The 57,671-nt window shown below is 60.6% G+C and carries 48 protein-coding genes and 1 tRNA gene (2 of these 49 cut by a window edge); 17 read left to right on the top strand and 32 right to left on the bottom strand.

Annotated elements, in window-relative coordinates; translation table 11 throughout:
• The 11 genes from WDZ78_RS22335 to WDZ78_RS22285 all read right to left on the bottom strand — a co-directional run.
• A protein-coding gene (locus WDZ78_RS22335; RefSeq protein ID WP_425674275.1) for a DUF523 domain-containing protein crosses the window boundary here: on the bottom strand, window positions 1–316 show its 5' portion. Its footprint begins 179 nt before the window's first position; 316 of the gene's 495 nt are visible here — the first part of the coding sequence; it begins with the start codon at window positions 314–316; its stop codon lies off the left edge, out of view.
• Window positions 317–547: 231 nt separating this feature from the next.
• Window positions 548–2,701 (bottom strand): glycine--tRNA ligase subunit beta, encoded by a 2,154-nt coding sequence (gene glyS, locus WDZ78_RS22330; RefSeq protein ID WP_425674274.1) that lies wholly within the window; start codon window positions 2,699–2,701, stop codon window positions 548–550.
• Window positions 2,702–2,826: 125 nt separating this feature from the next.
• Window positions 2,827–4,764, bottom strand: a complete 1,938-nt coding sequence (locus WDZ78_RS22325; protein ID WP_425674273.1) for a DUF2207 domain-containing protein — start codon at window positions 4,762–4,764, stop codon at window positions 2,827–2,829.
• A gap of 22 nt (window positions 4,765–4,786) precedes the next feature.
• Window positions 4,787–6,064, bottom strand: a complete 1,278-nt coding sequence (locus tag WDZ78_RS22320; RefSeq protein WP_425674272.1) for a 3-phosphoshikimate 1-carboxyvinyltransferase — start codon at window positions 6,062–6,064, stop codon at window positions 4,787–4,789.
• Between the two features lie 87 nt (window positions 6,065–6,151).
• Entirely contained in the window at window positions 6,152–6,703 is a 552-nt protein-coding gene (locus tag WDZ78_RS22315; RefSeq protein ID WP_003503249.1) for a LemA family protein, read from the bottom strand.
• A gap of 120 nt (window positions 6,704–6,823) precedes the next feature.
• Complete coding sequence (locus tag WDZ78_RS22310) at window positions 6,824–7,234, bottom strand: hypothetical protein (protein ID WP_236774041.1); 411 nt, start codon at window positions 7,232–7,234, stop codon at window positions 6,824–6,826.
• An 82-nt stretch (window positions 7,235–7,316) separates the two neighbouring features.
• Window positions 7,317–8,279 (bottom strand): glycine--tRNA ligase subunit alpha, encoded by a 963-nt coding sequence (locus WDZ78_RS22305; RefSeq protein WP_026372527.1) that lies wholly within the window; start codon window positions 8,277–8,279, stop codon window positions 7,317–7,319.
• A 100-nt stretch (window positions 8,280–8,379) separates the two neighbouring features.
• Window positions 8,380–8,574, bottom strand: coding sequence for an NfeD family protein (locus WDZ78_RS22300; protein WP_020010487.1), 195 nt, complete (start codon window positions 8,572–8,574; stop codon window positions 8,380–8,382).
• A gap of 20 nt (window positions 8,575–8,594) precedes the next feature.
• Window positions 8,595–9,464 (bottom strand): S49 family peptidase, encoded by an 870-nt coding sequence (locus WDZ78_RS22295; protein ID WP_425674279.1) that lies wholly within the window; start codon window positions 9,462–9,464, stop codon window positions 8,595–8,597.
• Between the two features lie 88 nt (window positions 9,465–9,552).
• Window positions 9,553–10,353: a tRNA1(Val) (adenine(37)-N6)-methyltransferase gene (locus WDZ78_RS22290; RefSeq protein ID WP_425674271.1), complete on the bottom strand. Its 801-nt coding sequence runs from the start codon at window positions 10,351–10,353 to the stop codon at window positions 9,553–9,555.
• A gap of 6 nt (window positions 10,354–10,359) precedes the next feature.
• A complete protein-coding gene (locus tag WDZ78_RS22285) occupies window positions 10,360–10,590 on the bottom strand; it encodes a DUF2007 domain-containing protein (protein WP_425674270.1) in 231 nt (76 codons plus the stop codon).
• Between the two features lie 110 nt (window positions 10,591–10,700).
• Between WDZ78_RS22285 and WDZ78_RS22280 the strand changes: the two genes are divergently transcribed.
• The 4 genes from WDZ78_RS22280 (at window position 10,701) to moaB (ending at window position 15,198) form a co-directional block, all read left to right on the top strand.
• The gene (locus tag WDZ78_RS22280) at window positions 10,701–11,717 is read left to right on the top strand and encodes a polyprenyl synthetase family protein (RefSeq protein ID WP_003503263.1); all 1,017 of its coding nucleotides are present in this window, start codon (window positions 10,701–10,703) and stop codon (window positions 11,715–11,717) included.
• A gap of 141 nt (window positions 11,718–11,858) precedes the next feature.
• On the top strand, window positions 11,859–13,751 hold the full coding sequence (locus WDZ78_RS22275) for a tetratricopeptide repeat protein (protein ID WP_425674269.1): 1,893 nt from the start codon (window positions 11,859–11,861) through the stop codon (window positions 13,749–13,751).
• A 6-nt stretch (window positions 13,752–13,757) separates the two neighbouring features.
• Window positions 13,758–14,642, top strand: coding sequence for a 4-(cytidine 5'-diphospho)-2-C-methyl-D-erythritol kinase (locus tag WDZ78_RS22270; protein WP_425674267.1), 885 nt, complete (start codon window positions 13,758–13,760; stop codon window positions 14,640–14,642).
• 10 nt (window positions 14,643–14,652) lie between these two features.
• Window positions 14,653–15,198 (top strand): molybdenum cofactor biosynthesis protein B, encoded by a 546-nt coding sequence (moaB, locus tag WDZ78_RS22265; protein WP_425674266.1) that lies wholly within the window; start codon window positions 14,653–14,655, stop codon window positions 15,196–15,198.
• Window positions 15,199–15,432: 234 nt separating this feature from the next.
• Here moaB and WDZ78_RS22260 read toward each other — a convergent pair whose 3' ends face one another.
• From WDZ78_RS22260 to WDZ78_RS22240, 5 genes are all read right to left on the bottom strand, one after another.
• Window positions 15,433–16,308, bottom strand: coding sequence for a dienelactone hydrolase family protein (locus WDZ78_RS22260; RefSeq protein ID WP_020010480.1), 876 nt, complete (start codon window positions 16,306–16,308; stop codon window positions 15,433–15,435).
• A gap of 115 nt (window positions 16,309–16,423) precedes the next feature.
• Window positions 16,424–17,452 carry an alcohol dehydrogenase AdhP gene (gene adhP / locus WDZ78_RS22255; protein ID WP_020812620.1) on the bottom strand — a complete coding sequence of 343 codons (1,029 nt, stop codon included), beginning with the start codon at window positions 17,450–17,452 and terminating at the stop codon, window positions 16,424–16,426.
• A 149-nt stretch (window positions 17,453–17,601) separates the two neighbouring features.
• Window positions 17,602–18,003 (bottom strand): MAPEG family protein, encoded by a 402-nt coding sequence (locus tag WDZ78_RS22250; RefSeq protein ID WP_003503274.1) that lies wholly within the window; start codon window positions 18,001–18,003, stop codon window positions 17,602–17,604.
• A 114-nt stretch (window positions 18,004–18,117) separates the two neighbouring features.
• Window positions 18,118–19,623 carry an IMP dehydrogenase gene (gene guaB / locus WDZ78_RS22245; RefSeq protein ID WP_020812622.1) on the bottom strand — a complete coding sequence of 502 codons (1,506 nt, stop codon included), beginning with the start codon at window positions 19,621–19,623 and terminating at the stop codon, window positions 18,118–18,120.
• Between the two features lie 179 nt (window positions 19,624–19,802).
• Entirely contained in the window at window positions 19,803–20,804 is a 1,002-nt protein-coding gene (locus WDZ78_RS22240) for an MBL fold metallo-hydrolase (RefSeq protein WP_425674278.1), read from the bottom strand.
• A gap of 209 nt (window positions 20,805–21,013) precedes the next feature.
• Here WDZ78_RS22240 and WDZ78_RS22235 point away from each other — a divergent pair, with 209 nt between their 5' ends.
• Entirely contained in the window at window positions 21,014–22,411 is a 1,398-nt protein-coding gene (locus WDZ78_RS22235) for an MDR family MFS transporter (RefSeq protein WP_425674265.1), read from the top strand.
• Here the strand turns inward: WDZ78_RS22235 and WDZ78_RS22230 are convergent, their stop codons facing one another.
• The 3 genes from WDZ78_RS22230 to WDZ78_RS22220 form a co-directional block, all read right to left on the bottom strand.
• On the bottom strand, window positions 22,412–23,152 hold the full coding sequence (locus WDZ78_RS22230; RefSeq protein ID WP_020010473.1) for an RlmE family RNA methyltransferase: 741 nt from the start codon (window positions 23,150–23,152) through the stop codon (window positions 22,412–22,414).
• Window positions 23,149–24,777: a Ppx/GppA phosphatase family protein gene (locus WDZ78_RS22225; RefSeq protein ID WP_162692776.1), complete on the bottom strand. Its 1,629-nt coding sequence runs from the start codon at window positions 24,775–24,777 to the stop codon at window positions 23,149–23,151. The genes WDZ78_RS22230 and WDZ78_RS22225 overlap by 4 nt, the downstream gene beginning before the upstream one ends.
• Window positions 24,778–25,047: 270 nt before the next feature.
• Window positions 25,048–25,124: transfer RNA gene (locus WDZ78_RS22220), tRNA-His, on the bottom strand.
• Between the two features lie 315 nt (window positions 25,125–25,439).
• Between WDZ78_RS22220 and WDZ78_RS22215 the strand changes: the two genes are divergently transcribed.
• Both WDZ78_RS22215 and WDZ78_RS22210 read left to right on the top strand, forming a co-directional pair.
• Entirely contained in the window at window positions 25,440–29,219 is a 3,780-nt protein-coding gene (locus WDZ78_RS22215) for an ATP-binding protein (protein WP_425674264.1), read from the top strand.
• A 79-nt stretch (window positions 29,220–29,298) separates the two neighbouring features.
• Window positions 29,299–30,963 (top strand): ABC transporter permease, encoded by a 1,665-nt coding sequence (locus tag WDZ78_RS22210; RefSeq protein ID WP_425674263.1) that lies wholly within the window; start codon window positions 29,299–29,301, stop codon window positions 30,961–30,963.
• 312 nt (window positions 30,964–31,275) lie between these two features.
• Here the strand turns inward: WDZ78_RS22210 and WDZ78_RS22205 are convergent, their stop codons facing one another.
• The 5 genes from WDZ78_RS22205 to WDZ78_RS22185 all read right to left on the bottom strand — a co-directional run bounded on the left by WDZ78_RS22205 (window position 31,276) and on the right by WDZ78_RS22185 (window position 36,972).
• Entirely contained in the window at window positions 31,276–32,088 is an 813-nt protein-coding gene (locus WDZ78_RS22205) for an ABC transporter permease (RefSeq protein WP_020010469.1), read from the bottom strand.
• Window positions 32,089–32,092: 4 nt separating this feature from the next.
• Window positions 32,093–33,001, bottom strand: coding sequence for an ABC transporter permease subunit (locus WDZ78_RS22200; protein ID WP_020010468.1), 909 nt, complete (start codon window positions 32,999–33,001; stop codon window positions 32,093–32,095).
• Between the two features lie 11 nt (window positions 33,002–33,012).
• Window positions 33,013–34,170 (bottom strand): ABC transporter ATP-binding protein, encoded by a 1,158-nt coding sequence (locus WDZ78_RS22195; protein ID WP_425674262.1) that lies wholly within the window; start codon window positions 34,168–34,170, stop codon window positions 33,013–33,015.
• Between the two features lie 135 nt (window positions 34,171–34,305).
• A complete protein-coding gene (locus WDZ78_RS22190) occupies window positions 34,306–35,403 on the bottom strand; it encodes a polyamine ABC transporter substrate-binding protein (RefSeq protein WP_425674261.1) in 1,098 nt (365 codons plus the stop codon).
• A gap of 153 nt (window positions 35,404–35,556) precedes the next feature.
• On the bottom strand, window positions 35,557–36,972 hold the full coding sequence (locus tag WDZ78_RS22185; RefSeq protein ID WP_425674260.1) for a helix-turn-helix domain-containing protein: 1,416 nt from the start codon (window positions 36,970–36,972) through the stop codon (window positions 35,557–35,559).
• Between the two features lie 254 nt (window positions 36,973–37,226).
• On the opposite strand from WDZ78_RS22185, the gene aceA reads away from it, so the two are divergent.
• Both aceA and WDZ78_RS22175 read left to right on the top strand, forming a co-directional pair.
• On the top strand, window positions 37,227–38,516 hold the full coding sequence (gene aceA / locus WDZ78_RS22180; RefSeq protein ID WP_425674259.1) for an isocitrate lyase: 1,290 nt from the start codon (window positions 37,227–37,229) through the stop codon (window positions 38,514–38,516).
• Window positions 38,517–38,599: 83 nt separating this feature from the next.
• On the top strand, window positions 38,600–38,857 hold the full coding sequence (locus WDZ78_RS22175; RefSeq protein WP_004432604.1) for a hypothetical protein: 258 nt from the start codon (window positions 38,600–38,602) through the stop codon (window positions 38,855–38,857).
• 15 nt (window positions 38,858–38,872) lie between these two features.
• On the opposite strand, the gene WDZ78_RS22170 is transcribed toward WDZ78_RS22175, so the two are convergent.
• A complete protein-coding gene (locus WDZ78_RS22170) occupies window positions 38,873–39,745 on the bottom strand; it encodes a LysR family transcriptional regulator (protein ID WP_425674258.1) in 873 nt (290 codons plus the stop codon).
• 86 nt (window positions 39,746–39,831) lie between these two features.
• Between WDZ78_RS22170 and WDZ78_RS22165 the strand changes: the two genes are divergently transcribed.
• Window positions 39,832–40,179 (top strand): hypothetical protein, encoded by a 348-nt coding sequence (locus WDZ78_RS22165; protein WP_425674256.1) that lies wholly within the window; start codon window positions 39,832–39,834, stop codon window positions 40,177–40,179.
• A 110-nt stretch (window positions 40,180–40,289) separates the two neighbouring features.
• Here WDZ78_RS22165 and WDZ78_RS22160 read toward each other — a convergent pair whose 3' ends face one another.
• Entirely contained in the window at window positions 40,290–41,474 is a 1,185-nt protein-coding gene (locus WDZ78_RS22160) for an NAD(P)/FAD-dependent oxidoreductase (RefSeq protein ID WP_026363667.1), read from the bottom strand.
• A gap of 123 nt (window positions 41,475–41,597) precedes the next feature.
• Here WDZ78_RS22160 and WDZ78_RS22155 point away from each other — a divergent pair, with 123 nt between their 5' ends.
• From WDZ78_RS22155 to WDZ78_RS22130, 6 genes are all read left to right on the top strand, one after another.
• On the top strand, window positions 41,598–43,034 hold the full coding sequence (locus tag WDZ78_RS22155) for a glutamine synthetase family protein (RefSeq protein ID WP_020010462.1): 1,437 nt from the start codon (window positions 41,598–41,600) through the stop codon (window positions 43,032–43,034).
• A 12-nt stretch (window positions 43,035–43,046) separates the two neighbouring features.
• Window positions 43,047–44,333 carry an NAD(P)/FAD-dependent oxidoreductase gene (locus WDZ78_RS22150; RefSeq protein WP_425674255.1) on the top strand — a complete coding sequence of 429 codons (1,287 nt, stop codon included), beginning with the start codon at window positions 43,047–43,049 and terminating at the stop codon, window positions 44,331–44,333.
• Window positions 44,334–44,470: 137 nt separating this feature from the next.
• Entirely contained in the window at window positions 44,471–45,946 is a 1,476-nt protein-coding gene (zwf, locus tag WDZ78_RS22145; RefSeq protein ID WP_026363666.1) for a glucose-6-phosphate dehydrogenase, read from the top strand.
• Between the two features lie 10 nt (window positions 45,947–45,956).
• Window positions 45,957–46,655, top strand: a complete 699-nt coding sequence (gene pgl, locus WDZ78_RS22140; RefSeq protein WP_425674254.1) for a 6-phosphogluconolactonase — start codon at window positions 45,957–45,959, stop codon at window positions 46,653–46,655.
• Between the two features lie 125 nt (window positions 46,656–46,780).
• Entirely contained in the window at window positions 46,781–48,601 is a 1,821-nt protein-coding gene (gene edd / locus WDZ78_RS22135; RefSeq protein WP_425674253.1) for a phosphogluconate dehydratase, read from the top strand.
• A 196-nt stretch (window positions 48,602–48,797) separates the two neighbouring features.
• Complete coding sequence (locus WDZ78_RS22130) at window positions 48,798–50,162, top strand: metallophosphoesterase (RefSeq protein ID WP_425674252.1); 1,365 nt, start codon at window positions 48,798–48,800, stop codon at window positions 50,160–50,162.
• A 19-nt stretch (window positions 50,163–50,181) separates the two neighbouring features.
• On the opposite strand, the gene WDZ78_RS22125 is transcribed toward WDZ78_RS22130, so the two are convergent.
• From WDZ78_RS22125 to WDZ78_RS22100, 6 genes are all read right to left on the bottom strand, one after another.
• Window positions 50,182–50,538: a hypothetical protein gene (locus WDZ78_RS22125; protein ID WP_034501163.1), complete on the bottom strand. Its 357-nt coding sequence runs from the start codon at window positions 50,536–50,538 to the stop codon at window positions 50,182–50,184.
• Window positions 50,539–50,775: 237 nt separating this feature from the next.
• Entirely contained in the window at window positions 50,776–51,864 is a 1,089-nt protein-coding gene (locus tag WDZ78_RS22120) for an ABC transporter ATP-binding protein (RefSeq protein ID WP_020010456.1), read from the bottom strand.
• A 21-nt stretch (window positions 51,865–51,885) separates the two neighbouring features.
• Complete coding sequence (locus WDZ78_RS22115) at window positions 51,886–53,541, bottom strand: alpha-glucosidase family protein (protein ID WP_425674277.1); 1,656 nt, start codon at window positions 53,539–53,541, stop codon at window positions 51,886–51,888.
• Window positions 53,542–53,578: 37 nt separating this feature from the next.
• Window positions 53,579–54,739 carry a carbohydrate ABC transporter permease gene (locus tag WDZ78_RS22110; RefSeq protein WP_425674251.1) on the bottom strand — a complete coding sequence of 387 codons (1,161 nt, stop codon included), beginning with the start codon at window positions 54,737–54,739 and terminating at the stop codon, window positions 53,579–53,581.
• Between the two features lies 1 nt (window position 54,740).
• Window positions 54,741–55,754 (bottom strand): carbohydrate ABC transporter permease, encoded by a 1,014-nt coding sequence (locus WDZ78_RS22105; protein WP_425674250.1) that lies wholly within the window; start codon window positions 55,752–55,754, stop codon window positions 54,741–54,743.
• Window positions 55,755–55,909: 155 nt separating this feature from the next.
• Window positions 55,910–57,271, bottom strand: coding sequence for an ABC transporter substrate-binding protein (locus tag WDZ78_RS22100; RefSeq protein WP_020010452.1), 1,362 nt, complete (start codon window positions 57,269–57,271; stop codon window positions 55,910–55,912).
• Between the two features lie 273 nt (window positions 57,272–57,544).
• Between WDZ78_RS22100 and WDZ78_RS22095 the strand changes: the two genes are divergently transcribed.
• On the top strand, window positions 57,545–57,671 hold the 5' portion of the coding sequence (locus WDZ78_RS22095) for a LacI family DNA-binding transcriptional regulator (RefSeq protein ID WP_026363663.1). It continues 899 nt past the right edge of the window; the window shows 127 of its 1,026 coding nt (coding positions 1–127); the start codon lies at window positions 57,545–57,547; its stop codon lies beyond the right edge, outside the window.

Genomic DNA, 57,671 nt, shown 5'->3' with positions numbered 1-57,671 from the left:
AACCATTGGCCCTGGCGAAGGCGAGCGCCTTTTCCGCACCGGCGATGAACTCAGCCGTGACATCGCCGCCGGTTACTTCCAGCACACGGGCGCGGCCTTCCAGCACATCGAGACCGGAGGCCCCTTTCTCGATTTCCGCCGGCGGACGCGGCACGGGCATGCCGCCGGCCATTTCCGGACAGATTGTCACCAGCCTGCCCTCCTGCCGCCAGCGGTCTATCGCCGGGTGGGAGAAGGGTTTGCCTTTGCCGTCATATCTCACGGGCTGGCCGAGAAGGCAGGCGCTGATGAGGATTTTGGGGGGCGTGTGAGACATTGGGAAATCATCCTGCGGGGGTCGCGGTCGCGGCCTACCCCCTCTGCCCTGCCGGGCATCTCCCCTCAAGGGGGGAGATCGGCAAGAGGCATGCTCCCCGCTCTTCCCGCGACGTTCAATGTAGTTGGTAGGCCGCCGCTGGTCGATCTCCCCCCCCCTTGAGGGGGAGACGTCCGGCAGGGCAGAGGGGGGTGAACCGCGCACGCGACGCCACGGTCCCTCCAAATTCCCTCACCCGGTAATCTTCGAGAAATCCGCAACCGTTCCGGTCGCCTCGCGGATGGCTTTCAGCAGCGCCAGACGGTTGGCGCGGATGGCCGCATCCTCGTCATTCACGAGCACATCCTCGAAGAACGTGTCGACAGGGACGCGCAGCGTCGAAAGCGCCTGCATGGCGGAGCGGAAATCTTCCGCCTCGACGGCCTTCGCGGCATCGGCAGAAGCGGTCTTGATCGCCGCGTAAAGCGCCTTTTCGGCATCGAGCTTCAGCAGCTCTTCCGAAACGCCGTCAGCGACCACAGTGCCCTTCTTTTCCTCGGCGGCCAGAAGCTGGGTGGCGCGCTTGGCGCCTGCCAGAAGGTTTCGGCCATCCTCTCCGGTGATGAAGGCGGTGAGCGCCTCGACACGGCGGGCGATCATCAGCAGATCGTCCGACTCCTGCGTCAGCACCGCGTCGATCAGATCGTAACGGGCGCCGAGGTCGCGGAGGTAGACTTTCAGGCGGTCGTGGAAGAAGGAGAGAAGGTCCGCATCCTTCGCAACGCTCAGCAGCGAAAGGCGCACGTTCTTCTCAAGCAGAATGCGCACGACGCCGAGCGCCGCACGGCGCAGCGCAAAGGGGTCCTTCGAACCGGTCGGTTTTTCATCGATGGCCCAGAAGCCGACGAGCGTATCGAGCTTATCAGCCAGAGCAACCGTGATGGCCACCTTGTCCGCCGGCAGGCGGTCGGAGGGGCCCTGCGGCTTGTAGTGATCTTCGATCGCCGCCGCGACGCTTTCATTTTCGCCCTGCAGAGCCGCATATTTGCGGCCCATCAGGCCCTGAAGCTCGGGGAATTCGCCGACGGCTTCGGTGCGCAGGTCGGCTTTCGCGAGCACCACGGCGCGGTCCACCAGCGCAGCATCCGCGCCAACGATCGGCGCAAGCGCCTTCGCCAATTCGCGAATACGCGTCACACGCTCGCCCTGCGTTCCGAGCTTGGCATGGAAGGTAACGTTCAGCGCATCGAGCTTGGCCATGCGCTGGTCGAGCGGGTTTTTGAGATCGAGGCTGAATTTAGCGGCCGAACCTTTGAGCGTTTCCAGATCTGGCAGATCGCCCTGGTCGCGGCTCCAGAAATGGCGGGCATCCGACAGGCGAGCGCGCACGACCTTGCCATTGCCGTGGATGATTTCCTTGCCGCCGTCGCTTGCCTCGATATTCGAGATCAGGATGAAGCGGTTGGAAAGTCCCTCTTCCGCACCCTGCGCGCGGGTGACGAAACACTTCTGGTTGGTCTTGATGGTGAGGCGGATGATTTCCGCCGGGATTTGCAGATAGTCTTCCTCAAAAGTGCCCATCAGCACCTGCGGCCATTCGACGAGGCCAGAAACTTCTTCCAGCAGGCCTTCGTCTTCCACGAGGTCGAGACCATTGGCGAAGGCAAGGTCCTTGGCGTCGTGCAGGATGATGTCCTTGCGGCGCTCGGCATCAAGAATGACCTTCGCCTTTTCAAGGCTGGAGACATAGTCCTCGAAACGGCGCACGGTGATCGGGCCGTGCGCATGAAAACGATGACCATAGGTGACGTTGCCGGCGACAATGCCGTCGATGGCGAAAGGAATGACCTGCGTTTCGTCGTGTTCGGGGCCAAACAGGCAGACGATGGATTGCAGCGGGCGCACCCAGCGCAGGCTTTCCGAGCCCTTGCCTTCAATGCCGCCATAGCTGGAACCCTTCGGCATGGAGGCCGGGCCGGAGCGCATGGATTTCGGCCAGGGAAAGGAGCGGATGATGCCGGGCATCACCTCGGCGATGATCTCTTCCGCCGGGCGGCCGGGTTTGTTGATGATGGCGATATAGAAATCGCCCTTCTTCGGATCGGAAACGACCTGCGCTTCCGAGACATCGTTGAGGCCAGCACCGCGCAGAAAGCCCTCGATAGCCTTTTCATTGGCGTCGGTGCGCGGACCCTTCTTTTCCTCACGCACATCGGCGGAGCGGGCGTTGAGGCCGCGAATATCCAGCGTCAGACGGCGCGGAGTCCAATATTCACGCGCACCCTCATAGGTCAGCCCTCTCTCCACAAGCGCGTCGGTGACGAGTTTCTTCAGATCGCCAGCCGCCTTGCGCTGCATGCGGGCGGGGATTTCCTCGGAGCGGAGTTCAAGCAGAAGATCAGGCATGGGATCAGGACTTTATCTTTGTATCTTTTGTCGGACGATGTATGCCGTGAAAAACGACAGGTCGGCTTAGCAAGCAACGCGGCAAAAGTCACCAAGGCAATCGGTTAAATTACCGCCGGCGGGCGTTACCAGCCGCCGCCACCACCGCCACCGCCGCCCGAGCCGGAAAAACCGCCGCCGCCACCGCCCGAAAAGCTGGAGCCGGAGGAGCTGACGGGCTGGGGGATGGTGGAAGCGATGGTGCTCGCCATGGAGGTCGAGAACCCGCCGATCCTGTCACCGAAGCTGCCGTAGTTGCTGCCCAAATACCAGCCGGGCGCATAACTTGCCGCAACGGCACCGGCAGCGGCTGTCGCAAGCCAGGTCTCGAAAGTGCGGCTCCACGGTTTTTCGACGCCGAGCGCGACCGCATAGGGCAGCAATTTCTCGAAATGCTGCGGCGACATGGCGGGGGCGCCCGCCGTATTCATCCGGTCCTTTTCCGCCAGCGTCAGATAGGTTCTGAGACCTTCGATGCCATCCATCAGCTTGCGGCCGAGCGGCGTCGGCGCGCCCATCAGGAACAGGAACAGCGCATTGGTGAGCACGATGCCGCCGATGGCGGCCAGAGCCAGCGACTTGGTGTCATGTGTCACATCCAGAAGGATTTGCGTGGCGATGCCGCCAATGGCCGAAAAGGCCACGAAACCGGCAAAAGCCAGCATGACAATGCCGCCAATGCGCTTGCGCAGCGGTGCACCGCGCGAGAACTGCCGGCCGATACCGATCGACAGGATGCTGAAAAAGAAGGCGAAAAAGCCGAAGACCAGAATGGCGGCAATGGCGCTTTCATCGAGATCGCCGAACACCAGCGTCGCAACGATGATGGCGATGCTGAAGAAGATGCCGAACACGGTATAACCGGCGTTGTTGCGGTAATATTTGCCGCGATGTTCTTTCTCTATCGCCGCGCGGAACTGCGTTCCGACCTTTTCGACCTCCGCACCATGGGCCTTGTCGATGGTCAGCATCTCCCCCGCACCGCCAATGGAGGCAAGCAGCGTCTTCTGCCCGGTCGGCAGATCGGCAGCGGTTGCCTTTTCCGTGCGCCTGATGACGATGGCGTTCTTCAGGTCTTCCAGAACGACGAAACCCTTGACCGCGAGATCAAGTGCCGAGGCGGACAGCGCCGTCCAGCCCGCACCGGAAAAACCCCTGTTATCGACGTAGTTGACCAGAGCCGGAGAAAGCCCCTCCGGCGCATCCCAGCGTGGCACGACCACGCCCTTGGCGGGATCACGGCCCACGGCGAACCAGGCTCGCAGGTAATAAAGCAAAATGGCGAAAAGGCCGCCGCCCGAAAGCAGGATGGCCAAGTTATCGCGCAGCCACCAGCCCGCCTCCTGTGAGGAATCGGGGGCAGCGATGGCGCCCTTGGGCAGCTTCACGGCAACCGTCATGCCCTCGCCCACCGAAAACGGGCGGGTGGAGGCGAAGAACACCTCGTTGCCTTCGTTCAGAACCCGCGCATCCTTGCCCTTCGCACCCAGCGGCCCGGTGAAGACGGCGGTATCCGTTGCCTTCACGCCCTCCGGCAGAGTGATGGTCGCGGAAATCTCGCCCATCGGGAATTGCCAGCCATTGCCGGTGACGTTCCAGGTGAGTTCGTCATAATCGCTGAAATAACGGATCTGCCGGGCGGTGGTGTAGGTGATCTGGAAGACATGCTCGCCGGTCGGCAGAAAACGGTCGGCGCTGCCGGTATAGATGCGGATGCCGCCATCGATATTTTCGGTGCGCCAGTTTTCCGGCGCGCCGTCCCGCTCCACCGACACGACGTTGAAATCCACCTTGGTGCGGCGGTTATTCGCATCCAGCGCGTAAAGCGGGAAATCTCGGAAGATGCCGCGTTTGATGTTCTGGCCTTCGGCGCGGGCGGTGATGGTTTCCGTCACCGCCAGCTTGCCGTCCGCCGCCACCTCGATGACGGAATGGTAGGAGCGGATGAATTCCTCCGCGAAAGCCGGGAAGGCCGCGCCCAGGAAGACGAGCAGCGCGAGAAGTCTTGCGGCGATGGTCTTCACGGGCGGTTCCCTCCAGCCGGTTTCAGTGCTGCGGCTCGGCAGCGCTTTCCTTTTCCGTGTACTCGACACCGAGCGAGGCGAGCGCCTTCCAGTAGCCCGGATAGGTCTTGGCCACACAAGCCGGATTCTGGATGGCTATGCCGCCAATCTTCAGCGCCGCGAGCGCAAAGCTCATGGCGATGCGGTGGTCGGCAAAGGTATCGATGGAGGCATCGACCGTCTGGCCTGCGAGCGCCGGATCGGAATGCACGATCAGGTCGTCGCCTTCTTCATGCGCTAGACCGTCGCGGATTTCGTTGAGGCCGAGCGAGACGGCGCGGATGCGGTCGCATTCCTTGACGCGCAGGTTGGCGATGCCGACGAAACGCACCGGCGTCTCGTTGAAGGCGGCGAGAACCGCGATGGTCGGAATGGCGTCCTGCATCTGGGAACCGTCGATTTCGGCGGGCAGATGCGGAAACTTGGCCATGACGTCATAGGCCTTGGCATCCGGCTGGGTGAACCTGTCGGCGGGCGTGCCGATGTCGATCGCACCGCCGGTGAGAAGCTCCGCACCCCAGAGATAGGTAGCGGCGGAAGCATCCGGCTCGATGTGGAAATCGGTCGCGGTGTAGCCGGTCGGATGCACGCGCCAGATGGCGTTGCTGACCCGCTCAATCTTCGCACCGAAAGCTTCCATGGCTGATGTGGTAAGGTCGATATAGCCTTTCGCGCCGATTTCCTCGCCCTTGAGGATGATATCGACAGGCTTGTCGCCGCAGGCGGCCGCCATCAGAAGTGCCGACACATATTGGCTGGAGAGGTTGGCGTCGATGGTGACGCTGCCCTTCGGGAACCCTGTGCCTTTGCCGCAGACGGTGACGGGCGGGCAACCGGTCGGCGCTTCCGCCTCGACGCCGAGGGAGCGCAGGGCTTCCACCAGCGGCATGATCGGGCGTTTGCGCATGTGCTCGTCGCCATCGATGATGACGGCGCCATCCACAAGTGCGGCGGCAGCGGTGAGAAACCGCGTGGCGGTGCCGGCATTGCCGAGGAAAAGCGGCTTTTCCGGCTGCTGCAGTACACCCGTGCCTTCCACCACGAAGGTGGTGGCATCAGGCTCGGTGACCGTGACGCCCATCTCGCGCAGGGCTTCGGCCATATAAAGCGTATCATCGCTTTTCAGCGCGCCGGTCAGGTGGCTTTTGCCCTTGGCAAGGCCAGCCAGGAGAAGCGCGCGGTTGGTGATGGATTTGGAGCCGGGCGGCTCGACCTTGCCGGAAAGCGGGTGGCCGGGCGGGGTGATGGTCAGTTCGATCATGATTGTCGTCTTGTCAAAGAATGCGGCGAAGAGCCGGATTATCGGAATTTGAACGGGAGGTTTTAAGCCGCCGAAAAAGTAATGCGCTTAGAATTTCACGGTCGGCACGGCGCGGTCGGCCGGGTTCTCGATCTCGAAATAGGGCGCCTTGGAAAATCCGAACTGGCCTGCAACCAGATTGGACGGGAAGCTTTCCACCTTGACGTTGAGATCGCGGGCAGCGCCATTGTAATAACGGCGCGACATCTGGAGTTCACCTTCGATGGTTTCCAGCGACCGCTGCAATTCCAGAAAGTTCGCATTGGCCTTGAGATCGGGATAGGCTTCGGCCAGCGCAAAGAGCTTGCCGAGCGCCTGCGACAGCAGCCCTTCGGCCTGGGCACGACCTTCAACATCCCCCGCCGGCACGGCCTGCGCCCGGTTGCGCATGGCGATCACCTCCTCGAAGGTGCTTTTTTCATGCGCCGCGTAACCCTTCACGGTCTCGATGAGGTTGGGAATGAGATCGGCGCGGCGCTTCAGCTGCACGTCGATGCCCGACCACGCCTCTTCCTTCATCTGCCGCGCCTTGACCAGACCGTTATAGATGAAGACGACATAAAGCGCGATTGCCGCGATGATTGCCAGCGTGATGAACATGAATTGCGATTCCCAGCTTCGTTGCGCGCACGATAGCCGCTCATTACCGCAAAGTCATGGGGCTTCGCTCATTCTGTCCGTTTTTGCCGGAAGCGACACGCTGCGGTAAGCAAACACCCGTTATTTATAAAAGACGGTACAATATAATTTCAGACCGGATACCTTGCGTACAAAAAGAGTATAGGAGGCAAGCCTGTAGCCTCGCTCGGCCCAATACTCCTTGTTTCCCTCCAGATGGTTCCAGCCGTCTATGACCCAGTCGAGCATTTTCGTATTGCGCGTGTAGTGCATGCGGACGAGCGCACTGCCCACATCGAGAGAGCGCTGGCCGCTGTCCTTGCACTCCATGCGGGTGACGATCATTCCGAAAGAACGCAACTTGTCGGCGCGGGCAAAGGCATCGTTGCCGCTCATCCAGTCCGTCGTTTCCGCAGCCGCGCTGTTGCCGAGAATGGATCCGAGTGTAAGCACAAATAAAAAACAGAAATTTCTAATATTATTCACGGTTAAACCCATCGTTATATTCAGCATACCAATCCTCACAAAATAAAAGGCCGTCAAGAACGGCCTTTCAAATTCATCAAAACTTTGGACAACAGCTTACCACCAAAAATCAGGCAGCCCGGTTCCAGTTCAGCCCGCCCGCATCCGTCAGCAGGAAGGCCTCGCCGCAGGATTTCGCCAGCGTGCGCACGCGCAGGATATAGCTCTGCCGCTCCGTTACCGAAATTACACCGCGCGCATCCAGAAGGTTGAAGACATGGCTTGCCTTGATGCACTGATCATAGGCCGGGAACACGCATTTATGCAGGCGCTGATTGTCGTTATCACCGGGCGCACCCGCAGCGAGAAGCGCCAGGCACTCCTTTTCGGCGTCGATGAAATGGCGATGCAGCATGGCGGTATCGGCAAATTCGAAATTATGGCGGGAATATTCCTGCTCGGCCTGCAGGAAGACATCGCCATAGGAAATCTTCTCTTCGCCCTCGCGGCCGTTAAAATTCAGGTCGTAGACATTGTCGACGCCCTGAACATACATGGCGAGACGCTCCAGACCATAGGTCAGCTCGCCCGCAACCGGCGAGCATTCGATGCCGCAGACCTGCTGGAAGTAGGTGAACTGTGACACTTCCATGCCGTCGCACCAGCATTCCCAGCCGAGACCCCAGGCGCCGAGCGTCGGGCTTTCCCAGTCGTCTTCAACGAAGCGAACGTCATGCAGCAGCGGATCAAGGCCGATGGCCTTCAGCGAACCGAGATAGAGTTCCTGAAGGTTGGAAGGGTTGGGCTTCAGAATGACCTGATACTGGTAATAATGCTGCAGGCGGTTGGGGTTTTCGCCGTAACGACCGTCGGACGGCCGGCGCGACGGCTGCACATAGGCGGCCTTCCACGGCTTCGGGCCGAGTGCGCGAAGGGTCGTGGCTGGATGAAACGTACCCGCGCCCACTTCCATATCATAGGGCTGCAACACCGCGCAGCCCTTGTCGGCCCAGTAGTTGTGCAGCGTCAGGATAAGCGCCTGAAAGGAACGCTTGGGGTTCATATGGTCTGGAATATCGGTCATTGCAGTCATCGCGGCGTTAGGAGGACAAGTAAGCATTGACTTACTTCGGATGCGGACTGGTGCCACGGCATGGCGAAGGGGTCAAGGATTTATGCGCTTCGACGCCGGCTTACGCCTCGTCGTCGCGCTTCACACGGTACTCACCGGTTTCGGGGTCCTTGATCAGCGTGCCGATCGCGCCGGTTTCGCGTTCCTTCTCGCGCTGTTTCGATTTCGCGGAAAGCTTTTCCGCATCGCGGACGAAGCGGCGGTAGAGGATGACGGATCCCACCACCAGAAGAATGATTGTAATAAGCTGCGCCATAAGGCCCTATTCCTGCGACATCACAGACCGAAACGCGACCACAATGCCTTTTCTTCGGCGACCTCCGCAAGCCCCGAGACGGCGCCTGCCGCAAGGCTTTCAGCATTGAGGCCGAGCGCCGTATTCACGCCGGGCACTTTTTTGCCGAACAGCGAACGCCCGCCGCTGACGAGCTGGAGCTTGACCTTTTCACCGTAGCGGCGGCGCAGAATCTCGCGCATGTCGCCCAGCCCGTCGATCAGGCCGAGGTCGAGACCACGCATGCCGGTCCAGAACAGGCCGGAGAAGATCGCCTCATCGTCCTTCAGCTTCGAGCCGCGGCGCATCTTGACCATGTCGATGAAAACATTGTGGATTTCGACCTGAAGCGACTTCAGGTAGTCGATATCGCCTTCTTTTTCCGGCTGGAAGGGATCAAGGATGACCTTGTTCTCGCCGGCGGTGTAGACGCGACGCTCGACGCCGAGCTTCTTCAGCATTTCCGGAAAACCGAAACCGCCCGAGACGACACCGATCGAACCGACGATGGAGGTGGGGTCTGCGATGATCTCGTCGCCGGCAAGTGCGATCATATAGCCGCCGGAGGCTGCAACGTCCTCCACGAAGATCAGGACCTTCTTTTCCTTCTCCTCGGCAAGCTGGCGGATGCGGTTATAGATCATCCTCGCCTGCACCGGCGAACCGCCGGGCGAGTTGAGCGAAATGGCGACGGCCGGCGCATCCTTGACGGCGAAGGCCTTCTCCAGAAGGGGTGCGTAGGAGGCGAGATTGAGCGCGGGGCGGAACTGGTTGCCGCCGGCCATGATCGCGCCATGCATGCGCACGACCGGGATGACGAGCTCCTTTTTACGAAAGCGTTTCGGCACCAGATACTTCAGAAAACCCACTATTCAATCCTCGCAGCATTTATCCGTTCGTCACGGATGTATGTATCGCCCCGCAAAACACAATGGTTTGCGGCTGGCGGAACCGCGATATTTATGGCGCGGGCCGGATTGCCCTTACATTACGCGAATAGGCGACGCGGCCATTGTTCAGGTCATCCACGAAGGGGGTGAAGGCGTGACTGTCGTTCTCATGCATGATGAGCGGTGCGCGGAAGGACAGCCGCGCGCGTGAACCCTTGATGGCGGTGACGAGCATGCGCACCGCGTCCTCACGGGCACGCGGATGGATGAGGGTGATTTCGAGGCCACCGAAACGGCTGCCACAGGCGGCAATGATCGCCGCCACCGATTGAGGCCTTGAAATCAGGGAAAGCTGCCCGCCCGAAACCATGATCGCGCCCGCGGTCCTGATCCAGTCTTCAAACAGGCCCTCCGTCATGGCGTGGGCCTCGGCTTTCAGGGCATCCGGCGTGCGGCGGTCGCCTGCGTCATTATAGGGCGGGTTCATGATGACGTGATGGAAATAGTCATCGGGCAATCCCGCCTCGATGCGTGCTTTCGCTCGCAGGGTCACATCAGCCTCGCGCACATCAACCCGCGCGGAAAAACCGGCATTGTCGGGCAGTTCAAGGCTGCGGCGGGCAAATTCTACCATTTCCGGCGAGCGCTCGTAGAGCGTCACATCGGCCTTCTGGAGCCGCGCTGCGACCGCCATGCCGGCGGCGCCGGCGCCGGCGCCGAGATCGGCAACCCGGCAGGTGCGGTCATCGGCCACAAGCGAGGCAAGCAGCATGGCGTCCATTCCGGCCCGGTGCCCCCTGCCCTTCGGCTGGATGATGTGAAACCGGCCCCGGTGAAAGGCGTCGATCGTTTCAGAAATGCCGTCGCCCACCGCCGTTCAAGCCTCTTCGTTGCGCAACTCGTCACCCAGCCCGGCATCGATGAGAATGCGGCGGGCCTGATCCGCGCGATCTTCCTCCACCAGAAACCGACGAGGCAGAAGGCCGAGCGATCCCTCCAGAATACTCATCGCCTGATCGGTAATGAGGCAGTGGATGCCGGCATCCTTCATCAGGCTTTCCGCGAAGGACAGAAGCACGGCATCGTTGGTACGGATCAGTTCACGCATGGATAAGCCCTAAATTCCCATCTTTTTGAATGGCTAGCGGCAATTCGCCCTTGCCGCGCAAGGCGTCAGTTTTTATTGTCGAATTCAAATTCGAACTGGAGTCCTGTCCCTTGGGCGTCGTCATACCGCTTGAAGAAAGCAAAAACAAACTCGCATCCGTCAAGCCGCTTGTCGACCTGACCCGCCCCGACATGGAACGGGTGAACCAGCTTATCCTTTCCAAGGCCGGTTCCGATGTCCAGATGATACCCGAAGTGGCCAATCATCTCATCTCGTCGGGCGGCAAGCGCCTGCGGCCGATGCTGACGCTCGCCTCGGCCTCGATGTTCGGCTACGAGGGCGACAACCACATCAAGCTCGCCACCAGCGTGGAATTCATGCACACAGCCACGCTGCTGCACGACGATGTGGTGGATGAGAGCGATCTGCGCCGCGGCAAATCCACCGCCCGCACCATCTGGGGCAACCAGGCGAGCGTTCTCGTCGGCGACTTCCTGCTCGGCCAGGCCTTCCGCATGATGGTGGATGTCGGCTCTCTCGATGCGCTCGACGTGCTCTCCACCGCCGCATCCGTCATCGCCGAGGGCGAGGTGCTGCAGCTTTCGGTCGCCAAGAACATGGAAACGACCGAAGACGATTATCTGCAGGTGATTCGCGCCAAGACGGCCGCCCTTTTCGCGGCGGCGGCGGAAGTCGGCCCCATCGTCGCCAAGACCGACAAGGCGACCCGCAGCGCGCTGAAATCCTACGGCATGAATCTCGGCCTTGCCTTCCAGCTGGTCGACGATGTTCTGGATTACGGCGGAAAGTCCGCCGATCTCGGCAAGAATACCGGTGATGACTTCCGCGAAGGCAAGATCACGCTGCCGGTCATTCTGTCCTATCGCCGCGGCACGCAGGATGAGCGCGCTTTCTGGCGCACCGCCATCGAAAAAGGCGAAAGCAGCGACGAGAACCTCGAAAAGGCGCTTGGGCTGATCACCAAATATAACGGTCTTGGCGATACGATCGGCCGCGCCACGCATTACGGAACCATTGCCCGTGACGCGCTCGCGCCGCTGCCGCAGAGCCCGTGGAAAGATGCGCTTCTGGAAGTGATCGACTTCTGCATCGAGCGTCTGAACTGACGCCGGAGGCCGGGCGAACGGCGGATGGAAAAGACCATCCGCCCGAGGGTCCGGGCCAGCTTCTCCGCAAGGCGTGATTGTGGCCGGGGCCATAATTTCTTGCGGCGTTGCTTCAAAAAAGCCATTCTATCGTGACCAACAATGGAAACTGATTTTTCCGTGCTTCTGCACAAAGGCAAAGGTTCCCTCATGCGGCGTAAACCAGCACTCCGTCTTCTCTGCAGCGCGGCTCTTGCCGCTGCTCTCGCAATCGGCGCGGGTGCAAGCCCCGGCTTTGCGGAGACGAAGGCGACACCGGAAGACAAAGCCGTCACTTTCGATCCCGGCAAGGTAAATACCTTCTCCGGCGCCTTCCTCGCCGGGCGCAATGCCGATGTCGATCAGGACTATCCGACCGCGATTTCGCTCTACAAGAAGGCGCTGGAATTCGATCCGGCCAATTCGGAAATCCGCCAGCGGCTGATGATCGCCGAACTTCTGAGCGGCAATTTCGAAGCCGGCGCCAAGATCGCCGATTCGATGAAGGACGATAGCTCGGTGGAGCGCGTCACGACCATCGTGCGCGGTCTCGACGCCATCAAGGACAAGGACTTCGCCAGGGCCGAGAAGATCCTGAAATATACCGGTCCGAACGATCTCGACCGCATGGTCAACACGCTTTTGACCGCATGGGCGCGCGCCGGCTCCGGCAAGCCGAAGGAAGCGCTGGCGCTGGTCAACAACATGAAGGGCCCGGGCTGGATCTCGATTTTCCAGAAATACAATGCGGCGGCCATCGCCCTTGTCGCCGGCAACACGGAGGCAGCCCGCAAGAGCCTCAACGAGGCGGTGACGGATCGCGAAGGCGGAGCAACCGCCTCCGACACTTATATGCGCGCGGTCATGGCGCTTGCCCGGCTCGAAGCTTCCGCCGGCAACAAGCAGAAGGCGCTGGATGCGATTGCGGTCGGCGATACTTTCGCGCCGAATTACGCACCGCTGAAAGCGCTTCGCCAGGCCATCGAGAGCGGTGACAAGCCGGAGCAGCAGATCACCAATGCCGTCGAGGGCGCGGCCAGCGTCATGTTCTCCATCGCCGGTGCGTTGAACCGCGAAGGTGCGGAAGAGATCGTCACGCTTTATTTGCAGACATCGCGCGCGCTCGATCAGAAGAGCCCCGACACACTTATTCTTCTCGGCGGGCTTGCTGAAGCCATGAAGCAGCCTGAACGCGCCGTCGCCTTCTACCGCGATGTGCCGAAGGATTCGCCGATGTACCGCATCTCCGAGTTGCAGCTCGGGCTGACGCTCGCGCAAACCGGCAAGGTGGATGAGGCGCGCAAGCATCTCAAATCCCTGCTCGAATCCGATCCGAAGGACGTCCGTTCCTATCTCGCCTATGGCAGCGTGCTTTCCGATGCCAAGGACTACAAGGCCATGGCCGAAAACTACGACAAGGCCATCGAGGTGATCGGCGCCGTGCCGCAGAAATCCGACTGGTCCGTATTTTTCCAGCGCGGCATCGCCTATGAGCGGCTGAAGGAATGGGACAAGGCCGAACCGAATTTCAAGCGGGCGCTGGAACTGAACCCTGAGCAGCCGCAGGTGCTGAACTATCTCGGTTATTCCTGGGTGGACAAGGGCATCAACCTCGATGAAGGCATGAAGATGATCAGCCGCGCCGTCGAGCTTCGCCCGAATGACGGTTACATCGTCGATTCGCTCGGCTGGGCGCATTATCGCCTCGGCGCTTTCGATGACGCCGTGACCGAACTGGAGCGGGCGATCGAGCTCAAGGCTGGCGATCCGACGATCAACGACCATCTGGGCGACGCCTACTGGCGCGTCGGCCGCAAGATCGAGGCGATCTATCAGTGGAACCGCGCCCTGATCGGCGATAGCGACGATGTCGACAAGGCCAAGGTGAACGAAAAGATCGCCAACGGCCTGCCGCCTTTGGAAAAGGACGCCGAAAACACCGCCAAGAAGGATGCAGCGCCACAACCGCCGGCTCCTCCTGCCCCGGCGGCCCCTGCTCCGGACAAGAAATCCTGACGCCATATGCCGACACAGGGCATCACCGGGGCGGCTGAGACAATCGAGGCGGCCCCGGCCAAGATCAATCTGGCGCTGCATGTGACCGGCCAGAGAGCGGATGGGTATCATCTGCTTGAAACGCTGGTGACCTTCACCGAAGCCGGCGATACGATCCGCATCCGCGACGCCGATGCCGACAGTTTCTCCATCTCAGGCCCCTTCGGCGATCTTCTGCGCGCCGGTGATGGCGGCGACAATCTCGTCACCCGCGCCAGAGATTTGTTGCGCGATAGACTTGTATCGACGGGTCGGCCAGCACGCCCGGTCGCCATTCACCTTGAAAAGAACCTGCCGGTGGCATCAGGCATCGGCGGCGGTTCGGCGGACGCGGCGGCGACGCTGCGAGGGCTTTTGCGGCACTGGCGCGCCGGGGTGGCGCCGGATGCGCTTTCCTCCATGGCCCTGAAGCTTGGAGCGGATGTGCCGATGTGCCTTGAGAGCCGACCCCTGATCGCGCGCGGCATCGGCGAGGACATTGAACCGGTCACCAATTTGCCGGAACTGTTCCTGGTTCTGGCCAATCCGCTGAAGGCCGTCTCTACACCGGAGATTTTCCGGCGATTGCAGAACAAGGCCAATCCGCCCCTGCCCGCCCATGCGACAATTGGCTGGATGGATTTTCTCGCCCGGAGCCGTAACGATCTGCAACCACCAGCGCAGGCGCTGCTTCCGGAAATCGGGGAGATTGCCGGGTTACTCTCGCAGGAAGGTGCTGCGCTTGTCCGCATGTCCGGTTCGGGTGCAACCTGTTTCGGGATTTTTCATTCCCTTGAAGCGGCCCTGATAGCGCAAACATCGCTTCGAAAGAAACGCCCCCGCTGGTACTTTCAGGCGACTCGGACCATTTGAGGATTAGGCTATGGCAGGCGAACGACCCTTCATCCCCTTGGGCATTGCGGTTTTGACCGTTTCGGACAGCCGCACGCTGGAGAATGACAAATCCGGCGATACGCTCGTCGCAAGGCTGGAAGATGCGGGCCACAGGCTTGCCGCCCGCGCCATCGTGCCTGATGACAGGGAAGCGATTGCCGGCACCGTGCGCGAATGGACGCTCTCTAAAGGCGTGGATGTGGTCATCACGACAGGCGGCACCGGCTTTACCGGCCGCGATGTGACGCCAGAAGCGCTGGAACCGCTGTTCGAAAAGCGCATGGACGGGTTTTCCGCCCTTTTCCACCGCATCTCCTATGACAAGATCGGCACCGCTACCATCCAGTCACGCGCGACCGGCGGCGTGGCGAACGCGACCTTCATATTTGTGCTGCCCGGTTCTCCGGGGGCGTGCAAGGATGCGTGGGACGGTATTCTGAAAGCCCAGCTCGATTATCGCCACCTGCCCTGCAATTTCGTGGAGATCATGCCGAGGCTTGACGAGCATTTGAAGCGCGGGGCCGGGGGCGTTTAGATCAGCGGACCGGAGGTGCGTGGGGCTTCACCCCCCTCTGCCCTGCCGGGCATCTCCCCCTCAAGGGGGGAGATCGATCTGCGGCGATGTCTCGTCCATCTTGAAGCTTGAGAATGAAGCGACAAGAGGGCCTCTTGCCGATCTCCCCCCTTGAGGGGGAGATGCCCGGCAGGGCAGAGGGGGGTGAAACCCCACGCACCTCCGGTTCGCAGACAATGCACGCCCAAAACCCCATCACGCCAGATATTTCTTGAAGAACTCCGTCGTCCGGCCCCAGGCGAGATCGGCCGCCGCCTTGTCGTAGCGCGCCGAGGACGTGTCATTGTTGAAGGCGTGGTTGACGCCGTCATAAACGAAGATTTCGAAGGTCTTGCCGTTTTCCTCCAGCGCCTTCTTGTAGGCGTCGATGCCGGCATTGATGCGCTCGTCGAGACCCGCATAATGCAAAAGCAGCGGCGCCTTGATGGCAGGCACATCGGCCGCCGGGGCCTGCTGGCCGTAATACGCGACACCCGCATTCAAACCTGCCGACTTCGTGGCGAAACGATTGACCAGCCCGCCGCCCCAGCAGAAACCGACTGCACCGACCTTGCCATTCGCCCCCTGCCTTGCCGCCAGCCACACCCGGCCCGCTTCGGCATTGGCGACGGTCGCATCCATGTCGAGGCCGCTGAACATCTGCCGCGCCTTCTCCTCATCGGCGGGCGTGCCGCCCTGCGGCGAGAGGAAATCGACCGCAAGCGCCCGGAAACCGGCAAGCGCCACCCGTCTGGCGACGTCACGGATATGATCGTTCAGACCGCGGTTTTCATGAATGACGATGACCGAGCCAATGGGACCTGATGCCGATTTCGGCGTAACGAGGTAACCCTTCATCTCGCCGGCGGGGCCGGGATATGTCACATCTTCCACAACGATCCCCGCATCATCGGGTGCTACGATTGCCGCATGGGCGCTGTTGGCGGAAAGCAGCGGGGCGATTGCGGCTGCCGCCGCGCCGGAGCCGGCCAGCACGGTGAGCTTTTCCATGAATTTGCGGCGGTCGAGGCTGAGATGGGTGTATTCATCGTAAGCGTCGATCATGGCCTGCGTAATCTTGGGCTTGTCCATCGCTCTATCCTCCTTGAACGCACGGATGCGGAAGGATAGCGCAGATCGCCCTGCGGGGAACGATGCGGGCGGAAGCGGCGTCACACATTTGCGTGAGCGCCGCCGCATTTTCACATCAGGCGGCGAGGTCCACGACAATACGGCCGTCGATCTTGCCCTCTTCCATGCGGTGGAAGATATCGTTGATGTTTTCGAGCTTGTCCCACGAGAAGTGGGCGGCGACCTTGCCTTCTCCAGCAAAGGTCAGCGCCTCCTCCAGATCCTGCCGTGTGCCGACGATGGAGCCGCGCACCGTGATGCGCTTCAGCACCGTGTCGAAAACCGGAATGGAGATAAAGCCCGGCGGCAGGCCGACAAGCGCCATCGTCCCCTTGGAGCGGAGGAAACCGTAGGCCTGCTCCATGGCCTTGGGCGAAACCGCCGTCACCAGCGCGCCATGGACACCGCCGGTTGCCTTCTGCACCTGCTCAACTGCGTCAGGCGCGCGGCCATTGACGGTGACATCGGCTCCGAGTTTTTTCGCAAGCGCCAGCTTTTCGTCGAAAATATCGGCAGCAACGACATGCATGCCCATGGCCTTGGCATATTGCACGGCCATGTGGCCAAGCCCGCCAATGCCTGAAATGACCACCCACTCGCCGGGCCTGACTTCGGTTTCCTTCAGACCCTTGTAGACGGTGACACCGGCGCAGAGCACGGGTGCGGCGGGACCGAATTCTAGATTATCCGGCAGGCGGCCGACGAATTTCGGATCGGCAAGGCCATATTCGGCAAAGCTGCCGTTGACAGAATAACCCGAATTCTTCTGGCTTGGGCAAAGGGTCTCCCAGCCGGTACGGCAGGGAATGCAGCATCCGCAGGCGGTGTAGAGCCACGGTGTGCCAGCGCGGTCGCCTTCCTTGATACCGGTGACGCCTGCGCCGATCTTGGCGACATAACCGACACCTTCATGGCCGGGAATGAAGGGCGGGTTGGGCTTGACCGGCCAGTCGCCCGTTGCTGCGTGCAGGTCGGTGTGGCAAATGCCCGTCGCCTTGTAGTTGATGAGAATTTCACCGGGACCGGGATCCGGTATCGCCACTTCCTCGATGGTCAGCGGTTTTCCAAATGCGCGGACAACCGCCGCCTTCATTGTCTTAGCCATGACATACTCCCTAATCTCTGCTCGCCTGAAATTCTCGACGGCAGGCAGAGATTAACGGGGATGCGGCGTCATGGAATTGACCCATCGCAAATCGGAGTATTTTGCAAGGCGGGATTGTCTCACTTATGAGGCAACCTCACGGTGCTGATTTATTCCAGCGCCAACCATATGGCGAGCCATGCCCACAGGCAGACGACCAGTGCAAAGCCGATGCCGAACAATGCCCCGCGCTGACGCAGGCGATTGCTGGTGACGTGGACATAGGAATGGACGTAGCGCGAGAGCACGAACAGCCACGCCAGAACAACGGTGACGACATTATCCGCATCCGTGATGTAAAGCAGCAGGCAGGCGATGTGGAACAGGACCGGCAGCTCGAACTGGTTGGCGATATTGCGGTTCACCAAACGGCTTTCGTGCGCCTCCTCGCCGTGATCACGCAGCTTGATCGCCGATTCGCGATCCTTGAAGGTGTATTTGTTGCGCCGGATGATCAGCAGGCCGTAAAGCAAGAAGACGAGAAAGACATGGGCGATCATCGGCCAGAACATTGCGGTCGTTGGTGACATGCTTTCTCCCCCAATCGTGAAAACGCTCCCCGATCCGGCGTGAATCGGGGAGCGCCAAATAACTAGCCTATCTTTTTACGGATTCGGCTCGAAAGATCAAACCGCGCCGGGATAGTTCGGGCTTTCGCGGGTGATCGTCACGTCATGGGCGTGGCTTTCACGCAGGCCGGCGCTGGAGATGCGCACGAAGGTGGCGCGCTCCTGGAATTCCTTGATGTTGCTGCCGCCGACATAACCCATGGCGGCTTTCAGGCCACCGGCCAGCTGGTGCAGGACGCCGGAAACCGGACCCTTGTAGGGAACCTGACCTTCGATGCCCTCGGGAACGAGCTTCAGCGTATCGCGCACTTCCGCCTGGAAATAACGGTCTGCCGAGCCGCGCGCCATGGCGCCAACGGAACCCATGCCGCGATAGGCCTTGAAGGAACGGCCCTGATAGAGGAACACCTCGCCCGGGCTTTCATCCGTACCGGCCAAAAGCGAGCCGATCATGACGGCGGAGGCACCGGCGGCGATCGCCTTGGCCAGATCGCCCGAGAACTTGATGCCGCCATCGGCGATAACGGGAATGTCAGCCGCATTGGCCACCTCAACCGACGACATGATGGCCGCGAGCTGCGGAACACCGACACCGGCGACGATGCGGGTGGTGCAGATGGAACCGGGGCCGATACCGACCTTGACGCCATCGGCGCCGGCATCGATCAGCGCCTTGGTGCCGTCAGCGGTCGCGACATTGCCGGCAATGATGCGAACCGAGTTCGACATCTTCTTGACCACCGAAACGGCATCGAGCACGCGCTGCGAATGGCCATGCGCCGTGTCTACGACCAGAAGATCGACGCCGGCATCGATGAGGCGCTCGGCGCGCTCGATGGCGTCAGCGCCGACGCTGATGGCGGCTGCGGCGCGAAGGCGGCCCTGCGCATCCTTGGTGGCGTTGGGGTTCAGCTGCGACTTCTCGATATCCTTGACGGTGATGAGGCCGACGCAATTGCCTTTTCCATCCACCACCAGCAGTTTTTCAATGCGGTGCTTGTGCAGCAGGCGACGGGCTTCCTGCTGATCAACGCTGCTTTCCTTGACCGTGACCAGATTTTCGCGGGTCATCAGTTCATAGATCTTCTGCTGCGGATCGGAGGCGAAGCGCACGTCGCGGTTGGTCAGAATGCCGACGAGGCGGCCGTTCTTGTGGCCGCCGGACCCGCCGTTCTCAACCACCGGAATGCCGGAAATGCCGTGCGCCTTCATCAAGGCCTGTGCTTCTGCAAGCGTCGCATCCGGGCCGATCGTGACCGGGTTGACGACCATGCCGCTTTCGAACTTCTTCACCTGCCGGACTTCTTCGGCCTGTTCGATGGGGGTCAGGTTGCGGTGGATAACGCCGATGCCGCCGGCCTGGGCCATGGCAATGGCAAGACGGCCTTCGGTCACCGTGTCCATGGCGGAAGAAAGGATCGGAAGGTTGAGATCGATATCGCGGGCGATGCGGGTGGCGATATTCGTCTGTCCCGGCATAACCTCGGAATGTCCGGGTTGCAGCAACACATCGTCAAATGTGAGAGCGTCCAAACCAGTGGGTGTTTGAATGATGCGTGCCATGACCAAATTCCTTCATAATGAAAATGCGTGGCCGTTCCGGAACGAAAAGTTCACCCCGGCGCCCTGCAAGGATTGCTTGGAAGTTGGCGAGGGCTGGTAACACGTTCATGACAGGAAGGGAATAGAAAAAACCCGGAATTGCCTTCCGGGCTTATTCTGTTGCTGCATTGCAGCAGATATCAGATATCGAACTGATAGGATTTCGGCACGAAACGATAACCCGTATCCAGCTTTTCCGCATAACCGACGGAAGGGAAAGGCATGTGATACCCAAGGAGGGGCAGCCGGTCGGTGGCGATCATGTCATAGACTTTCTTGCGGGTCGCGGCGGCTGCCGCCTTGTCCATGTCGAACTTGACCTCCCAGTCCGGCCTTTGCAGCGACAGGACGAAATGATTGGCCGTGTCCGCCGTCAGGATCAGCTGTTTGCCTTCCGATTCGACACGGAAAATCATATGTCCCGGCGAATGACCGAAAGCCGCAATGCCAGTGATGCCGGACACCACATTGGCGCCATCACCGATGAAGGTCGCCTTTTCCGCCAGCGGCTTGACGCTGGCGAGTACGCCCTTGTGGCCGCCCTCAGCAGGGGTGCCGACACGCTTCTCGTCCACCCAGAAATCATATTCCGCCTGTCCGAAAACATAACGCGCTTTAGAGAACGCAGGCGCTCCCTTTTCCATCAGCCCGCCTATGTGGTCGCCATGCATATGGGTCAGCACCACCACGGTTACATCTTCAGGCGAATAACCGGCCGCCGCCATGCCCTCGGTCAGGCGGCCATTGCCGGCGCCGCGACCGGCCTCACCAAAACCGGTGTCGAACAGCACGAGGTCCGTGCCTGTATTGACGAGAACCGGCGAGAAGGAATTGACGAATTGGTCCTTCGGCAAAAAATTGTCTTCCAGCAATTTGCCGACCGTTTCCGCCGACTGATCCGTGCCGAAGGTCTCGCCGGGATTGGGTGCGGCGCGCGAGCCGTCCTTCACCACGAGCACTTCGAAATTGCCGAGCTTGAAGCGGTTGGTTTCCGGCGGCATGGCGTGTTTGATCTCCATGGAAGTCTGCGGCTGGTTGGTCTGGGCATTTGCGCTGCGCGCCATCAAAAGCGGCGCGCCGAGAACGCTTGCACCGGCCGCACCGATGAGGCCGCGTCTGCTCATGCTCAAGGATTGGGTCATCATCTTTCTCCCGATATCGCCAACTGGCCGTGATCGCCAACTGAACTCACCCAACGGACAATAGAGCGAGAAAGTTGCAAGGAAACCGGCCTCACGCAGGTTTGATCGGAACTTGAGAAATTGATAATTAACGTGTTGGCAAGCCCGCTTATCAGGCGTAGGAGGAACGGCGATATCCTTTGTCGCAGCGGAAAGCCGCAGGCAGCCTCATGAACCGCATCATTCCCCTCATCCTGGCAGTCGCTCTCTTCATGGAGCAGATGGACTCCACCGTCATCGCCACCTCGCTTCCGGCGATTGCAGCCGACCTCAATGTTGGCCCGATCACGCTGAAGCTCGCGCTGACCGCCTATATGGTGGCGCTGGCGATCTTCATTCCCATCAGCGGCTGGATGGCCGACAAATACGGTGCGAAGAAAATCTTCCGTTTCGCCATCGGCGTCTTCGTCGTGGGGTCGATCTGCTGCGCGGTGTCCTCGTCGGTGTTCGAATTCGTGCTTTCGCGATTCCTTCAGGGCATGGGCGGCGCGATGATGACGCCCGTCGGCCGCCTCGTGCTGCTGCGCACGACCAAGCGCAGCGAGCTCGTCTCCGCCATGGCGCTGCTGACGATACCCGGACTTGTGGGGCCGCTGACCGGCCCGCCCATCGGCGGCTTCATCACCACTTATTTTTCATGGCACTGGATTTTCCTGATCAACGTGCCCATCGGCGTCATCGGCATCTGGCTCTCGACGATCTTCCTGCCGGAAATCGAAACCACCAACCCACCGCCGATGGACGGCAAAGGGTTCGTGCTCTCAGGCATCGCCGCTTCCGGGGTCGTATTCGGCCTCTCGGTCGTCAGCCTTCCGGCCCTGCCGCCCGCCATCGGCATCGCCTCGACGATCATCGGTTTCATCTGCGGTTTTCTTTACATGCGCCACGCCGCACGCCACCCCGCCCCCATTCTGGATTTCCGCATATTCCAGAACGCGACCTTCCGGGCGGCTTCCGTCGGCGGCACCGTTTTCCGCATTTCCACGGGCGCTATTCCCTTTCTGATGCCACTGATGCTGCAGATCGGTTTCGGGCTGAACCCGTTCCAGTCAGGCATGATCACATTTGCAGGCGCGATCGGTGCGATCACCACGAAATTCATGGCCAAGCGCGTGTTTGCGGCAACCGGATTCCGCTCGACGCTGATCGGAGCCGGCATCGTCGGGGCCTTCACCACGCTTGCCAACAGCTTCTTCACGCCTGATACCCCCTATCCGCTGATCATGATCTTCCTTGTCACGGCGGGGTTTGCCCGTTCCTTCTTCTTCACGGGGTCGAACGCGCTCAGCTATTCCGATATTGAGGACAGCCAGGCCAGCCAGGCGACCTCAATGGCGTCAGTGCTGCAGCAGATCAGCCTGGCGCTGGGCGTGGCTTTCGCCGCCTCCATTCTGGAAGTCAGCAGCATGATATCAGGCTCGCATCTGCAGCTTGCCGATTTCCACATCGCCTTCACCATCGTGGCGCTGGTATCGCTGTTCGCCATCGTGCCGATCATCCGCATGGACGGCAATGCCGGGGCGGCCGTTTCCGGCCACCGCGGCAAGGTCTCGCAGCCGGCGGAGTGATCAGTCGTCTGCCGCTTCGTCGGCTTCGGATGCGTCAACGGGCTCGCTCTTGCGGCCCTTGAAGTGCTTGGCAAGCAGGAACATTTCCACCGATTCCGAGCGTGAGGACGCCGGCTTGACGTGCAACACCTGCTTGAAGTTCCTCTTCAGCATGTCGAGCAGCTGCTTTTCCGTGCCGCCCTGGAAGGTCTTGGCAAGGAAATGGCCACCTTCCGCCAGCACCTGAACGGCGAAATCGGCAGCGACTTCGCACAGATGCATGGTGCGGATATGGTCGGTCTTCTGGTGGCCAGTGGTCGGAGCCGCCATATCGGACAGCACCAGATCGGGCGTGCCGCCAACAGCCTCCATCAGCTTTTCGGGTGCCGTCGGATCGAGGAAGTCGAGCTGCAGGATTTTTACGCCGGGAATGGGATCGATCTCGAGAAAATCGATCGCCGCAACACGGATATCGTCCTCGGTGGAATCCGTCACCTTCGAAGCGATCTGCGACCAGCTTCCGGGTGCGGCGCCAAGGTCTATGATGCGGGTGGCACCCTTCAATATCTGGTGCTTGTCGTTGATTTCGAGCAGCTTGAAGGCGGCGCGGGCGCGATAGCCTTCAAGCTTGGCGCGCTGGACGTAGGGGTCATTGATATGACGTTCAAGCCAACGGCGCGATGAGGCCTTGAGCTTGGTCTTCTTGACCTTCTGGCCGATCTTTCGGCCGGTGCGATTGGTGCTTGTCGGCGCCTTGCTCATGTCAAACCTTCCGTCCTGTCCTGCCGTGTCATCTGCATGCGCCTTATGCGGTTGCGCCGCCATGCGCCGTCATCCGCCATCATATCCGTCAACAGGCCCTCGCGCAGACCGCGATCGGCCACCCGCATGCGCCGCGCCGGCCAGCGGCGGCGAATGGCCTCGAGAATGGCGCAGCCGGCCAGAACCAGATCGGCCCTGTCAGGCCCGATGCAGGCATTGGCGGCGCGGCCGGCGAAATCCCAGGCCAGAAGCTTGTCCTGCATCGCCGTCACCTCGGCGTCGGAAAGCCAGAGGCCATCCACCTTGCGGCGATCGTATCGTGGCAGATCGAGATGGACGCCGGCAAGCGTCGTCACCGTGCCCGACGTTCCGATCAGGTGAAAATCCTCGTGATGCATCTGCGGCGCCAGAGGCGGGCAATGGAAGGCATCGAGCAACCCTTCGACCTCCCGCACCATGGCGGCAAAGACATCCGGCGTCACATCGCGGCCGCCATGGCGTTCCGAAAGCGTGACGACGCCAACCGGCAGCGAGGTCCAGTGGGTGATGTGATTGGCGAGCCGGTTCGAGCGATTTTCCCCGACCTTGATAACGGCGATTTCCGAGGATCCGCCACCGATATCGAACAGCACGACGGAGCGTGCTTCACGCCCGACGAGCGAGGCGCAGCCAGACACCGCAAGGCGGGCTTCCGTCTCGCGGCTGATGATTTCAAGCTTCAGTCCCGTTTCCCGCGTGACACGCGCCAGAAACTCTTCGCCATTCGATGCAGCGCGGCAGGCCTCGGTGGCGATGAGACGCATGCGCCTGATCGGGCGGCCCGAGAGTTTCGCGGAGCAGACTTTCAGCGCCTCGACAGCACGATCCATGGCATCATCGGAAAGCCGCCCGCTCGACACCAGCCCCTCGCCCAGCCGGACGATGCGCGAAAAGGCGTCGACGACCCGGAACTGACCGGGCCGCGTCGGCTGCGCGATCAGGAGGCGGCAATTATTGGTGCCGAGATCAAGCGCGGCATACATATCCGCCGGCGGCTCCTGGCCATGCTCGTGCTGGCGGCCTGCGTGGCGGGCGGATGTTTCGGACTGCCGATGCGGCTCCTGCCCGGCCCCGTTGGCGCGGCCATTCTGCTTGCCGACATGTTTCGGCGCATGGGTGGGAACCAGCGGGCGACCCTGTGGATCGCGCCCGCGCGGATCGCGATGCCCACGCTTGCGGTGGCGCGACTTTCGCCCGCCGCCCGGCGGCACGGAGGAAGGATTGGCCGCATCGGTTGCGGCTGGCGCCTGCGTCTGCACGCTGGAAGCTGGGGCAACCTGTTGAGAGGTCCCCTTGCCGCGAGAGCGCCTGCGACGCTTTCTCTTGCGCGGCTCGGCATCCGGCTCGAGAGCCGATACGTAGGAGGAACCGGCCGGAACATCCGCGGCAACATCATGCGACAGCACAACAGCGTCACGGGGCTGACCGTCACGCTTGTGTTTCTTGCCACGACGGGATCGCTTCGCTTTCCCTTTGTTCGCCACCGACGCCCCTTGTTCCGACGGCTTTGGGCCGTTTCCGGGGTCGATCACTGTCTTGTCCATTTCGCCGCGCACAAGCGTAGACGCTATGCTGCTGGCTTTCATAAGGTTTCGTTGGGCGGACAATACCAGCGCAAGAGATTTTAGCCAAATGGTTTTTGCCGGGCTGCATGTGGCCGGGTTCATGCGTTACCCATGCGGCATGGGAACGACACGGTCACGACAATTATTTTGAGGGTTTTCGGAAATCGGAAGCAGCCTGCGCGGCGGCAGGGCTTCAGGAGGGATCCGCAGGCATGAACAACATCAGAGGGAGACAATGTTCCCCTCTCCCGGTAAGTCACTGTGACATATAGACTTATCGGGAGAGGGGAATGGTACGGTTGAGTGGGGTCGAACCACCGACCTCAGGTGCCACAAACCTGCGCTCTAACCAACTGAGCTACAACCGCACATGAAACGCCGAAGCGGCGTCACGGGGGGTGACATAAAAGGTGTTTCCCCCATTTGCAAGTGCCTCTTCGAATTTTGCGAAAAAAGGCGTCGAAAGGCAAGTGCTTTTCGATTGGCCGGGCTGGCATGAGGAGGCGGAAGCCACCTGTTGATGTTAACTCTATTTGGCGATTCATCCCGCAGATGGTGGACCCGGCAGCGCTGTGAAGTTATTTAAAATTCTGTTAACGTGATGCCTCGGCGGGTTTACGTTTCGGGCTTCATGAGGAAGCCGAAAGCCCGCAAGGTCCGGTAGTGCCAGAATAGGTTTCGACATGCCCGCCGTCCAGTATCCCTTTATCGATATCGCAGTACATGAACGGGTGCGTGAAGGTTTCGGACGTGGCGCGGCCATGGCGCTGTTCTCGCTGGACCTTAAAAATGCCCTTTGGGCCAATGGCCGGGGTGCGGCGCTGTTCGGCACGCCGATGGTCTATGATTTTCTGGAACAGGGCCCGAAACCGCAGGACGTGACCTTCCGGCAACTGGCGGCCACGGCGGCGCGGCTTTCCAAAGCGGGCGACAGCCTGCCGTTTACCATTCGCATCACATCGGGTTTCCGCAGCCTTGCCGTCACCGCGCGCGTGGAGATCATCGAGGCCGAACCCGGCCAGCCGGCCATCCTGTTTTCAGCCCTCACCGATCAGGCCGAACCCGACACGACCGAATGCGCCCGGCGCATGATCGAAGGTTTTGACGACCCCGATATTCATATGGCGGTTCTGAACGGCGAGAACGAGATTATCGCCGCCTCGCCCGGCTTTTCGTCGCTCGGCATCACGCCGCACACGGCGCGCACGCTGGTGAAGATGGCAGCCGGCCAGTCCGGCCATCTCGTCAAGCGGCCGGTGCCGACCGGCAAGGGCTATCTGCCCGCCGCCACCGGCCAGATCGCGGCATCGCCCGAACTGAACCTGATGTTCGTGGTCGAAACCGCGCTGGGCACACTCGACCCCGTTAATGGTTTTGCTGAAGACAAGCCGCAGGAAACGCCACCCGCCGCGGAGCCCGCCTTGCCGGTTGCGGAGACCGCGCCTGTTGTCGCAACAGCCGCCTCCTTTGATTCCGTGCTCGATGCCGTTGCGGGCATCGAGGATATGGAAGAGGTGCAGGAACTGCCGGCCGATCCCGAAGACGAAGTGGCCGCGGAGCAGGATGAGGACAGCCTCCTAACGTTGCCGGAAGACGGAACGGAGACCCCGGCGGAGCTTTCCGCACAGGATGCCGACGCCGCCACTGATATGGCGATGACTGACGACATCGCCGATCTTTTCGAACTTGATGAGGATGAAGCAGAGGCTCCCTTAACCGAGCGGGCGATCGTCGACGCCCCTGCCGAAGAGGCCCGGGCCGAAGAAAGCGCAGTTACGAACGATGAAATCCTCGAAATCGCAGCGGCAGAGGCTGCTCCTGCGGCGGATGAGGAGATAACGACGGAGACGGACGCGGAGACCGACATCGGCGCTGGCGCGGAAGCGCAACCTTTTGTTTTCAATGCCGGTGCGCGCGCCTCCCGTTTCGTCTGGAAAATCGATGCGGAAGGGCGCTTCAGCTCCATCTCGCATGAGTTTGCAGAAGCCGTGGGCGCGAAGGCTGCTGCCGTGGAAGGCATGGGCTTTGCCGATGTCGCGACCCTGTTCAATCTCGATCCCGACGGCAAGATCCGCGAGCTTCTCGGCCGTCGCGACACCTGGTCGGGCAAGACGATCCATTGGCCGGTGGAAGGCACATCGCTGATGGTGCCGATCGATCTCGCCGCCCTGCCCACCTATACGCGCTCACGCGAATTCGACGGTTTCCGCGGTTTTGGTATCGTGCGGCTTGCCGATGCCACCGAAGACCCGCATGCCACGGGCCTGACCTTCCTCAACGACGAAAAGGCCGATCCGGCGGAAGCACTGCCGAAGCCGTCCATCGAGGATGAAAGCCACGAATTGCTGGCCTTTATCGATGAGGATGACGACGAAGGCGGCGATTCCGGTGAGGATGAGGCCCCGGCAACGAACATCGATGCGGCAGACGGCGCATCGGATGCGGTCTCTGCCGAAGAACCACACGCTGATTATACCCCGCCGGAATTCGAGGCACCTGTTGTGGCGCCGGCGCTGGAGCCAACCTATTCCGACAAGGTCGTCCATCTGGAGGAGCGCCGTTCCCGCTCCCGCGAGGGCCTGACCGCAGGCGAACAGGCTGCCTTCCGCGAAATCGGCCGGGCCCTGGCGCCTGCGGATTCTGCTTCGGAGGAAAGCCCGGACACGGATGCGGAGACCATTTCCGCCGAGCCGGCAGGGCAAGATATCCAGCAGGATATCGTTGCGGATGCGCCGGAAAGCGCACCCTCCGATACAAAAAATGACGAAAAGTCGAACGAGCCGGCGGAAGAAGACGATCTTTTTGCGGACTATGTTCGTGGCGAGCAGCCCGCGACCATTCGCGCAGCGGCGGATGAAAGCGGCTCTGACGAAAAGCAGGAGACTGCAATTGACGAGCAGCCAACTGCCGATATTGCCGCCTCCATGGTCAGCCCGTCCGTTCGCCCCGCAAATGCGTTGACGGCCGAGACGCTGGACCAGATGCCGGTTGCGCTTCTGGTGCATGCCGGAGACAGGCTGATCCACGCCAATCCGGATTTCCTGCGCTTGACGGGCTACGGGTCTCTCGCCGAACTGCAAGATGTCGGCGGGCTGGAAGCGTTGCTGCAGCGGCAGGATCTGGAACAGATGCCTGACAATGAGGGCGGCATGGTCGTCGTCAGCGCCGAAAACGACATCATTCCGGTCAAGGCGCGGCTACAATCCATCCGCTGGGAAGAAACCAAGGCGCTGATGCTGTCGCTGGTGCCGCTTGAGGAAAAGCAAACGCCGGTTGCGGCCGCCAACGAAAACATAGCGGCCGGCGACATCGAAAATGCGGAAGCAGGCAGCCTCTCCCTCCTGCAGGGCGAAGTGGAGGAACTGCACTCCATTCTGGAAACCGCCACCGATGGCGTGGTGCTTCTGGGAGACGAAGGCGAAATCCGCTCGCTCAACCGTTCCGCCAGCGCGCTGTTCAATTATGATAATGGTGAAATCGCCGGCAAGCCTTTCGTCACCCTCTTTGCCCATGAGAGCCAGCGCGCCGTGCTGGATTATCTTTCCGGCCTTGCCAATAACGGTGTCGCGAGCGTGCTGAATGATGGCCGCGAAGTGATCGGCCGCGAGGCATCCGGTGGTTTCCTGCCGCTGTTCATGACCATCGGGCGGCTCAAATCCTCACACGGCTATTGCGTTGTCATTCGTGACATCACCCAGTGGAAGCGCACGGAAGAGGAACTGCGCAACGCCAAGCGCGCGGCAGAAACAGCCAATGCCCACAAGACCGATTTTCTGGCCCGCGTCAGCCATGAAATCCGCACGCCGCTCAACGCCATCATCGGCTTTGCCGACATGATGGCGACTGAACGCTTCGGGCCTATCGGCCATTCGCGTTATGTGGAATATTCCAATGATATCGGCCGTTCGGGCCGGCATGTGCTCGACATCGTCAACGATCTTCTGGACATCTCCAAGATCGAAGCGGGGCAGATGGATGTGGATTTCATCGCCGTGCCGCTGAACGAAACGGTGGCCGAGGCGGTGTCGCTGGTGCAGCCGCAGGCCAACAACCAGCGTGTCATTATCCGCACGGCGCTTTCCCAATCCGTGCCGCAGATCGTCGCCGACCTGCGTTCGATCAAGCAGATCGTGCTCAACATCCTGTCGAACGCCATCCGCTTCACGCCATCGGGCGGCCAGATTGTCGTGTCCACGGCCTATGAGGCCAATGGCAGCGTGTCGCTGCGCATCCGCGATACCGGCATCGGCATGACGCGCGCGGAACTGGAACAGGCCATGAAACCCTTCCGGCAGGTGGCATCGTCAGGCAAGCGCGTGCGCGGCGACGGCACCGGGCTCGGCCTGCCGCTGACCAAGGCCATGGTGGACGCCAACCGTGCGAATTTCTCCATCACCTCGACGCCAAATGAAGGAACGCTGGTGGAAATCACCTTTCCGTCGCAGCGGGTTCTTGCCAACTGACGTCATGCGGGCGTAGCAATGCGAAAGCCGCCGGCTGAAGGATCAGCCGGCTAAGGCTTTTGCAAGACAGCAGGCTCGCATGCCCATGACGGCTCCCCTTCCCGCGACAAAACGCGTTTCGCTATTGCCGATTGCGGCCATCATTGTCGCAGCCATTGCCGCCATGCCCATTCTGGCGATCTTCTGGCTGGCGCTGACCGGCAGCACGGAGGGGTGGCAGCATCTTCTCGCCAATGTTCTGCCGCGCGCCGGCTTTCGCACCTTCATGCTGCTGGGGATGACGGCCGCGACGACGGCATTTTTCGGTATTGTCTGCGCCTGGCTCATCACCACATTCGAGTTTCCGCTGCGACGACTATTGTCGGCGGCACTTGTCCTGCCGCTCGCCATTCCGTCCTACCTGGCAGCCTATGCGTTCGGTGAGTTTCTCGACTTTACCGGCCCGGTGCAGAGCACCCTTCGCGCCGTCTTCGGTTATCACAGCATCCGCGATTACTGGTTTCCGGATATACGCTCGCTCGGCGGCGCTGTCATCGTTCTGAGTTCGGTACTCTATCCCTATGTCTATCTCTCGGCCCGTGCTGCCTTTTCGATGCAGGGGCGGTTTGCGGCTGACGCGGCCCGCACGCTTGGCGCAAAGCCTCTGAACGTGTTCTTCTCCGTGCAGTTGCCGATGGCGCGGCCGGCGATTGCCATCGGCCTGTCGCTGGTCTTGATGGAGACGCTGAACGATATTGGCGCGGTCGAATATCTCGGCGTCCAGACGCTGACCTTTACCATCTACGAGACCTGGCTCAATCGCGGCAATCTTGCCAATGCCACCCAGATCGCCGCCATCATCCTCATCATCGTCGGTGCGCTGATCGTCATCGAACGCAATGCCCGGGAAAAGCAGCGCTTCGGCGCGCCGAAGGCGACAAGCATGGCGCAGCGCCACCGGCTGAAGGCGCTGACCGGCTGGCGGCGCTGGTGCGCAAGCCTGTTCTGCTCCGCACCCGTGGCGAGCGGATTCTTCATTCCGGTGATCGTGCTCGGCGGTTACGCAGCCAAGAGGCTCGACGCGCTGTTCGCGCCGAAGCTTCTGAAAGCGCTCGGACACAGTCTCGAAGTCTCGCTTTCCGCAGCCTTCGTCACGCTGATTGCCGCTTTCGTGTTTTCCTATTCCATCCGCACCGAGCGCTCGCGTACCTCGAAGGTCGCCGCCCGCTTCGGCTCCATGGGATATGGCGTGCCGGGAACCGTGCTCGCCATTGGCGTACTCATTCCATTGGCAAGCCTCGATAACGGCATCGACGGGTTCATTCGCACGCATTTCGGCTTTTCCAGCGGTTTGCTGCTCTCAGGCACCGCCTTCGCCATCATCTATGCACATGCCGTGCGTTTCATGACCATGGCGGAAGGCACGCTCGATGCCGGTTTCCAGAAGCTCTCGCCGCATATCGACATGGCCTCGCGAACGCTTGGGCGCAACCGGGCACAGACCCTGTTCAAGGTGCTGCTGCCGAACATGCGGCCGGCGGCGCTGACTGCCTTTCTTCTGGTCCTGATCGAATCCATGAAGGAACTGCCGGCCACCATCCTGCTCCGGCCTTTCGGTTTCAACACGCTGGCAACGCTGGTTTATGAGGATGCATCGCGCTCTAAGGTGCAGGATGCCGCCGTACCGGCGATCATCATCATCATTGCCGGGCTTATTCCCGTGCTGCTCGTCTCGAAATCGATGGATCATCCGGACAACAGCTGAATGGCATCGGCCGTCGTGGCAAAAAGAAAGGCGGCCTTGCGACCGCCTGTATTAGTTGTGCTTTTTTCAACGAGAGAAAGGGGGACAACCTCGCGATATGGAAATTATCAATCCCGGCCATCAGAAATTTGACAGCCCTGCGTTGGGTTTACTTTCCGCCAACTCCTATTAACAAGCGGTTAAAACCAAAATCGAGCAATTACCGACGAAAATTCCTATTCTGAGACCGTAAAGCGCCGAAACTAAATTAAAAGTTCCTGAATTAATCGCGATTTCAACAGTAACGCGAGAAAATCAAAGCGGTCCGTTTGATCAGTGTCGGGCAGCGGCGTGTTCATCCCGCATCCGCTGCAACTCCGTGCGTTTGGATGCGATGGAGGCGACGATAACGCCGATGGTTACGAGCCCGATGAGGATCGTGCAGATGGCGTTGATTTCCGGCGTCACGCCAAGGCGTACCTGCGAATAGATCTTGATCGGCAGCGTCGTCGCACCGGGACCGGTGGCGAAGCTGGCGATGACAAGATCATCGAGCGACAGGGTAAAGGCCAGCATCCAGCCGGCGATAACGGCGGGGAATATCAAAGGCAGGGTGATGCGGAAGAAGGTCTTGACCGGCGGGCAGCCGAGATCGAGCGCCGCCTCCTCAAGACTGCGGTCGAAGGTCAAAAGACGAGACTGCACGACGATCGCCACGTAACACATGGTGAAGGTGGTGTGGGCGATGACCACGGTCCAGAAACCGCGATCCACCCCGACCGCCACGAAGAGCAGCAGCAGCGACAGGCCGGTAATGACCTCCGGCATGACGAGCGGCGCATAGATCATGCCGGAAAACAGCACCCGGCCCGGGAAGCGGGCAAAGCGGGTGAGCGACAGCGCCGCCAAGGTTCCGAGAATAGTACCGATGGTGGCGCTGAGGATACCGACGCGCAGCGTCACCCAGGCGGCATCCATCAGCCCCTGGTTCGACCACATGGAGCGGTACCATTGCAGCGAAAAGCCGCCCCAGACGGTGACGAGCTTGGAGGCGTTGAAGGAATAAACGATCAGGATGATGATCGGGATATAAAGAAAGGCAAAACCGAGGGTGAGGACGGTGATGTCGAATTTTCCGCGCTTCATGGCCTCACCCCACCTTCTTCTGCTGGTTCTGGAAGATGGCGATGGGCACCACCAGCAACAGCAGAAGCAGCACGGCAACGGCGGATGCCAAAGGCCAGTCGCGGTTGCCGAAGAATTCCGTCCAGAGCGTCTTGCCGATCATCAGCGTCTGCGCGCCGCCCAGGAGATCGGGGATGACGAACTCACCTGTTATCGGGATGAAGCAGATCATCGACCCGGCCACGACGCCCGGCAGGGAGAGCGGAAACGTGATCTTCCAGAAGGCCTTCCATGGCGGGCAACCAAGATCGGCAGCGGCTTCCAGAAGCGTGTTGTCGAGCTTTTCCAGCGCCGAATAAAGCGGCAGCACCATGAAGGGCAGGTAGGAATAAACAATGCCGATGAAGATCGCCGTCTCGGTGCGGAAGATGTTGACCTGCTGGTCAGGCCCCAGAAGGCCGATCGACTGGAACAGCACCGTCAGCAGGCCTTCCGGCTTCAGAATGCCGATCCAGGCGTAAACGCGGATCAGGAACGAGGTCCAGAACGGCAGGATCACCAGCATCACCAGCGTCGGGCGAATGGATGACGGTGCGCGCGCCATGGCCAGCGCCATGGGATAACCGATCAGCAGCAGCAGGAAGGTGGAGATGAAGGCGATACGCAGCGACGACAGATAGGCGTCGATGTAGAGCGGGTCTTCCGTCAGGAACAGATAATTCTCGAAATCCAGCTGCGAAAAGAATTCGCCGAGCTTCGAAAAACCTTCGAAGACCGGCGTATAGGGCGGCATGGAGATCGCCGTATCCGACAGTGAGATTTTGAAGATAATGAAAAAGGGCGCTGCGAAAAACAGCAGCAGCCAGAAATAGGGAACCGCGACGACCAGCCAGCGCCAGGGGCTTTGCCGGTTTTCGGGAGTGGTGATCGCCATGAAAGCCTCCCTCAGCGTGTCAGGACAAGACCTGAATCCGGTTTCCAGTTCAGCCACACCATATCGCCGAAGGTGATCGGACGATCGACGAGACGGGAGACGTTCGCCTGCGCGGCGCGGATGACCCGACCATCGGCAAGCTTGACGATGAAGACCGAGAAGTCGCCGAGATAACCGATATCCCAGACCTCGCCATAGGCGGAATTGATGCTGCTGTCGGCGGGCTGATCGAGCGAGATGCGGACCTTTTCCGGGCGGATGGCGAAAGCCACCTGACTGCCGGTCGCCGCGGCACATTCCTGCTCCACAGACACCGCCAGCCCGTCGCAATCCAGCGTCACCAGTCCGGGCCTGCCAATCTCAGAGGCGTTGGCGACGACCTTGGCGTCGAAAATATTGATGTCACCGATAAAATCCGCCACGTAACGCGTGTTCGGCGCTTCGTAAATCTCGGCGGGCGTCGCCACCTGCACGACATTGCCTTTGTCCATGACCGCGATGCGATCCGACACCGTCATCGCCTCTTCCTGGTCATGGGTGACGATGAGGAAGGTGAGACCGAGATTGGTCTGGATGTCCATCAGCTCGAACTGCGTTTCTTCGCGCAGCTTCTTGTCGAGCGCGCCAAGCGGTTCATCGAGAAGAAGCACCTTCGGCCGCTTGGCGAGCGAACGGGCGAGCGCCACACGCTGCCGCTGGCCGCCCGAAAGCTGGCTGGGCTTGCGCTTGGCGAATTCCGTGAGCTTGACGAGACGCAGCATTTCCTCGACGCGGGCGGCGATATCCGCCTTGGGCAGACCATCCTGCTCCAGACCGAAAGCGACATTCTTTTCCACCGACATATGCGGGAAAAGCGCATAGGACTGGAACATCATGTTGGTGGGACGCTTGTAGGGCGGCACGCCGGAAATATCCTTGCCCTGAAGCAGGATGCGTCCTTCCGTCGGCTCCTCGAAGCCGGCCAGCATGCGCATCAGCGTGGTCTTGCCGCAGCCTGAGGGACCAAGCAGCGAGAAGAACTCTCGCTCGTAGATATCGAGCGTCAGATTATTGACGGCGACAAAATCGCCGAAACGTTTGGTGACGTTTTCAAAGCGGATGAAGGGCACCGCATCGGGATTGTCCCAAGGGCTAAATTTGCGTTTGACCGGCCCCAGAGTTTTCGCCATTCACCCTACCCTCAAATCCCGTTGGTCTTTCGAACGATGCTTCGGGGCGGGCGACACCGGCAGGTCACGGGACCTGCCGGCAAAGGATTTGAGAAACAGGCCCGCCGGCCGTTCCCCAACCAGCGAGCGGAGGTCTTAGCTGCCGGTCTTAATCTGCGTCCAGACGCGGTTCAGCACACGCTGTTCCTTCGGTCCGTAAGGCGAGATGGTGAAGAGCTTCTTCATCGTCTCCTGATCGGGGTAGACCGCCGGGTTCTTGGCGACGGACTCATCCATCAGCGCCTGCGAAGCGAGGTTGCCATTGGCGTACTGAACGTAGTTGGACGCCTTGGCGATGACTTCCGGCCGCATCAGATAGTTGATGAAGGTGTGTGCTTCCTCGACATTCTTGGCATCCGCGGGGATGGCAAGGTTGTCGAACCACATATAGGTGCCTTCCTTCGGAATGACGTAGTTCACCTCGACGCCGTTCTTGGCTTCCTCGGCACGGCTCTTCGCCTGGAGGATGTCGCCCGACCAGCCGATGGTGATGCAGCTGTCGCCATTCGCGAGTTCGTCGATATAGGCGGAGGAATTGAAGGTCTTCACGAAAGGACGGATCTTCGAATAGACCTCGCCGCCGGCTTCCAGATCGGCGGTTTCCTTGCTGTCGGGATTCTTGCCGAGATAGTTCATGGCGATGGCGAAGGTTTCGTCCGACGCATCGAGAATATTGATGCCGCAGGATTTCAGCTTTTCGGCATTTTCCGGCTTGAAGAGAATATCCCAGCTATCGACGGGAATATCGCCAAGCGCCGCCTTCACCTTGGCGACGTTATAACCGATGCCGGTGGTGCCCCACATGTAGTTCACGGCATATTCGTTGCCGGGGTCGTATTTCGCCAGACGCTCGGAGACCTCGGGCCACAGGTTCTTCAGATTCGGCAACTTGGACTTGTCGAGTTTCTGGAACACGCCGGCATTGATCTGGCGGGCGAGGAAGGGGCCGGTGGGCACCACGACGTCATAACCGGAGCTGCCGGCCAGAAGCTTGGTTTCCACAAGTTCGTTGCTGTCGAACACGTCATAGACAACCTTGATACCGGTTTCCTTGGTGAAATCGGTAAGGATCGATTCGTCGATATAATCCGACCAGTTATAGACGTGGACGACCTTCTCCTGGGCCATTGCCGAGCCTGCTGCAACGAGCGCGGTGGTGAGAGCCAAGGTCAGACGGAGAGAACGGTTTTTCATGATGTCTCCTGTTAACGCATCCTCACGGTGGAAGCGTGATCCCCTTTTTTTTGGAGAGACTAGAAAGGAAAACAAAAGGGAGCAAGCGGGAAATGTGCAGCACAGCATTTTCAACCAAATGTGTTCCGGCCGCCAAAAAGCGGATGGAAACACCTACTGGAAGTCGAAAACACTAAGGCCGGTCACCATTTCATCCAGCCCCAGCGGCCGTGTCAGCGGCGCTTCGGCGCGGGACAGACAGCCCTGCCTTTCGCACAGCCGGCACGAGGGGCCGACGGCGACAGGCGACGCATCCGAGGCGGCTCGGCCATAGACCGTCTCTCCCGCCTGAGCTAGATCGCAACCCACAAGCACGGCCGTTCGCCGCACCCTCTCGCCGAAGCCCGCCTGCGGACCTTCCAGCGTGCGCGAAACGGTGAGGAAGGCATCACCGTCAGGCATCTCCACCGCCTCCACCAGCACCTGTCCCGGCTGGGCGAAGGCGGCGTGGATGTTAAGACGCGGACAGAGGCCGCCGAAACGCGCCCTCGGGAAACCGCCCGCCCCCGCCAAGCGGAAACGGTTGCCGGCATTGTCGATCTCCATCAGGAAAAACGGTATTGCGGCAGCCGTTGGCCGTTGCAGGCTGACGAGCCGGTTGGCGGCCTGTTCGAACGAAACGTTGAAGCGCGCCCGCAAGACGTCGAGATCGTATTTCGCGCGCTGGGCGGCGGCAAGGAATGCGCCATAGGGCGTCATCAGGGCATGGGCGGCATAACGCGCCAGCTCGAAGCGGGCGATGCGCTTTGCCTCCTCCCCTTTCAAACCAAGCCCGTCAAGCTCCGCGCCTATCTCTTCGCGAAGGGCCAGAAGACAGGTCTCCATGGCCATTTCCCTCAACTGATCCGGCTGCGACAGGCGCTCGGATAAAAACAGCCGCATGGAATGCCGGTCGTAACGCCGCCTGAGGTTCGGCATGGCATGAACCGGCAGGGTTCTGACCACGATGCCGTGGTTTTTCTGGAGCCATGCGCGAAGACCAGAGGCAAGGTCATCGCCTGCCGCCAGCTGCTTGTGGAGCTCTTCCGCTGCCGCATCGATGGAATGGAAATAGGCCGGCCGGTTTTCAAAGACATGCCGCACCTCGTCGATCGGCAGGCGGGTGGAGGACAGCGCCGTCTCATGCCCCTCCCGCGCCAGAAGATCGGAAAGGTCGGAAAGGCGCTGCGCCTGTTCCCGGTAGGCCCGGTAAAGCTTGAGGACACCGCTTGCCGCATTGGGCGCCGCATCTGCGACCTCGATCAGCTCCTGCGGCGACGGCACCTCACCCACCAGCAGCGGATCGGCGAAGACTTCACGCAATTGTCCGGCGGAACCGGCGCTCTCGCCCTGCAGATCATCAAGATCGACCTTATAGACAGAGGCGAGCTTCAAAAGCAGCTGCACGGTCAGCGGTCGCTGGTTGCGCTCGATGAGATTGAGATAGGACGGCGAAATCGCCAGCGCCTCGGCCATGGCCGTCTGCGTCAGCCCCAGACCATTGCGAATGCGGCGCACGCGCGGGCCTGCAAAAATCTTGTTTTCCGACACCGTCCTGCCTCTCCATCCCGGCGACTCATACAAGCCTGTTACAAACTCTCGGGGTGAATGGCTTTTACAAAATTTACAATTTTACAGCTCCACCCTGTCATGCACTCTACAGGATAACCTCTTTCAAGTCACTGTTTTTATGTTTGTTCTGGCGTTCAAATCTCCAAAAATGTAAATGTAGTCACATCGAACGGCGCTTCACAACGTTGAGGCAGCACGTTTCCGAAACCGCATTTGTCATGGGAGAGAGAAGTATGACGGATTTTTACAAACTTGTTCCGGGCGCACCGCAGGGACGTTTTGACGGCATCGAACGCACCTATACTGCCGCTGATGTGCAGCGGCTGCGCGGCTCCGTCGAGATCCGCCATTCGCTGGCCGAAATGGGCGCGAACCGGTTGTGGAAGCTGATCAACGAGGAGAATTTCGTCAATGCGCTCGGCGCGCTTTCCGGCAACCAGGCCATGCAGATGGTTCGCGCCGGGCTGAAGGCGATCTATCTCTCAGGCTGGCAGGTTGCCGCGGACGCCAATACGGCGTCGGCCATGTATCCGGACCAGTCGCTTTATCCGGCCAACGCGGCGCCGGAGCTTGCAAAGCGCATCAACCGCACCTTGCAGCGCGCCGACCAGATCGAGACGGCGGAGGGCAAGGGCCTTTCGGTCGACACCTGGTTCGCGCCGATCGTTGCCGATGCGGAGGCCGGTTTCGGCGGACCGCTCAACGCCTTCGAGATCATGAAAGCCTTCATCGAGGCGGGCGCAGCCGGTGTTCACTATGAAGACCAGCTGGCATCTGAAAAGAAGTGCGGCCATCTCGGCGGCAAGGTTCTGATCCCGACGGCGGCGCATATTCGCAACCTCACGGCGGCGCGGCTTGCGGCAGACGTCATGGGTGTACCAACGCTGGTCATCGCCCGCACGGATGCGGAGGCCGCCAAGCTTCTGACCTCCGACATCGATGAGCGCGACCGTCCCTTCGTGGATTACGATGCCGGCCGCACCGTCGAGGGCTTCTATCAGGTGAAGAATGGCCTCGAACCCTGCATCGCCCGTGCGGTTGCCTATGCGCCCTATTGTGACCTGATCTGGTGCGAGACATCAAAGCCGGATCTCGAACAGGCGCGCAGGTTTGCCGAGGGCGTGCACAAGGTGCATCCCGGCAAGAAGCTCGCCTACAATTGCTCGCCGTCGTTCAACTGGAAAAAGAACCTCGACGACGCGACGATTGCCAAGTTCCAGCGGGAACTCGGGGCGATGGGCTACAAGTTCCAGTTCATTACGCTCGCCGGTTTCCACCAGCTGAATTTCGGCATGTTCGAACTGGCGCGCGGTTACAAGGACCGGCAGATGGCGGCCTATTCCGAGCTGCAGGAAGCGGAATTCGCGGCCGAGGTAAACGGCTACACCGCCACCAAACATCAGCGCGAGGTCGGCACCGGCTATTTCGACGCCGTGTCGCTCGCCATTTCCGGCGGCACGTCTTCGACGACAGCCATGAAGGAATCCACCGAGCACGACCAGTTCCGCCCGGCGGCAGAATAAATCGAAAAACGGCCCTTCCCGGCGACGGGAAGGGCTTGCAAACCGGATCAAGAACCCCAACCAATAAAGAGAGGAGAAATGCCATGAATGCCCACAACCCCATCAAGACCCACGTCAAGGAACGCGCCGAGGAACAGTCCTCCGCCATGACGCAGGATCAGCAGGCCGCCATCCGCATGCTGGCCAATGATCTGCACCGCCTCAACCAGGCCGTCATGAAAGCCGTTGAGGCCGGTGTTTCCGTCGAGCTCGTCCGCTCGGCCCGCCACCATGGCGGCGGCGGCAACTGGGGAGATCTTCTGATTCCCGTCATCGTCGCGCAGGGGCGTGACGCCGCCTGAAATGACAGCCTTTCTTTATGCCGGGCGGCTCTTGCGCCCGGCATAAAGGTCCGAGTGCCCCTTGATCAGACGGGTCATCCGATCCGCCACCATCCTGATATCGCGGCGGTGGCGATCGTCATTGTTCATGACGATCCATTGATTGTGGCGAAGGGTTTCCATCTCGTCACCTTCCCGGGCAAGCCGCGCATCCGCATCGCCCACGAAACACGGCAGCACGGCGACGCCTGCCCCGGCCAGCACAAGATCGAGAAGCGCCGTCGGCCGGTTCACCGTTACCGCGATATCATTGGGGCGGTTCTCATGCGGCCAGCGCAGATAGGTTGAAATGGCGTTTTCCTCCGCCACCGCCAGCCAGCGGTCGGCGACGGCAGTGGCGGCGTTGCGCAGCCTGTAGGGCGCATAAGCCACCTCTCCCGTCTTGATGGCGGCGAGGTTCTTTTCCTGCGGCTCGAAAGCGCGAATGCCGATATCGTTTTCGCGATGGGCCAGAGACGCCCTCTGTTCGGCAATGAAAAGATCGATGCGGAAATCATCGCGGTCGGTGCAGATGGCGGAGAAGTTGCCGGTCAGCAGCCAGGCGTTCCAGGTGCCGACGGCAATGCGCACCACGGATGAGGCGGACGACGCCTTCTGCCACCCCTCGATATCCCTGGCTGCATTCTCCATTGCCATAAGCCGGTCGAACAGCGCGCGGCCATCCGCCGTCAGGGCGTATCCCGTCTGGCTGCGCTGGAACAGGGCCTTGCCGATACGCTCCTCCAGTTCGATCATGCGCCGTCCGATGGTCGCGGGGCTCAAACCCGTTATCGCCGCGGCCCCGGTCAGGCCGCCGCTGCGTGACACATCGAGAAAAAGCTGGTAGGAATCCCAGGTAACGTTTTTCATTGCTGAAAAACGTAGCGCATTTTCTTGCGCAGATAAATCAAAAAACGGCGTGCATCATCGCCCCTCCGCATCAGAAGGAGAGCGACATGCACGCGATTTTTGCAGCACGAGCCATCATCGAAAACCGGCAGCCGCGCACGCGGCGCGAAGCCATTCTACAGGAAGAGAAGTTTTATGCCGATATGGCCGAGGCATCCTGGCCGTGGCGGTTTGTCCGCGCAGTCATGGGCTTGACGAAGACCGCGAACCGCCGATCAATAAAAGAGGACGATCAGGGCTGCCAGAGCACCGGCTGCGATAACGCTCAGGCGAAAAGCCAACTGCCGGCTCTCGCTTTCGGCGCGGGCGATGGCAATGGCGTGAGGGCGGCGATGTGCTGTTCTGTTCATGCGCGGGTTCCTGACGAAAAACTCAACCGACCCATGCCCTGTTAAGAGCCTCCAGCAGGACATCATGTGCAGCGGGAGCGCAATGCGATCCGGCTTTGCTGGCATTCGGTCAGGATGACTCCACGCCCGTTAACAAGGTCTTAACGGGCAGTGCCTCAGGCGAATTCGCCCGCTGCCTGCCCGGACGCCCAGGCCCACTGGAAATTATAACCGCCGAGCCAGCCGGTCACATCAACACATTCGCCAATGAAATAAAGCCCGGCCACGGATTTCGCCGCCATGCTGCGGGAATCGAGACCGGTCGTATCCACCCCGCCGAGCGTGACTTCCGCCGTGCGATAACCTTCGGAACCGGCGGGCTTGATCTGCCAGTCCTGCACCTCGCCCGCGAGCTTTGCCAGAACCTTGTCGGACATATCGGCGAGATGGCCGGTGAGGCCGGATTGTTCGACGACATGCTGGGCAAGACGCTTCGGCAGGATTTCCGACAGAGCGGTCTGGGGTGACTGCCGACCGTTCTTCTGTTTCGCCTGCTTCAGAAGCGCGGCTATATCGCGATGCGGCTCAAGCTTCAGGCGGACCACATCACCCTCGCGCCAGTAGGATGAGATTTGCAGGATCGAGGGTCCGCTCAAACCGCGATGGGTGAAGAGCAGCGCTTCCTCAAACGCAGTCTTGCCATGGAAAACCTCGGCCGGAACCGCGACGCCGGCAAGCGGGCTCAGCTTTTCCAGCAAAGCGGGATCGAGCGTCAGCGGCACGAGACCGGGCCGCGTTTCGATAAGCTTGAGACCGAATTGTTCGGCGATCTGGTAGGCAAAACCGGTCGCGCCCATTTTCGGGATCGATTTACCGCCCGTCGCCACAACGACGCTTTCAGACTCGATGACGCCGCCTGATGTCGTGACGCGAAAACGGCCGCCATCATGGGCGACTGCGGAGACTGACGTTTCAAGCCGCAGCTTCGCATTGACCGCCTGCATTTCGGCAAGCAGCATGCGGATGATATCCTTGGCGCTGTCGTCACAGAAAAGCTGGCCGAGCGTCTTTTCGTGCCAGGCGATGCGGTGTTTTTCAACAAGGGCAATGAAATCGCGCGGCGTATAACGGGCGAGAGCGGATTTGGCGAAATGCGGGTTGGCGGAGAGATAATTCTTCGGCCCGGCATGGATATTGGTGAAGTTGCAGCGGCCGCCGCCGGAGATGCGGATCTTTTCGCCCGGCGCCTTCGCATGGTCGAGAATGACGACGGAGCGGCCGCGCTGGCCGGCGCGGATGGCGCACATCATGCCGGCGGCGCCCGCCCCCAAAATCAGCACGTCACATTTCTCTGTCATCATTCCATCCGATCCGTTTCCTTTCCTCTTTTCGAAGTGCCGCCGCTTGTCAATGGCGCTTTCCCCCTCGCCAATTGCCAAACTACGGTTATGATGGCTCCACCAGAAACACAGACCCGGTGATACATGCCCCCGAAGAAAACCATGCTCCGCCCGAAGAAACAGGCAACCATGGCAAAGACACCTCCCCTCGACCTCTCCTCCACCCGTGGCGTTTCCTCCTGGCGCGAAGCCGCGCAATGGCTGCGGGCGCGCGGTATCGAGGACATAGAATGCATCACCCCCGATCTTGCAGGCGTTGCGCGCGGCAAAATGATGCCGACGGCAAAGTTCACGGGCGACACCTCGCTTGCCCTGCCCTCCGCGCTCTACCGCCATACGATTTCAGGCGAATATCCTGATGAGACCGCGAATTTCCGTTACGAGCCGCGCGACAGCGACCTGAAGCTGGTGCCTGATCTTTCCACGCTCTCGGTCGTGCCGTGGGAGAGCGACCCGACCGCGCAGGTGATCTGCGACGTCGTGGATGCGGAAGGCAATTTCGTCCCCTACACGCCGCGCAACGTGCTGAAGAACGTGCTGTCGCTTTATACGGAAAAGGGCTGGAAACCGGTCGTCGCACCCGAAATCGAATTCTACCTCGTCGCCATGAACGACGACCCGGATTATCCGCTGCATCCGCCAAAGGGCCGGTCCGGCCGCTCCATCGTCGGTGGGCAGAGCTATTCCATCGCCGGCATCAACGAGTTCGACGAGTTGATCGACGATATCTATCATTTCTCGGAAAAGCAGGGCCTCGAGATCGACACGCTGATCCACGAGGAAGGTCCGGCTCAGCTCGAGATCAACCTGCGCCACGGCGACCCCATCGAGCTTGCCGATCAGGTCTTCCTGTTCAAGCGCACCATCCGTGAGGCGGCGCTGAAGCACGGCATCTACGCCACCTTCATGGCCAAGCCGATGCAGGGCCAGCCGGGTTCGGCCATGCATATTCACCAGTCGGTGGTGGAAATCGACAGCGGCCGCAATATTTTCTCGAACAAGGATGGCGGCCCTTCCAAGGAGTTCTTCTCCTTCGTCGGCGGCATGCAGCGTTACGTTCCGAACGCGCTTGTCATGCTCGCGCCCTATGTGAATTCCTATCGCCGCCTGACGCCTGATATGGCCTGCCCGGTCAACAATGCCTGGGGTTACGACAACCGCACGACCGCTTTCCGCGTGCCGATTTCCGGCCCGCAGGCGCGGCGCGTCGAAAACCGTCTGCCGAGTTCGGACGCCAATCCCTATCTCGCGCTTGCCGCCTCGCTCGGCTGCGGCTGGCTCGGCATCGTCAACAATATCGAACCGACCGAACCGACCGCTGAGACGGCCAATGAAGGCTCCATCGACCTGCCGCGCGGGCTTCTGGAGGCCGTGGCGCTGCTGGAAGGCGAAGAACAGTTCGAGCGGGTGTTTGGCCATGAATTCGTGGGCCTTTATGCGGGCCTGAAACGCGGGGAGTTCGAGACCTTCATGCAGGTCATCAGCCCCTGGGAGCGCGAGTTTCTGCTTCTCAACGTGTGAGGAACCACGAGCATGACATGGCAAAGCCCGATTGCGCCGGGAATTTCCTGGTATCAGGCAACCGTCGGCGAGCGGCCGGACTATCCTGCCCTCGACGGGTCGAAGCAAGTTGATGTCGCGATCATCGGCGGCGGTTATACCGGCCTGCAGGCCGCCTGTGACCTCGCCGAAAACGGCGTCTCCGTCGCCCTCATCGAAGCGCATCGTTTTGGTGATGGCGCTTCCGGCCGCAATGGCGGCCAGTTCGGCACCGGCCAGCGCTCCTTTCCGGACGAAATGGAAGCCGAGATCGGCTTCGAGCAATCGAAGCTGCTGTTCGACATTGCCGAGAACGCCAAGAATTACGTGCGCGATTTCGCAAGCAGCCGCGGCATCGACATGGAATATCTGCCGGGGCAGCTCTATGTGGCACACAAGGCGGCTTACGAGGATGATTATCGCAGAAGCGTGGATGCGATGAACAATCGCTACGGCTATCCGCATATTTCCTACATGGAGCGTGGCGAAGCACGCAAACGTGTCGGCTCCACCCATTATTTCGGCGGCACGCGCGATACCGGCACCGGCCATATCCACCCGCTGAAGCTGCTGGTCGGGCTGGCGAAGGCGGCGCAAGCGGCAGGCGCCGCCATTTATGAGATGACCCCCGCCAGGTCCATCCGGCAAGCGGGCGGCAAGACCATCATCGAGACGCCCTTCGGCACGATCACCGCGCCGCGGGTGCTGATCGCCACCAATGCCTATATCGGCAATCTGGAACCCGTAACGGCCGCCCACATCATGCCGATCCGCTCCTTCATCGGCGCCACCGCACCGCTCGACGCCTATCCTGATATCATTCCCGGCAAGGAAGCGGTCGCTGATTCCCGCTTCGTGGTGCGCTATTTCCGCAAGACAGCCGACAACCGGCTGCTGTTCGGCGGGCGCGAGGCCTATACGGCCGATGCGCCGCGCGATATTTCCAGCCATATCCGCCGGCAGATCGCCGAGATTTATCCCGAGCTGAATGCTGTCGAAATCACCCATTCCTGGGGCGGCTCCGTCGGCATTACCCTGCCGCGGAAAGTCTTCGTGCGCGACGTCATGCCCGGCGTCACCTCCATCGGCGGTTATTCCGGCCATGGGGTGATGCTGTCGAATTATTGCGGCAAGCTTTATGCCGATCTCGTTCTCGGCAAAAAGGACATGCTGGCGCCCTTCGCACGGCTGAAGGTGCCATCTTTCCCCGGCGGGGCATCACTGCGTGCGCCGCTGCTTTTCCTGGCGCTCTCGTGGTACGCGCTGCGAGACAGGTTTTAGGGCAATGTTTATAGACTGTTACCGGCGGCGGGCGAGTTGGCGGAAGCAAAATTCATAATTTCACATAACTGAGTCTGGCATTTTTAAATCGATTAGATTATTGATGCCCCCAACCCTTGAAGATCGAGAGAATCGATATGAGCAGTCAGATCATTCCTGTTGAACCTTTTGATTGTGTCGTTTTCGGCGGCACGGGCGATCTTGCCGAGCGCAAGCTTCTGCCGGCCCTTTATCACCGGCAGGTTGAAGGCCAGTTCACGGAGCCGACCCGCATCATCGGCGCGTCGCGTTCGGTCATGACCCATGAGGAATATCGCAAATTTGCGCAGGACGCTCTAAAGGAGCACCTGAAGGCCGGCGAATATGACGACGCCCAGGTTGCCGTGTTCCTGAACAGACTTTTCTACGTGCCTGTTGACGCCAAGGGCAACAATGGCTGGGACGTGCTGAAGAAGCTGCTGGACGAAGGCAAGGAGCGCGTGCGCGCCTTCTATCTGGCTGTCGCGCCGGGCATTTTCGGCGATATCGCCGACAAGATCCGCGAACACAAGCTCATCACCCGCTCGACCCGCATCGTCGTTGAAAAGCCGATCGGCCGCGATCTGGCCTCTGCCCAGGAACTCAACGACACGATCGGCCACGTCTTCAAGGAAGAGCAGATCTTCCGTATCGACCACTATCTCGGCAAGGAGACGGTGCAGAACCTGATGGCGCTGCGTTTCGCCAACGCGCTTTATGAGCCGCTGTGGAATTCCGCCCATATCGACCACGTTCAGATCACGGTCGCCGAAGCGGTCGGCCTCGAAGGCCGCGCCGGTTATTACGACAAGGCCGGTGCGCTGCGCGACATGGTTCAGAACCATATTCTTCAGTTGCTTTGCCTTGTCGCCATGGAGCCGCCCGCTTCCATGAAATCGGAAGCCGTGCGTGACGAAAAGCTCAAGGTGCTGCGCTCGTTGAAGCCGATCGACACCAGCAATGTCGAAAAGCTGACTGTGCGCGGCCAGTACCGCGCCGGCGCTTCCGCAGGCGGCCCGGTCAAGGGCTATCTGGAAGAGCTGGAAGGCGGTGTTTCCAACACCGAAACCTTCGTCGCCATCAAGGCTGAAATCGCCAACTGGCGCTGGGCCGGCGTTCCCTTCTACATCCGCACGGGAAAACGCCTCGCGACCCGCGTTTCGGAAATCGTCGTCACCTTCAAGCAGATCCCGCATTCGATCTTCGACGATGCGGCCGGCAAGATCGAGGCCAACAAGCTGGTCATTCGCCTGCAGCCGGATGAAGGCGTCAAGCAGTCGCTCCTCATCAAGGACCCCGGCCCGGGCGGCATGCGCCTGCGTCAGGTCTCGCTGGACATGAGCTTTGCCGAAGCCTTCAACGTGCGCAGCCCCGATGCCTATGAGCGGCTGTTGATGGACACCATCCGCTCCAACCAGACGCTGTTCATGCGCCGCGACGAGGTCGAGGCCGCCTGGGACTGGATCGACCCCATTCTCAAGAGCTGGGAAGAGCTGGGACAGGGCGTGCAGGGTTATACCGCTGGCACCTGGGGCCCGAGCGGCTCGATCGCACTGATCGAGCGTGACGGCCGCACCTGGCACGATGCCGATTGAGGGCCTGGCGATGAGCGAAACGATCCACGTCTTCGACACCGCCGCCGAACTGGCAACCGCTCTTGCGGCGGAGGTTGCCAAACGCCTTGATGCGGCAACGAAGGATCGCGGTGCGGCAAGCATCGCCGTATCCGGCGGTTCGACGCCCAAGCTGTTCTTTCAGGCGCTTTCCAAACACGATCTCGATTGGCCCAATGTCAGCGTGACGCTGGTGGACGAGCGTTTCGTGCCGCCGGAAAGCGACCGCTCGAACCATCGCCTCGTTGCGGAGAACCTGCTGCAGGACAAGGCGAAGTCGGCCTATTTCGTGCCGCTGTTCCAGCCCGCGGCCTCGCCGGAGGATGCAGCGACGCTTGCGACCGTCAAGACCGAGGCGATCTGTGACCCGTTCGATGTCGTCATTCTTGGCATGGGAACGGATGGCCACACGGCATCGTTCTTCCCCGGTGGAGACAATCTCTACGAAGCGCTGGACCTTGATGAACCGCGCGGCGTCCTGACCATGGCGGCGGAGAATGCGGGAGAGGAGCGGTTGACCTTCAACTTCTCCAGCCTGCACGATGCCGATTTCCTCGTGCTGCATATCGAAGGTGCGGCGAAGAAGGCGACGCTGGAGAAGGCGCAGTCTGGCGAGGATGAGGATGAAATGCCGATCCGTGCCGTGCTGAACCGGGCCGAGACGCCCGTGGATATATACTGGGCGCCATAAGCCAACGCGGTCGCCGCTTCCGCGGCCCCGCGACAAGCGCCCGAAGACATGAAGACTGAAACACGACAACCGGCCGCTCACCTCCCGGAACGCCGGTTGTCGACCAACGAACAGGATGAACGCCCATGTCCGCCGATTCCCGCATTCAGGCCATCACCGCCCGCATCGTCGAACGTTCCAAGCCCTACCGCGAGACCTATCTCGAGCGGCTGCGGCTGCAGGTTTCAAAAGGCGTTCACCGTTCCGTTCTGTCCTGCGGCAATCTCGCGCATGGATTTGCCGTCTGTTCCCCCGCCGACAAGGACATGCTTGCCGGCGACCGGGTTCCCAATCTCGGCATCATCACCGCCTATAACGACATGCTCTCGGCGCATCAGCCCTATGAGGCCTTCCCGGCGATCATCCGCGATGCGGCCAAGGAGGCGGGCGGCATAGCGCAGGTGGCGGGCGCGGTTCCCGCCATGTGCGACGGCGTAACCCAGGGCCAGCCCGGCATGGAGCTTTCGCTGTTTTCCCGCGACGCCATCGCCATGGCGGCCGGCATCGGCCTGTCGCACAACATGTTCGACGCCGCCGTCTATCTCGGCGTCTGCGACAAGATCGTGCCCGGCCTCGTCATTGCCGCACTCGCCTTCGGCCACCTGCCCGCCGTCTTCGTTCCTGCCGGCCCGATGACATCAGGCCTGCCGAATGACGAGAAGTCGCGCATTCGCCAGCTTTATGCCGAAGGCAAGGTCGGCCGCGCCGAGCTGCTGGAAGCGGAATCCAAATCCTATCACGGTCCCGGCACCTGCACCTTCTACGGCACCGCCAATTCCAACCAGATGCTGATGGAGATCATGGGTTTCCATATGCCCGGTTCCTCCTTCATCAATCCCGGCACGCCGCTGCGCGATGCGCTGACGCGTGAAGCTGCAAAGCGCGCGCTGGCGATTACGGCGCAGGGCAATGAATTTACCCCGGCCGGCGAAATGATCGATGAAAGATCGGTCGTCAACGGCGTCGTTGGCCTGCATGCGACGGGTGGTTCCACCAACCACACCATGCACCTGATCGCCATGGCGCGCGCCGCTGGCATCATCCTCACCTGGCAGGATATTTCCGATCTTTCCGACATCGTGCCGCTGCTCGCCCGCGTTTACCCCAACGGTCTTGCCGATGTGAACCATTTCCACGCTGCCGGCGGCATGGGCTTCCTCATCAAGCAGCTACTGAAACAGGGCTTCGTACATGACGACGTGCGCACCGTCTTCGGACAGGGGCTTGCAGCCTACACCGTGGATGCACTGCTGGATGAGAAGGGCGCCGTCACCCGCCAGCCCTCCCCCGAACAGAGCCATGATCCGAAGGTCCTCTCCAGTGTCGAAACACCGTTCCAGCCAACCGGCGGCCTGAAGATGCTGACCGGCAATCTCGGCAAATCGGTCATCAAGATTTCCGCCGTCAAACCGGAGCGCCACATCATCGAGGCGCCGGCGATCGTCTTCCATGACCAGCAGGAACTTCAGGACGCCTTCAAGGATGGCAAGCTTAACCGCGACTTCATTGCGGTCGTCCGCTTCCAGGGCCCGAAGGCCAATGGCATGCCGGAACTGCACCGCCTGACGCCGCCGCTTGGCGTGCTGCAGGATCGCGGCTTCAAGGTGGCGCTGGTGACCGATGGGCGTATGTCCGGCGCCTCCGGAAAGGTGCCTGCCGCCATCCACGTTACGCCAGAGGCTTCCGATTGCGGGCCGATCTCGCTCATCCGCGACGGCGACATCATCCGTCTCGACGCCATTTCCGGCTCGCTCGAGGTGCTGGTTTCCGCCGCCGAGCTGGCAAAACGCGAACCGGCGCGCGCCGACCTCTCCGGCAACGAATGGGGCATGGGCCGCGAACTTTTCGCCCCCTTCCGCCGCAATGCCGGCCCGGCCGATCAGGGCGCCAGCGTGCTCTTCCATTGATTTTGTGGAGGCGAAGGCCGGATGCGGCTTTCGCCTTTCAACCCTGCTTTGCGGTGTCGCCGGGGTGCCGCCAGAAACCGCTTTATTTCCCACATCTTAAACGTCAGACTTGTCATGCGGCTGTGATGATCGCCCTATAGGGCCTTCTCCAGCCAGCCGTGGGACGACGGCGCAGTTTCGGATGATGGGGCCTGACATGACGATTTTCTCAAGCAAACGCCGCGATGTGCTGAAGCTTATGGCCGGCACCGCCATGCTGCCGCTGATGGTGGCGGCGACCTCGGTCATGGCGCAGGACGTGGCCCTGCGTGCAATCGTCATCTCCGACCTGCATTCGGCCTATGAGCGTATCGGCCAGCTTCTGGCGGCCATCGAAACGCGCATCGCCGCTGACAAGGCGCCCCACATCATCCTGTTGAATGGCGACCTTTTCGAACTCGGCAATGCGGTGGCCACACGTTCGGCCGGCGAAATCGAATGGACCTTCCTCACGGCGCTCGCCAAGCTCGCTCCCACAGTCATCAATATCGGCAATCATGAGCCCGATATCGACAATGATCTTGCCAATTTCGTCAGCCGCGCCCAGGCGCTCGGTATCACCGTGCTCTCCAACATCATCGACAAGCGCAGCGGCAAACCCTATGCGGCTGATCGCGCCGAGGTGAGCGTCGGGGAGCAGCGGGTCGTCGTGGCGGGCCTCGCCACCAATGCGATCAACACCTACCCGAAGGCCACGCGCGAGATGCTTGACATCCCGCAGCCCGTGGAATGGGCCAAGGCCAATCTTCCTGGCATCGTCAAATCGGATGCGATCAACATCGTTCTCAGCCATGCCGGCGTCGTCGCAGACCGAGATATCCTGCCGCTGCTGCCGGATGGCACCCTGCTTGTCGGCGGCCATGACCATCTGAACTTCGTGCATGAACAGGGTGCTACCCGTTATATCCACACCGGCTCGTGGTGCACCTCCATGACGGTGGCGACCATTGCGGCTCCCGGCAAGGCTGCGGCCATCGAGACGATCGTCATCGATCGCGGCGCTCCCGCATCCCCTGCCCTCAAGGCCCTGATCGAGCAGACGCTTGAAAAACACCTGACTGCTGAAGAACGGGAAGTTGTCGGCAAATCGGCGAAGGCGATGACCGTCGACGAGGCGGGGCGCCATGTAGCGCAGCTTATCGCCGCAAAAACCGGCGCAGATGTCGGTTTCGTCGGCCACACCTCCTTCGGCGCGGGCCTGCCTGAGGGTGATATTCGCCGTTATGATTTCAACGCCTCGCTGCGTTTCGACGGCAAGCTGATGGTGACGGAAGTGGACGGCGAGGCGCTTGCGCAAATCCTCAAGCGATGCAACCAGGATGGCGACATTCCGCTCGCCGCACGCACCGGCGACTATCTCTACGCCATGCCGGAGAAGCCCGGGAAGAAAGAGCGCTACAAGCTGGTCTGCAACGACTGGTCCGCGACCAACCAGAAATCCTATTTCGGCCGCGGCGACCTGACCTTCACCGAGGTGGCGGATGTAAAGCTGAAGCAGACTGCTCTGGGCGGGCTTTCTTAAGGCCGTAGATTATCAGGTCTCAGAACGACCTGATATCGAGCTTCCGGTCCCTGTGTGCGGGATGTGTGCTGAACACGAAAATGCGGTCCAGTTCCTTCTGTGTCAGCATGCGCAGGAAGCGGACGTGGATGGTGTTGTTGGCGTTGACGCGCAACATCACGCAGCCGATCTTGGTGATGCGGGCGTCGGGAATATCGAGATAGAACTGGTTCGGCAGGTTATATTTCGTCAGCAGCGCCAGCACCGCTTCTGTCTGTGAGATGCGGATGACATCGCAACGGCGCGCCGCCATGTGCATCACGGCTTTTTCGGTATATTCGATGCGTGCTGCGTTCATGGTATCTTCCATGCGGAACCGGTTTTCGCGGTCATACATGAAGGATTCTTCCTTGCTCAGGTAATGGTTCCTGATGACACCCGTACCGCTCTGCACACCCAGCTCCCATGCTCAGTCAATGGATCGAGACTAGGCCATAGTCTTTAACAATTCATATCAGCGCAGGCTTAAACAGACCGGAAGCGGGACATTTCCGTCATTTTTCCACAGCCGTAAAAAGCTCAGGAAAAACCCCGGAACGAGGACGTTCCGGGGTGTTTTTGGGGTCGACGGCAATCAGACGCGGTAGGTCTTGCCCTCGGCATTAAAGAGGTGAAGCTTTTCCTGCGGGGCGGCAAAACGCAGGGTTTGCCCCTTGGCGACCGAGACAATGCCCGGTGCCTTGACGATGATGGGCTCCTGGCCCTTCGGCGCTTCGAGATACAGAAGCGTCACCTCGCCCAAAGCCTCGACGATCGACACTTTTCCTTCGAAAAGATAATCATCGCCGGTGACGATGCTCAAATCTTCCGGCCGGACACCGAAGCTTGCGGCCTTGCCCCGTTCGGATGCGGGGGTCGGAACATTGACGGCAAGCGTCTTGCCGCCGACCAACTCGATCGACGTCCGCTCTCCGGTCCCGACAATCTTCCCAGCAATGATGTTCATGGCGGGCGAACCGATGAAGCGCGCCACAAAGAGATTGGCCGGGTTTTCGTAAAGTTCGAGCGGCGCGCCGACCTGCTCCACCCGGCCCGCATTCAAAACCACGATACGGTCGGCCAGCGTCATCGCCTCCACCTGGTCGTGGGTGACGTAGATCATCGTCGTATCGGCCATCTGCTCGTTGAGCTTGGCGATCTCGATGCGGGTTGCGACACGCAGCGCGGCATCGAGGTTCGACAGGGGTTCATCGAACAGGAAGACCTTGGGATTGCGGCAAATGGCGCGGCCGATGGCGACACGCTGGCGCTGACCGCCGGACAGAGCCTTGGGCAGACGTTCCAGATATTGTGTCAGCTGCAGGATTTCGGCGGCGGCGCGCACGCGTCGGTCGATCTCCTGCTTGTTTTCCTTGGCGATCTTCATGCCGAAGGCCATGTTGTCATAGACAGTCATATGCGGATAAAGCGCATAGGACTGGAACACCATGGCGATGCCCCGGCGCGAGGGCGGGATTTCATTGACGAGCTGGCCATCAATGAACATCTCGCCGCCGGTGATTTCCTCCAGACCGGCGATCATGCGCAGAAGCGTCGATTTTCCGCAGCCGGAGGGGCCGACGAAAACGATGAATTCGCCCTGTTCGATCTCCAGATCGATGCCGTGCAGAACCTTCACCTGCCCGTATGATTTGCGGATATCCTTAAGAACGAGACTTGTCATGGGTTGTTCCTCCCTGTCTTATCAGGCGTAACGGGCGAAGAAAGCGCCCCATGCCGGAAGTTCTACGCTTCTGCCTTCAAGGCCGCTAGTAAAGCCATGGCCGTCGAGAACCTCCCAGTTCCCTTCCGGCAGCGTCGCCTTTGCTGGCGTTGCGGACAGATTGAAGAGGCAAAGAACGGTTTCGTTGCCGAGCGTGCGGGTGTAGCTCAGCACATCCCCCTCAACCGGCTGGAATTCGATACCGCCCTTGGCAAATGCGGGATGCTTTTTGCGGAAGGACAGGAACCGGCGGTAATGCTCCAGCACTGATCCTTCGTTGCCCTGCTGGGCGCTGACGGCGCGCTGCTTGTGTTCAGCGGGAATGGGCAGCCAGGTCTTGTCCGAGGTCGAGAAACCGGCCTGCGCATGGCCGGCGTCCCACACCATCGGTGTGCGGCAACCGTCGCGGCCCTTGAACTCCGGCCAGAACTGGATGCCGTAGGGATCCTGCAAATCTTCGAAAGCGATGTCCGCTTCGGTGAGGCCGAGCTCCTCGCCCTCATAGATGCAGACGGAGCCGCGCTGTGTCATCAAGAGTGCCGAAAGCACCTTGGCGAAGGCGTCCTTGTCCTCGACATGCTCGCCCCAGCGGCTGACGTGGCGCACGACATCGTGGTTGGAGAAGGCCCAGCAGGCCCAGCCTTCCGGTGCGGCTTTCGCAAAATCCGCCTGCACATCGGCAACGCGCTGCGGTGTGAGCGCATCGGGGGCGAGGAATTCGAAGGCATAGCACATCTGCATCTTGTCATCGCCCGAGGTATATTCACCGACGATTTCGAGGCCGCGCTGGCTATCACCCACTTCGCCGACGGCGGCGATATCCGGAAACTCGTCCAGCACCGCGCGGAAGCGCTTCAGGAAGGCGATGTTTTCCGGGCGGTTCTTGTCGTAGAGATGCTCCTGGAAGTTATAGGGATTGACCGCAGGCGCGGTGGAGGCATTGCGGCGCTCCGGCGCCAGCGCCGGGTTGTCGCGCAGCTCAAGGTCATGGAAATAGAAGTTGATGGTGTCGAGGCGGAAACCATCGACGCCGCGCTTCAGCCAGAAGCGGGTGATGTTCAACAGTTCTTCCTGCACTTCCGGATTATGCAGGTTGAGGTCCGGCTGCGATGTCAGGAAGTTGTGCATGTAATATTGCATGCGGGTCGGATCCCACTGCCAGCCGGAGCCGCCGAAGATCGACAGCCAGTTGTTGGGCGGCGTGCCATCCGGCTTGCTGTCCGACCAGACATACCAGTCCGATTTCGGATTGTTGCGGCTGGCGCGGCTTTCCACGAACCACGGATGCTGGTCAGACGTGTGCGACATGACGAGGTCGATCATGACGCGGATGCCCAGACGGTGCGCTTCCGCAATCAACCCGTCGAAATCGGCAAGCGTGCCGAACATCGGATCTACATCGACATAATTCGAGACGTCGTAACCGAAATCCTTCATCGGCGAGGTGAAGAAGGGCGAAATCCAGATCGCGTCGGCACCGAGACCGGCAATATGCGCCAGCCGGTCGGTGATGCCCTTGAGATCACCGATGCCGTCGCCATTGGAGTCCTGATAGGAGCGCGGGTAGATCTGATAGATCACCGCGCCGCGCCACCAATCCTTGTTGGGCGTCAAAGCGGAAGTCACCGGAGCGGTCATGGTCTCATCCTGTTTGGTATGGGCGTTCATGGAATAATCAGCCTCCCTTGACGGAGCCTGCGAGCAGGCCACGCACGAGATAACGTTGAAGGGCGAAGAAGACGCCAAGCGGCACGACGATGGTGACAAAGGCCGAGGCGGTGAGGATTTCCCAGTTGCCGCCGCGCGAACCGAGCAGCGCGTTCAAGGCGCCGGTCAGCACCAGCTCGTCCTTTTGCGTGCCGAGGAAGACCATGGCGACGAGCAGGTCGTTCCAGGTCCACAGGAACTGGAAGATGGCGAAGGAGGCGAGTGCCGGGAATGACAGCGGCAGGATGATCTTGACGAAGATTTCGAAGTCGCTCGCGCCATCGACACGCGCACTTTCGATGATCTCTTTCGGCAGGCCGGAAATATAGTTGCGCAGCAGGTAGATGGCGAGCGGCAGACCGAAGGCGGTGTGCGCCAGCCAGATGCCGGCATAGGTCTTGGACGGCACGCCGAAGATGGTGCCGATTTCATTATAGAGCCGTAGCAACGGTATCAGCGACATCTGCAGCGGCACGACGATCAGGCCCACCACCATGGCAATCAGGAGATTGCGGCCAGAGAAGCTCATCCATGACAGGGCATAGGCGGCAAAGGCGGCGATGAGGATGGGAATGACGGTTGCCGGCACGGCTACGGTCAGCGAGTTGACGAAGGACTGGCCGATGCCTTCCGAGGTCAAGACCGTCCGATAATTATCGAGTGTAAAGACGGGTGGCGTCGCAACAGAAATATAGACGCGCTTGCCGCGCGAACCCTCAAAGCTTGCAGCCTTGCTGTATTCATAAGTGCCGTCCGAATTGACGAGGAGTGTTTCGCCATCACCGATATCGGCAGCCTCCCCGGCTTTGAACGCCGTCGGCTCCTGCACGCGAACGCCGAAGGCGGCGACTTGGCCACCCTGCCCGTTTTCGAAAACATTGCCCGATATGACGTAGCGGTTGCCATCCTGCCTCTGCACGGAGGCATCCGCAAGGCGGACAGCCGCAGTCTGTTCGGAACTGGAAAAGGCCGTCCACCAGCCTGACACGGTGATCTGGTCCTTGTCGCGCAGCGAGCTGACGAGAATGCCGAGTGTGGGCAAAAGCCAGAGCAGCACGACGACGAGGACGCTGGCGTGGACGATGAGGCGCGGCAGGCCGACGCGGCGAAGGCGTTTGAAGATGTTCATCTCAGCGGCCCTCCATCTCGCGGTTGGCCTGGCGGATGTTCCAGACCATGATGGGGGTGACGGCCGCCATGATGATGAGCGCGATGACAGCACTTCGGCCGCTGTCGCCGCCGCCGCGGAACATCCAGTCGAACATGAGATTGGCGAGAACCATGGTGTTCCACTGGCCGTTGGTCATGGTCAGCACGATGTCGAAAACCTTGAGCACGAGAATGGTGATCGTGGTCCAGACGACGGCGATGGTGCCCCAGATCTGCGGGACCATGATCTTCCAGAAAATCTGCCAGCCACTGGCGCCATCGATGACCGCCGCCTCGATGGTCTCCTCGGGGATGCCCCGCAGCGCCGCCGAGAGGATGACCATGGCGAAACCGGTCTGGATCCAGATGAGGATGACCATCAGGAAGAAATTGTTCCAGAACGGCATGGAAATCCACACCTGCGGATTGCCACTGAAAAACTCGACGATGGCGTTCAAGAGGCCGATCTGCACCTGACCTTCGGCGCGATATTCATAGATGAACTTCCAGATGACGGAGGCGCCGACGAAAGAGATCGCCATCGGCATGAAAACGATGGATTTGGCGATATTGCCCCACCAGATACGGTCGGTCATGACGGCGATGACGAGGCCGAAGAAGGTGCAGGCGGCAGGCACCACGGCCAGCCAGAGAATATTGTTGAAGATCGACTGGCGGAAACCGGCATCAAAAAACGCCCAGCGATAATTGGCGAGACCGACAAATTCACTGCCTGTGCGGTCATAAAAGGACAGGATCAGCGTCGCGATGACGGGATAGACCAGATAAACGAGAAGAAGGATCAGCGCCGGGCCGATGAACAGCCAGGGCCGGACGGCGGCGCGGCGGTTGAGGTTGCGGGAGGCGTGAATGACGTCTCCCGAGCGGACGGGAAAGATTGCCTGCAGCGCCTTGTCGGACAGCCAGTAATAGGCAGCGCAGGCAAAAACACCTGCTACCATGACGCCGATGGCAGACACGAGTTGTTGAGCCATGTTCCCTCCCTTGATCCTCTCCGCGCCGCGCTGATTTATGCGGTCGTCGGGGCCGTTCCGTTGGTAAGGCCCGGCAGCGAGCCGCCGGGACTTTTTACCGCAGATTCAGATCGGGAAACCGCAGAACAGTTTTCCGGAATCTGCTCGGCCGATTGTTACTTCAGGCCGTCCCAAGCCTTCTGAATATCGGCAGCGACCTGATCGGCAGACTTGCCGCCGACGAAATCGATCATGCCGGTCCAGAATGCGCCAGCGCCGATCTTGCCGGGCATCAGGTCGGAACCATCGAAACCGAAGCTTGTCGCGGTCGTCAGGATTTCGCCCTGGCGCTTCATCTGCTCATTGGCATAGGTGTCGACATTCACGCCCTTATACGGCGTCAGGAAGCTGGACTGCGCCATCCAGACCTCATGCGCGATCGGGGTCTGCAGGAATTCTACGAATGCCTTGGCAGCCGGCGCTTCCTTGGTGATGGTGACGAGCGTGCCCGCGCCGAGAACCGGCTTGCCGAGTTCAGGCTTGGACGCATAGGTCGGCATGTAGAAGAAATCCGCATCCGTTCCGACCTTGGTGCCCTCAGGGAAGAAGGACGGAATGAACGACGCCTGATGGTGCAGGTAGCACTTCGGCGGAATGTCGAAGAGGCCCTTGGGGCTGTCGCGGAAGTCGGTGGAGGCCACGGCCGCGACGCCGCCGCTCACATATTTTTCGTTCTTGGCGAATTTGCCGAATTCGTTGATGGCCTCGACCACGGCCGGATCGGTGAACTTCACCTCGTTGGTCGTCCATTTCTGGTAGACATCGAGCGGCTGCGTGCGCAGCATCAGGTCTTCCACCCAGTCGGTCGCCGGCCAGCCGGTCGCGCCGCCGGAACCGAGGCCGATGCACCATGGCGTGCCGCCATCGGCAACGATCTGGTCCGTCAGCTTGAGCAGGTCTTCCATGCTCTCGGGCACCTTATAGCCCGCTTCCTCGAAGTTCTCAGGCACATACCAGACGAGCGACTTCACATCCGCCTTGAAGGGAAATGCGAAATAGGCCTTGTTGCCGTCCTTGCCCTTGTAGCTGCCGAGATCGACCCAGGACTGGCCCGCGCCGTAATTTTCCTTGACCCAGCTGGCGGTCGCATCGCCGAGCGGCACGAGGAAGCCCTTGGCGGCGAGATCAGCCAGAAGGCCGGGCTGCGGCAGGATAGCGATATTGGGCGGCGAACCCGCCTGCGTGTCGATGACGATCTGCTGCTCGTAGTTTTCCGACGAGGAATAACGGACATTCACGCCGGTCGCGTCAGCGAAATAGGCGAGCACCGACTGGAACAGAGCCTCATCCTCACCACGCCAGGGGCCGAAAATCGTCAGCGTCTGGCCCTTCAGGTCGGCATGGGCCGCCTTGAAGTCTTCGTAGCTTTTCCAGTTGAACTTGGCGTCCCCGCCGGGTGCAAATTTCAGGTCGGCGGCAAAGGCCGCACCGGACAGCAATGCCATGACAGCAGCCGTCGCCAAAAGAGTCTTCCGCATGTGATTTACCTCCCATCACATAAAAGGCTCAAAGCGTCCTCTCCAATCAAAGCGCTTTGGCTGCCTATTCATCTCATTGTCATTAACACAGAGTCAAGAGGCTCTTTATTCGGAAACGTTGCAGTGCCTCATGAATAGTCATATTTAATTAGGAAGGCGGCTATCCTTTTCGATTGAGAAATACGGTGGAGGCTGGTAAAAATCTAAAGCGCTTTGGGAATTGAGGAGCGGCTTTGCCGTATTCTCGGGCGCGCGCATGGAGGAATGACAGACATGAACCTGAAACAGTTGTCGCAACTGCTGGGCATTTCGCAGACGACGATCAGCAGGGCGCTCAACGGCTATCCGGAAGTCAGCGCCGAAACCCGCCGCCGTGTCATGGAGGCTGCCGAAAAAACCG

The organism is Agrobacterium sp. M50-1 (genome assembly GCF_049843495.1).
Taxonomy (GTDB): domain Bacteria; phylum Pseudomonadota; class Alphaproteobacteria; order Rhizobiales; family Rhizobiaceae; genus Agrobacterium; species Agrobacterium radiobacter.
This window is presented reverse-complemented; position numbering and strand designations above follow the sequence as displayed.

Excerpts from the sequence above, each read along its gene's own strand:
- WDZ78_RS22120 (WP_020010456.1), bottom strand. The coding sequence starts at position 51,864 with ATGACAAGTCTCGTTCTTAAGGATATCCGCAAATCATACGGGCAGGTG.
- WDZ78_RS22165 (WP_425674256.1), top strand. The coding sequence starts at position 39,832 with ATGCACGCGATTTTTGCAGCACGAGCCATCATCGAAAACCGGCAGCCG.
- glyS (WP_425674274.1), bottom strand. The coding sequence starts at position 2,701 with ATGCCTGATCTTCTGCTTGAACTCCGCTCCGAGGAAATCCCCGCCCGC.
- WDZ78_RS22285 (WP_425674270.1), bottom strand. The coding sequence starts at position 10,590 with ATGCGTGAACTGATCCGTACCAACGATGCCGTGCTTCTGTCCTTCGCG.
- WDZ78_RS22110 (WP_425674251.1), bottom strand. The coding sequence starts at position 54,739 with ATGAACATCTTCAAACGCCTTCGCCGCGTCGGCCTGCCGCGCCTCATC.
- WDZ78_RS22210 (WP_425674263.1), top strand. The coding sequence starts at position 29,299 with ATGCCCATGACGGCTCCCCTTCCCGCGACAAAACGCGTTTCGCTATTG.
- WDZ78_RS22260 (WP_020010480.1), bottom strand. The coding sequence starts at position 16,308 with ATGGACAAGCCCAAGATTACGCAGGCCATGATCGACGCTTACGATGAA.
- WDZ78_RS22130 (WP_425674252.1), top strand. The coding sequence starts at position 48,798 with ATGACGATTTTCTCAAGCAAACGCCGCGATGTGCTGAAGCTTATGGCC.
- WDZ78_RS22150 (WP_425674255.1), top strand. The coding sequence starts at position 43,047 with ATGACATGGCAAAGCCCGATTGCGCCGGGAATTTCCTGGTATCAGGCA.
- adhP (WP_020812620.1), bottom strand. The coding sequence starts at position 17,452 with ATGGCTAAGACAATGAAGGCGGCGGTTGTCCGCGCATTTGGAAAACCG.
- WDZ78_RS22250 (WP_003503274.1), bottom strand. The coding sequence starts at position 18,003 with ATGTTCTGGCCGATGATCGCCCATGTCTTTCTCGTCTTCTTGCTTTAC.
- WDZ78_RS22320 (WP_425674272.1), bottom strand. The coding sequence starts at position 6,064 with ATGATCGAACTGACCATCACCCCGCCCGGCCACCCGCTTTCCGGCAAG.
- WDZ78_RS22310 (WP_236774041.1), bottom strand. The coding sequence starts at position 7,234 with ATGCTGAATATAACGATGGGTTTAACCGTGAATAATATTAGAAATTTC.
- WDZ78_RS22270 (WP_425674267.1), top strand. The coding sequence starts at position 13,758 with ATGCCGACACAGGGCATCACCGGGGCGGCTGAGACAATCGAGGCGGCC.
- WDZ78_RS22175 (WP_004432604.1), top strand. The coding sequence starts at position 38,600 with ATGAATGCCCACAACCCCATCAAGACCCACGTCAAGGAACGCGCCGAG.
- WDZ78_RS22300 (WP_020010487.1), bottom strand. The coding sequence starts at position 8,574 with ATGGCGCAGCTTATTACAATCATTCTTCTGGTGGTGGGATCCGTCATC.
- WDZ78_RS22160 (WP_026363667.1), bottom strand. The coding sequence starts at position 41,474 with ATGATGACAGAGAAATGTGACGTGCTGATTTTGGGGGCGGGCGCCGCC.
- WDZ78_RS22305 (WP_026372527.1), bottom strand. The coding sequence starts at position 8,279 with ATGACTGCAATGACCGATATTCCAGACCATATGAACCCCAAGCGTTCC.
- zwf (WP_026363666.1), top strand. The coding sequence starts at position 44,471 with ATGAGCAGTCAGATCATTCCTGTTGAACCTTTTGATTGTGTCGTTTTC.
- WDZ78_RS22230 (WP_020010473.1), bottom strand. The coding sequence starts at position 23,152 with ATGAGCAAGGCGCCGACAAGCACCAATCGCACCGGCCGAAAGATCGGC.
- guaB (WP_020812622.1), bottom strand. The coding sequence starts at position 19,623 with ATGGCACGCATCATTCAAACACCCACTGGTTTGGACGCTCTCACATTT.
- WDZ78_RS22125 (WP_034501163.1), bottom strand. The coding sequence starts at position 50,538 with ATGTATGACCGCGAAAACCGGTTCCGCATGGAAGATACCATGAACGCA.
- WDZ78_RS22115 (WP_425674277.1), bottom strand. The coding sequence starts at position 53,541 with ATGACCGCTCCGGTGACTTCCGCTTTGACGCCCAACAAGGATTGGTGG.
- WDZ78_RS22225 (WP_162692776.1), bottom strand. The coding sequence starts at position 24,777 with ATGAAAGCCAGCAGCATAGCGTCTACGCTTGTGCGCGGCGAAATGGAC.
- pgl (WP_425674254.1), top strand. The coding sequence starts at position 45,957 with ATGAGCGAAACGATCCACGTCTTCGACACCGCCGCCGAACTGGCAACC.
- WDZ78_RS22195 (WP_425674262.1), bottom strand. The coding sequence starts at position 34,170 with ATGGCGAAAACTCTGGGGCCGGTCAAACGCAAATTTAGCCCTTGGGAC.
- WDZ78_RS22240 (WP_425674278.1), bottom strand. The coding sequence starts at position 20,804 with ATGACCCAATCCTTGAGCATGAGCAGACGCGGCCTCATCGGTGCGGCC.
- WDZ78_RS22100 (WP_020010452.1), bottom strand. The coding sequence starts at position 57,271 with ATGCGGAAGACTCTTTTGGCGACGGCTGCTGTCATGGCATTGCTGTCC.
- WDZ78_RS22105 (WP_425674250.1), bottom strand. The coding sequence starts at position 55,754 with ATGGCTCAACAACTCGTGTCTGCCATCGGCGTCATGGTAGCAGGTGTT.
- WDZ78_RS22215 (WP_425674264.1), top strand. The coding sequence starts at position 25,440 with ATGCCCGCCGTCCAGTATCCCTTTATCGATATCGCAGTACATGAACGG.
- WDZ78_RS22170 (WP_425674258.1), bottom strand. The coding sequence starts at position 39,745 with ATGAAAAACGTTACCTGGGATTCCTACCAGCTTTTTCTCGATGTGTCA.
- WDZ78_RS22205 (WP_020010469.1), bottom strand. The coding sequence starts at position 32,088 with ATGAAGCGCGGAAAATTCGACATCACCGTCCTCACCCTCGGTTTTGCC.
- moaB (WP_425674266.1), top strand. The coding sequence starts at position 14,653 with ATGGCAGGCGAACGACCCTTCATCCCCTTGGGCATTGCGGTTTTGACC.
- WDZ78_RS22275 (WP_425674269.1), top strand. The coding sequence starts at position 11,859 with ATGGAAACTGATTTTTCCGTGCTTCTGCACAAAGGCAAAGGTTCCCTC.
- aceA (WP_425674259.1), top strand. The coding sequence starts at position 37,227 with ATGACGGATTTTTACAAACTTGTTCCGGGCGCACCGCAGGGACGTTTT.
- WDZ78_RS22315 (WP_003503249.1), bottom strand. The coding sequence starts at position 6,703 with ATGTTCATCACGCTGGCAATCATCGCGGCAATCGCGCTTTATGTCGTC.
- WDZ78_RS22190 (WP_425674261.1), bottom strand. The coding sequence starts at position 35,403 with ATGAAAAACCGTTCTCTCCGTCTGACCTTGGCTCTCACCACCGCGCTC.
- edd (WP_425674253.1), top strand. The coding sequence starts at position 46,781 with ATGTCCGCCGATTCCCGCATTCAGGCCATCACCGCCCGCATCGTCGAA.
- WDZ78_RS22155 (WP_020010462.1), top strand. The coding sequence starts at position 41,598 with ATGCCCCCGAAGAAAACCATGCTCCGCCCGAAGAAACAGGCAACCATG.
- WDZ78_RS22200 (WP_020010468.1), bottom strand. The coding sequence starts at position 33,001 with ATGGCGATCACCACTCCCGAAAACCGGCAAAGCCCCTGGCGCTGGCTG.
- WDZ78_RS22235 (WP_425674265.1), top strand. The coding sequence starts at position 21,014 with ATGAACCGCATCATTCCCCTCATCCTGGCAGTCGCTCTCTTCATGGAG.